General features: G+C 67.5%; 52 protein-coding genes and 1 pseudogene (2 of these 53 running past the window's edge). 26 read left to right on the plus strand and 27 right to left on the minus strand.

What is annotated here, in order from left to right:
• Positions 1-23, plus strand: the final stretch of a protein-coding gene (locus CJ179_RS46055; RefSeq protein ID WP_072944081.1) for a VOC family protein. Its footprint begins 391 nt before the window's first position; the window shows 23 of its 414 coding nt (coding positions 392-414); its start codon lies off the left edge, out of view; its stop codon occupies positions 21-23.
• Here CJ179_RS46055 and CJ179_RS46060 read toward each other — a convergent pair.
• The 5 genes from CJ179_RS46060 to CJ179_RS46080 are packed head-to-tail and all read right to left on the minus strand — an operon-like array spanning position 20 to position 4329.
• Positions 20-1177: a M20 family metallopeptidase gene (locus CJ179_RS46060; protein WP_095865877.1), complete on the minus strand. Its 1158-nt coding sequence runs from the start codon at positions 1175-1177 to the stop codon at positions 20-22. The genes CJ179_RS46055 and CJ179_RS46060 overlap by 4 nt on opposite strands.
• On the minus strand, positions 1174-1845 hold the full coding sequence (locus tag CJ179_RS46065; RefSeq protein WP_095865878.1) for a DUF1028 domain-containing protein: 672 nt from the start codon (positions 1843-1845) through the stop codon (positions 1174-1176). The genes CJ179_RS46060 and CJ179_RS46065 overlap by 4 nt, the downstream gene beginning before the upstream one ends.
• The gene (locus CJ179_RS46070; protein WP_072944076.1) at positions 1842-2255 is read right to left on the minus strand and encodes a RidA family protein; all 414 of its coding nucleotides are present in this window, start codon (positions 2253-2255) and stop codon (positions 1842-1844) included. Before CJ179_RS46070 ends, CJ179_RS46065 begins: the two co-directional genes overlap by 4 nt.
• Entirely contained in the window at positions 2252-3712 is a 1461-nt protein-coding gene (locus tag CJ179_RS46075) for a 4-hydroxyphenylacetate 3-hydroxylase family protein (protein WP_095865879.1), read from the minus strand. Before CJ179_RS46075 ends, CJ179_RS46070 begins: the two co-directional genes overlap by 4 nt.
• Positions 3709-4329 carry a flavin reductase family protein gene (locus CJ179_RS46080; RefSeq protein WP_072944074.1) on the minus strand — a complete coding sequence of 207 codons (621 nt, stop codon included), beginning with the start codon at positions 4327-4329 and terminating at the stop codon, positions 3709-3711. Before CJ179_RS46080 ends, CJ179_RS46075 begins: the two co-directional genes overlap by 4 nt.
• 192 nt (positions 4330-4521) lie before the next feature.
• On the opposite strand from CJ179_RS46080, the gene CJ179_RS46085 reads away from it, so the two are divergent.
• Positions 4522-5430: a dienelactone hydrolase family protein gene (locus CJ179_RS46085; RefSeq protein WP_095865934.1), complete on the plus strand. Its 909-nt coding sequence runs from the start codon at positions 4522-4524 to the stop codon at positions 5428-5430.
• On the opposite strand, the gene CJ179_RS46090 is transcribed toward CJ179_RS46085, so the two are convergent.
• Complete coding sequence (locus CJ179_RS46090) at positions 5388-6065, minus strand: hypothetical protein (protein WP_072944070.1); 678 nt, start codon at positions 6063-6065, stop codon at positions 5388-5390. The genes CJ179_RS46085 and CJ179_RS46090 overlap by 43 nt on opposite strands.
• 119 nt (positions 6066-6184) lie before the next feature.
• Here CJ179_RS46090 and CJ179_RS46095 point away from each other — a divergent pair, with 119 nt between their 5' ends.
• Complete coding sequence (locus CJ179_RS46095; RefSeq protein WP_095865880.1) at positions 6185-7390, plus strand: enhanced intracellular survival protein Eis; 1206 nt, start codon at positions 6185-6187, stop codon at positions 7388-7390.
• Here the strand turns inward: CJ179_RS46095 and CJ179_RS46100 are convergent.
• From CJ179_RS46100 to CJ179_RS46110, 3 genes are all read right to left on the minus strand, one after another.
• Positions 7387-8313 carry a LysR family transcriptional regulator gene (locus tag CJ179_RS46100; protein ID WP_072944066.1) on the minus strand — a complete coding sequence of 309 codons (927 nt, stop codon included), beginning with the start codon at positions 8311-8313 and terminating at the stop codon, positions 7387-7389. The genes CJ179_RS46095 and CJ179_RS46100 overlap by 4 nt on opposite strands.
• A gap of 86 nt (positions 8314-8399) precedes the next feature.
• Positions 8400-9941 (minus strand): APC family permease, encoded by a 1542-nt coding sequence (locus CJ179_RS46105; RefSeq protein ID WP_072944065.1) that lies wholly within the window; start codon positions 9939-9941, stop codon positions 8400-8402.
• 200 nt (positions 9942-10141) lie between these two features.
• Positions 10142-10759: a TetR/AcrR family transcriptional regulator gene (locus CJ179_RS46110; protein WP_072944279.1), complete on the minus strand. Its 618-nt coding sequence runs from the start codon at positions 10757-10759 to the stop codon at positions 10142-10144.
• A 209-nt stretch (positions 10760-10968) separates the two neighbouring features.
• Between CJ179_RS46110 and CJ179_RS46115 the strand changes: the two genes are divergently transcribed.
• From CJ179_RS46115 to CJ179_RS46160, 10 genes are all read left to right on the plus strand, one after another.
• Positions 10969-13086, plus strand: coding sequence for an FAD-dependent oxidoreductase (locus CJ179_RS46115; RefSeq protein WP_095865935.1), 2118 nt, complete (start codon positions 10969-10971; stop codon positions 13084-13086).
• Positions 13087-13097: 11 nt separating this feature from the next.
• On the plus strand, positions 13098-13463 hold the full coding sequence (locus CJ179_RS46120; protein WP_072944063.1) for a cupin domain-containing protein: 366 nt from the start codon (positions 13098-13100) through the stop codon (positions 13461-13463).
• A 27-nt stretch (positions 13464-13490) separates the two neighbouring features.
• Positions 13491-14984 carry an aldehyde dehydrogenase gene (locus CJ179_RS46125; RefSeq protein ID WP_174705519.1) on the plus strand — a complete coding sequence of 498 codons (1494 nt, stop codon included), beginning with the start codon at positions 13491-13493 and terminating at the stop codon, positions 14982-14984.
• A gap of 179 nt (positions 14985-15163) precedes the next feature.
• On the plus strand, positions 15164-15652 hold the full coding sequence (locus CJ179_RS46130) for a GNAT family N-acetyltransferase (protein ID WP_095865936.1): 489 nt from the start codon (positions 15164-15166) through the stop codon (positions 15650-15652).
• A 31-nt stretch (positions 15653-15683) separates the two neighbouring features.
• Positions 15684-16670: an isopenicillin N synthase family oxygenase gene (locus CJ179_RS46135; RefSeq protein ID WP_095865881.1), complete on the plus strand. Its 987-nt coding sequence runs from the start codon at positions 15684-15686 to the stop codon at positions 16668-16670.
• Between the two features lie 191 nt (positions 16671-16861).
• Positions 16862-18244 carry a dicarboxylate/amino acid:cation symporter gene (locus CJ179_RS46140; protein WP_095865882.1) on the plus strand — a complete coding sequence of 461 codons (1383 nt, stop codon included), beginning with the start codon at positions 16862-16864 and terminating at the stop codon, positions 18242-18244.
• Between the two features lie 42 nt (positions 18245-18286).
• A complete protein-coding gene (locus CJ179_RS46145) occupies positions 18287-18682 on the plus strand; it encodes a nitroreductase/quinone reductase family protein (protein WP_095865883.1) in 396 nt (131 codons plus the stop codon).
• Positions 18683-19090: 408 nt separating this feature from the next.
• Positions 19091-24598: a glutamate synthase-related protein gene (locus tag CJ179_RS46150; RefSeq protein ID WP_095865884.1), complete on the plus strand. Its 5508-nt coding sequence runs from the start codon at positions 19091-19093 to the stop codon at positions 24596-24598.
• Positions 24595-26364: a sulfite reductase subunit alpha gene (locus CJ179_RS46155; protein ID WP_095865885.1), complete on the plus strand. Its 1770-nt coding sequence runs from the start codon at positions 24595-24597 to the stop codon at positions 26362-26364. The genes CJ179_RS46150 and CJ179_RS46155 overlap by 4 nt, the downstream gene beginning before the upstream one ends.
• A 34-nt stretch (positions 26365-26398) precedes the next feature.
• Positions 26399-26848, plus strand: coding sequence for a flavodoxin domain-containing protein (locus CJ179_RS46160; protein ID WP_072944048.1), 450 nt, complete (start codon positions 26399-26401; stop codon positions 26846-26848).
• A 5-nt stretch (positions 26849-26853) separates the two neighbouring features.
• On the opposite strand, the gene CJ179_RS46165 is transcribed toward CJ179_RS46160, so the two are convergent.
• From CJ179_RS46165 to CJ179_RS46205, 10 genes are all read right to left on the minus strand, one after another.
• Entirely contained in the window at positions 26854-27717 is an 864-nt protein-coding gene (locus CJ179_RS46165) for a PaaX family transcriptional regulator C-terminal domain-containing protein (protein ID WP_095865886.1), read from the minus strand.
• On the minus strand, positions 27701-28936 hold the full coding sequence (locus CJ179_RS46170; RefSeq protein WP_095865887.1) for a kynureninase: 1236 nt from the start codon (positions 28934-28936) through the stop codon (positions 27701-27703). The genes CJ179_RS46165 and CJ179_RS46170 overlap by 17 nt, the downstream gene beginning before the upstream one ends.
• Positions 28933-29787 (minus strand): tryptophan 2,3-dioxygenase, encoded by an 855-nt coding sequence (locus CJ179_RS46175; protein WP_095865888.1) that lies wholly within the window; start codon positions 29785-29787, stop codon positions 28933-28935. The genes CJ179_RS46170 and CJ179_RS46175 overlap by 4 nt, the downstream gene beginning before the upstream one ends.
• A gap of 106 nt (positions 29788-29893) precedes the next feature.
• Complete coding sequence (locus tag CJ179_RS46180) at positions 29894-30733, minus strand: NmrA/HSCARG family protein (RefSeq protein ID WP_095865889.1); 840 nt, start codon at positions 30731-30733, stop codon at positions 29894-29896.
• A gap of 55 nt (positions 30734-30788) precedes the next feature.
• Complete coding sequence (locus tag CJ179_RS52385) at positions 30789-31274, minus strand: hypothetical protein (protein ID WP_218834928.1); 486 nt, start codon at positions 31272-31274, stop codon at positions 30789-30791.
• Positions 31275-31345: 71 nt separating this feature from the next.
• A complete protein-coding gene (locus tag CJ179_RS52390; RefSeq protein ID WP_218834929.1) occupies positions 31346-32008 on the minus strand; it encodes an MFS transporter in 663 nt (220 codons plus the stop codon).
• A gap of 38 nt (positions 32009-32046) precedes the next feature.
• Positions 32047-33000, minus strand: a complete 954-nt coding sequence (locus CJ179_RS46190) for an NADP-dependent oxidoreductase (protein WP_072944037.1) — start codon at positions 32998-33000, stop codon at positions 32047-32049.
• 53 nt (positions 33001-33053) lie between these two features.
• On the minus strand, positions 33054-33464 hold the full coding sequence (locus CJ179_RS46195; RefSeq protein WP_095865890.1) for a cupin domain-containing protein: 411 nt from the start codon (positions 33462-33464) through the stop codon (positions 33054-33056).
• A 65-nt stretch (positions 33465-33529) separates the two neighbouring features.
• Positions 33530-34954, minus strand: a complete 1425-nt coding sequence (locus CJ179_RS46200) for a PLP-dependent aminotransferase family protein (protein WP_257016224.1) — start codon at positions 34952-34954, stop codon at positions 33530-33532.
• A gap of 91 nt (positions 34955-35045) precedes the next feature.
• Positions 35046-35957 (minus strand): AraC family transcriptional regulator, encoded by a 912-nt coding sequence (locus CJ179_RS46205; protein WP_257016225.1) that lies wholly within the window; start codon positions 35955-35957, stop codon positions 35046-35048.
• Positions 35958-36235: 278 nt separating this feature from the next.
• Between CJ179_RS46205 and CJ179_RS46210 the strand changes: the two genes are divergently transcribed.
• From CJ179_RS46210 to CJ179_RS46255, 10 genes are all read left to right on the plus strand, one after another.
• Positions 36236-38557 carry a LuxR C-terminal-related transcriptional regulator gene (locus tag CJ179_RS46210; RefSeq protein ID WP_095865892.1) on the plus strand — a complete coding sequence of 774 codons (2322 nt, stop codon included), beginning with the start codon at positions 36236-36238 and terminating at the stop codon, positions 38555-38557.
• Positions 38558-38851: 294 nt separating this feature from the next.
• On the plus strand, positions 38852-39868 hold the full coding sequence (locus CJ179_RS46215) for a PDR/VanB family oxidoreductase (protein ID WP_095865893.1): 1017 nt from the start codon (positions 38852-38854) through the stop codon (positions 39866-39868).
• A 24-nt stretch (positions 39869-39892) separates the two neighbouring features.
• Entirely contained in the window at positions 39893-41155 is a 1263-nt protein-coding gene (locus CJ179_RS46220) for a cytochrome P450 (RefSeq protein WP_072944031.1), read from the plus strand.
• A gap of 63 nt (positions 41156-41218) precedes the next feature.
• Positions 41219-42040, plus strand: coding sequence for a MoaF C-terminal domain-containing protein (locus tag CJ179_RS46225; protein WP_072944029.1), 822 nt, complete (start codon positions 41219-41221; stop codon positions 42038-42040).
• A gap of 12 nt (positions 42041-42052) precedes the next feature.
• Positions 42053-42463 carry a cupin domain-containing protein gene (locus CJ179_RS46230; protein ID WP_095865894.1) on the plus strand — a complete coding sequence of 137 codons (411 nt, stop codon included), beginning with the start codon at positions 42053-42055 and terminating at the stop codon, positions 42461-42463.
• 47 nt (positions 42464-42510) lie between these two features.
• Positions 42511-43419 carry an alpha/beta hydrolase gene (locus tag CJ179_RS46235; RefSeq protein ID WP_095865895.1) on the plus strand — a complete coding sequence of 303 codons (909 nt, stop codon included), beginning with the start codon at positions 42511-42513 and terminating at the stop codon, positions 43417-43419.
• 47 nt (positions 43420-43466) lie between these two features.
• A complete protein-coding gene (locus CJ179_RS46240) occupies positions 43467-43904 on the plus strand; it encodes a carboxymuconolactone decarboxylase family protein (protein WP_072944023.1) in 438 nt (145 codons plus the stop codon).
• Positions 43905-43936: 32 nt separating this feature from the next.
• Complete coding sequence (locus tag CJ179_RS46245) at positions 43937-44476, plus strand: DUF5134 domain-containing protein (RefSeq protein WP_095865896.1); 540 nt, start codon at positions 43937-43939, stop codon at positions 44474-44476.
• A gap of 67 nt (positions 44477-44543) precedes the next feature.
• Positions 44544-45743: an NADP-dependent malic enzyme gene (locus tag CJ179_RS46250; protein ID WP_095865897.1), complete on the plus strand. Its 1200-nt coding sequence runs from the start codon at positions 44544-44546 to the stop codon at positions 45741-45743.
• Complete coding sequence (locus CJ179_RS46255) at positions 45734-46027, plus strand: WhiB family transcriptional regulator (protein WP_072944020.1); 294 nt, start codon at positions 45734-45736, stop codon at positions 46025-46027. Before CJ179_RS46250 ends, CJ179_RS46255 begins: the two co-directional genes overlap by 10 nt.
• Before the next feature lie 77 nt (positions 46028-46104).
• Here CJ179_RS46255 and CJ179_RS46260 read toward each other — a convergent pair whose 3' ends face one another.
• Positions 46105-47067 (minus strand): LLM class F420-dependent oxidoreductase, encoded by a 963-nt coding sequence (locus CJ179_RS46260; RefSeq protein ID WP_072944018.1) that lies wholly within the window; start codon positions 47065-47067, stop codon positions 46105-46107.
• A 104-nt stretch (positions 47068-47171) separates the two neighbouring features.
• Between CJ179_RS46260 and CJ179_RS46265 the strand changes: the two genes are divergently transcribed.
• The gene (locus CJ179_RS46265) at positions 47172-48011 is read left to right on the plus strand and encodes a helix-turn-helix transcriptional regulator (RefSeq protein WP_257016213.1); all 840 of its coding nucleotides are present in this window, start codon (positions 47172-47174) and stop codon (positions 48009-48011) included.
• Between the two features lie 135 nt (positions 48012-48146).
• Here CJ179_RS46265 and CJ179_RS53875 read toward each other — a convergent pair.
• Positions 48147-49285, minus strand: a pseudogene (locus tag CJ179_RS53875) (RNA-guided endonuclease InsQ/TnpB family protein).
• Positions 49286-49407: 122 nt separating this feature from the next.
• Between CJ179_RS53875 and CJ179_RS46280 the strand changes: the two are divergent.
• Entirely contained in the window at positions 49408-49902 is a 495-nt protein-coding gene (locus tag CJ179_RS46280; RefSeq protein WP_095865899.1) for a dihydrofolate reductase family protein, read from the plus strand.
• 8 nt (positions 49903-49910) lie between these two features.
• Here the strand turns inward: CJ179_RS46280 and CJ179_RS46285 are convergent, their stop codons facing one another.
• The 3 genes from CJ179_RS46285 to CJ179_RS46295 form a co-directional block, all read right to left on the minus strand.
• On the minus strand, positions 49911-50441 hold the full coding sequence (locus CJ179_RS46285) for a hypothetical protein (RefSeq protein WP_095865900.1): 531 nt from the start codon (positions 50439-50441) through the stop codon (positions 49911-49913).
• Between the two features lie 18 nt (positions 50442-50459).
• Positions 50460-51548 carry a DUF2207 domain-containing protein gene (locus CJ179_RS46290; protein ID WP_095865901.1) on the minus strand — a complete coding sequence of 363 codons (1089 nt, stop codon included), beginning with the start codon at positions 51546-51548 and terminating at the stop codon, positions 50460-50462.
• Between the two features lie 191 nt (positions 51549-51739).
• Complete coding sequence (locus CJ179_RS46295) at positions 51740-52612, minus strand: LLM class F420-dependent oxidoreductase (RefSeq protein ID WP_095865902.1); 873 nt, start codon at positions 52610-52612, stop codon at positions 51740-51742.
• Positions 52613-52714: 102 nt separating this feature from the next.
• Between CJ179_RS46295 and CJ179_RS46300 the strand changes: the two genes are divergently transcribed.
• Positions 52715-53818: a S9 family peptidase gene (locus tag CJ179_RS46300; RefSeq protein ID WP_095865903.1), complete on the plus strand. Its 1104-nt coding sequence runs from the start codon at positions 52715-52717 to the stop codon at positions 53816-53818.
• Here the strand turns inward: CJ179_RS46300 and CJ179_RS46305 are convergent.
• The 3 genes in view from CJ179_RS46305 to CJ179_RS46315 are tightly spaced (at most 56 nt apart) and all read right to left on the minus strand, a layout consistent with a single transcriptional unit that may run on beyond the window.
• Positions 53799-55421: a GMC family oxidoreductase gene (locus tag CJ179_RS46305; RefSeq protein ID WP_095865904.1), complete on the minus strand. Its 1623-nt coding sequence runs from the start codon at positions 55419-55421 to the stop codon at positions 53799-53801. The two genes, CJ179_RS46300 and CJ179_RS46305, sit on opposite strands and share 20 nt — an antisense overlap.
• Entirely contained in the window at positions 55418-56986 is a 1569-nt protein-coding gene (locus CJ179_RS46310; RefSeq protein WP_072944002.1) for an APC family permease, read from the minus strand. Before CJ179_RS46310 ends, CJ179_RS46305 begins: the two co-directional genes overlap by 4 nt.
• 56 nt (positions 56987-57042) lie before the next feature.
• A protein-coding gene (locus CJ179_RS46315; RefSeq protein WP_095865905.1) for an aldehyde dehydrogenase family protein crosses the window boundary here: on the minus strand, positions 57043-57671 show its 3' end. Its footprint extends 892 nt past the window's final position; only the last 629 of its 1521 coding nucleotides appear in the window; its start codon lies off the right edge, out of view — the gene reads right to left on this strand; it ends in the stop codon at positions 57043-57045.

The following is a 57671-nucleotide window of genomic DNA, read 5'->3' on the forward strand; positions in this document are numbered from 1 at the left end:
CGGCACCCGTGAGTACTTCTTAACGTCGGGCGGTTAATAAGTACTCACGGGTGGCGGAGCCGCAGGCGGCGTCGTGGAGGGTCAGGGCCAGCGCGAGGGCGCCGTCGACGGCGGCCCGGTCGGCGGCGGGTGCGGCGCTGGCCGCAGCGAACTCGGCCTGATGGTTGACGGCGGGTGCCGAGTCGATGCCGATGTAGGGGTGGATCGCGGGAATCACCTGCGAGACGTTGCCCATGTCGGTGGAGGCCCGGTTCATCAGCGAGTCCGGGCCGGTGCGGAACACCCTGCCCAGTCCCTGCGCGTGCCGGACGTACGACGTGAGCAGCGCTTCGTCGGTGCGGAACTCCGAGTACGGTTCGCTTTCCGGGGCGATCGTCAGTCCGCAGCCGGTGGCGACGGCGCCGGCCTCGAAGCAGCGGGCGACCCGGGGTTCGATGCGGGCCAGCTCGTCCAGGGTCTCGGCGCGTACGTACCAGCGGCCTTCGGTGCGCTGGGGAATGGCGTTGGGCGCTTCTCCCCCGCGGGTCATCATCCCGTGGACGCGGGTGTTCGGCGGAAGCTGCTGCCGGAGCAGCCCGATGGCGACCTGCGCGACGGTGAACGCGTCGGCCGCGTTGACGCCGCGCTCCGGGTACGCCGCCGCGTGTGCGGCCTTGCCGTCGTATCGGATGTGGCTGTGGGACACCGCGTACGGCTCGGCGCGGGCGACGTCGACGGGTCCGGGGTGGGCCATGACGGCGGCGTGGACGCCCTCGAACGCCCCGCGTTTCAGCATCTCGATCTTGCCGCCCCCGCCTTCCTCGGCGGGGGTGCCGAGCACCGACAGGGTGATGCCGAGGTCGTCGACGAGCGGCGCGAGGGCCAGCGCCGTCCCCACCGAGATGGCGGAGATGACGTTGTGCCCGCACGCGTGGCCGAGGCCGGGGAGCGCGTCGTATTCTGCGCAGACCGCGAGGTGCAGCGGCCCGGTGCCGACGTGCGCGCGGAACGCGGTGGGCAGCCCGACGTACTGCTGCTCCACCGCGAAGCCGGCGTCCGAGAGCACCCCGGCGACCCGGACGCACGAGCGTGCCTCCTCCCATGCGACCTCCGGGTGGGCGTGCAGGTCGTGTGACAGCGCCAAAATCCGGTCTTCGGCGCGCCTGGCCCCGTCGCGAATCGCGTTGTCGGCGTTCACAGGTCACCCGGCACGCCGTAGGACGGGGCGGCCGTGGGGTCGACGCCCCGCACCCGGTAGTCCCGCTTCTGCGGCTCCCACACCGTCCACAGCCGGCGCAGTTCGCCGACCGGGTCGTCGTGCCAGTCGACACGCAGATCGGTGACGGCCCACGGCACGTCCTCGACCACCTGCATTCCCGCGGAGTGCACGGGTCCGGCCTCGCCGCCCGCGGTGACCGCGGCGGTGAGACCGTCGAGCAACCGGCCCTCGAACGTCGGGGCCGTGCTCGACACGTAGCCGAACAGCAGCGACCGGATGACGCCTTCGTCGCGGAGCATGTTGCCTGCGACGGCGGCCCCGCCACCCTGCGCGCTGCTGTGGATGCCCAGCGTCCGCGCGCCCGAGTGCACCGCGGTGCCGCCGTCCGCATCCACGACGACGATCTGCCGGTATTCCGGGAACTTCTCTTGCGCGAGTATGGATTTCATCGCGACTTCCGCGTTATCGCCAGACGCGAGCGCGTCCAGGCCGATCGGTCCCAGCTGCGGATTGGTGACGTTCTGGGAGGCGACGACGCCGACGCCGGACCGCACGTGCAGGCAGCGCGACGCCACGGCGGGGCTGGAGGAGCACACGACCATCCCGAACGCGCCCCCGGGATCACGGGCGACGAGTGAGAACGTCATGAGCTGATCACTGCCGTCGCGTCGATCTCGACGAGCCATTCGGGCCGGGCCAGGGCGTCGACGACGATGCCGGTGGACACCGGATGCACACCCTTAAGCCAGCGCCCGACCACCCGGTAGACGGTCTCCCGGTACCGGACGTCGACCAGGTAGATGGTGACCTTGACGACGTCCTCGAGGCAGCTGCCCGATTCCTTCAGCAGCATCGCGATGTTCGCCATCGCCTTCTCGGCCTGGGCCTCGACGTCGCCGATTCCGACGGACTCCCTCGTGTCGAGGTCCTGGCCGATCTGCCCGCGCAGGTACACGACGCCGCCGGCGACGACGGCCTGGGCGAGATCGTTGTCGAGGTTCTGTTCCGGGTATGTCTCGCGGGTGTTGAACGGGCGGATGCGGGTGTGGGTGGTCATGCGGCATCTCCGTCGACGTTGTCGGACAGTCCCGCCGCGGCCTTGACGAGGCCGAGCGGCCCGTCGAAGTCGAAGTTGCGGTACACGGCGGCGAGCTGCGCGAAGGGCGGCGACTGGGCGAAGAGCTGGAACGTCAGCCGGTGTCCGGCGTAGTCGCTGTTGAGCAGGTCGCGGGCGAACGCGAGGAGCTTGCGACGGTCGTCGGCCACCCAGTTGTCGTTGATGGAGTAGAACTTCTCCAGCCACGGCGCGACGTCCGGGTCGGCGAACGTGGCGGCGTCCGGGGTGATGCAGATCTGGCCGCCGCACAGTTCGCGGGCGATGTGCATCATCGCGGGCAGCTGGCTGAGCGCCATCACCCGGCCGGTGTAGAGCAGGGACTGGTTGGGCATGAGCAGGCCGCCGGGGCTGGGCTCGGCCAGCGAGATCGCGGCGGTGAGGTGGGCGTTGATCGTCTCCCGGTAGCAGGCGAGCTGGGCGAGCTTCTCCTGCACGGCCTGCTGCTTCTCGAGCCCGCTCTGCTTGACGTTCCACAGCGCCGATCCGATCATGAGGTCGGCGAGGTGCAGGGTGCGCTGCACGAACGGGAAGGCGCTGTAGCGGTGCAGGGTGGAGCGGATGAATGTCGCGGCCCGGGTGTGCCGGTAGAACAGCACATCTTCCCAGGGAATCTCGACGTCGTCGAACACGACGAGGGACTCGACCTCGTCGACCCGGTTGGCGAGCGGGTAGTCGGCGGCGGTTGCGCGGCCGGCGAACCCGTTGCGGGAGATGTACTTCAGCCCCGGCGCACCCATGTCGAGCACGAATCCGACGGCGTAGTCGGACAGTTCGCTGTTGCCCCAGTTCGCGATGGTCGGCTTGGTGAATGCCTGGTTGGAATACGCGGCGGCGGTCTCGTACTTGGCGCCGCGCACGACGATGCCGTTGTCGGTCTCCTTCACGACGTGCAGCAGCATGTCGGGGTCCTGATCCTGCGGGGCCTTGGACCGGTCGCCCTTGGGGTCGGTGTTCGCCGACACGTGGAACGGATCCTCTCGAATCGACCGCTCGAGATGGCGGCGGATGTTCTCCGAGAAGCGCGGGTCCACCTCGTTGAGGACGTCCTGCCCGTCGAACAGCGACCACATCTCGCCGATGGTCTCGTCGCCGACGCGGGTGACCACTCCCCGGGTGTCGTCGAGCACCAGGTCGACGGCGGCGCGCTTGTCGAGCCAGTCCTGCTGGGTGCGGGGCAGCTTGTTGGCGACGGCGTTGCGTTCACCGGAGTCGGGGTCGACGTAGGTCATCGCGTCCTGCGTGGCCTCCGCGTGCGCGAGGTCGTAGATGCGGGCCCGGACGTCGACGATCGGCTTGAACATGGGATGGTCGGCGACGTCCTTGACGCGTTCCCCGTCGACCCAGACCTCACGGCCGTCTCTGATGGACTCCCTGTATTCGTCACCGGTGCGGATCATTTCGTGCTCCTGGTCCTGGGCGCGGGGTGTGCGTCCGGGTAGTCGGGAAAGGTGGAAGGTTCGAATGCTGCGGGCTTGCTGTAGGTGCGGGACGCATAGACGAGCGGTTCCCCGGAGTGCGACTCCACGGCGGCGACACGCCCGATGTAGACGCGGTGGGTGCCGGCGTCGATGACCTCGTGGACGGCGCAGTCGAACGACGCGATCGCGTCGTGCACGCGGGGTGAACCGGATGCGGCCACGGTCCAGTGCCCGCAGGTGAAGTCCCACCGCTGCTTACCGGGCCACGGACGGCCCGCGAACGTGTCGGCGACGTGATCGTGCTGGGTGGCAAGCACATTGACGCAGAAGACGCCGTTCTCGGAGATCGCGTCGTTGACGGGGCTCCGTCCGTGGAGGCAGACCAGCACCAGCGCCGGGTCTGCCGACACGGAGCACATCGCGCTCACGGTCTGCGCGGCGCGCCCGCCGGGACCGTCGGTCGCGACGACGGTGACCCCGGTCGCGACGGCGCCCATGGCCGTGACGAAGTTCGCGGTCGAGTTGTCCGGCACCGGTGGGGCCACCGATGTTCGGGCCGTCGTTTCGACGGCTGAGTGAGGGTCGGCGATCGGCATGACGGGCTCCTTTCTGTGTGCGGTGAGCGAGGAGTTCGTGCCGTGGAACCAATCTTGAAGTCCACGGCGAAATCTGTACAACACAGATAAGTGGAGCACTGCATAATGAAAATCGATGCAGCGCGAACGGGTGACCCGCGGCGCCCGGACCAGCGATAATTCCTACATCAGCCGATGCGGACGGGGACGATCATGACGCCACTGCAGCGCTACATAGCCGAAGAGATCGCGATCGACCACGCCGACGGGCTGTTGACGCGCCGGGAGGCGCTGCGCAGGCTCGGACTCATCGGCCTCGGCGTGGCGGCGGCGACCTCCCTGCTCGCCGCGTGCTCGAGCGGCAGCGACGAGCAGTCGTCGACGTCGGCGCCGGTGACACCCGGTGGAGCGACACCCCCGCCACCCGGAACGGCCGACGCCGTGGGCACCGAGGCCGTGACGTTCGCAGGCCCGGACGGACGGGTCCTGCAGGGCGCCTGGGCCGAAGCGGCCACGCCTCGCGGAACGGTGCTCGTGATCCACGAGAACAAGGGCCTCACCGACCACATCCGTTCGGTGGCGGGCCGATTCGCCGGTGCCGGCTACTCGGCGCTCGCCATCGACCTGCTGTCGGAGGAGGGCGGGACCGCGACGTTCACCGACCAGGCCCAGGCCACCGCCGCGCTGGCCACTGTGCCGCCGGAACGCTTCGTCGCCGACATGAAGTCCGGGGTCGACGAACTCGGCCGCCGGGTACCGGACAAGAAGGCGGCGGCGGTCGGGTTCTGTTTCGGCGGTGGGATGGTGTGGCAACTCCTCGCATCCGGCGAACCGCGACTGGCCGCGGCCGTCCCCTTCTACGGTCCCCTACCCGAGGGCGCGGACTTCTCCGGGTCGAAGGCCGCGGTCCTCGCCATCTACGCGGAGCTGGACGCGAGGGTGAACGCATCCCGCGACGCCGCCGCCGCGGCACTCGCGAAGGCGGGGCTGCCGCACGAGATCGTCACCGTTCCGGGCGCCGATCACGCGTTCTTCAACGACACCGGGCCCCGGTACAACGCGACCGCGGCGGCGGAGGCCTACGAGCGCGTCCTCGCCTGGTTCGGCGAATACCTGGGGTGAGGCGGGCGCATCAGCAGCGCCGCCACGAGGAAGCAGACGGCGCCCACGAACGTGCCCAGGTCCGCGACCGTCGCGTTCTTCAACACGTCCGTGCCCGGGACGATGTACGCGCCGACCGCGGACACCCCGAACGCCACCGACCCGATCATGTTCAGCCAGGTGCTGCGCCAGTTGCGGGCGTGCGGATCCCACAGCTTGTCGGTTTCGGTGGTGGCCACCACCGCCAGACCGCTGGCGACCAGGAACGCCGTCGACCCGAAGAGGTCGGGCCGCCACCCCCACACCCGGTCCTGTTCGACGGTGAGCCCCTGGATCAGAGCGACCGCGGTACTCACGTTGAACAGGAGCGTGCCGACGAACTGGATCAGTGCGGCCCACCAGTCGTAGCGTTCCACGCGGTGCGATTCCGCCCCGGGTACCGGTCGGCCGCTGAGCGACAACTGGATGAATCCGGCGGCGGTGAAGAACAACGATCCGACGAAGTAGGTGATGTTGTCGAGTTCCGGGCCGACCGCGTCGCCGTACACCCGCGTGGCCGCGAGTCCGAACAGGACGGAGCCGATGACGAATCCCCAGGACTCCCGGCGCAGGCGCAGCACCCGGCGCGGCGAAGACGAGGTGCGGTCCTTCGACATCGTGACGTCCCCCTCACCCGTCGGCCCGGGTCCTCAGACTCTCCGAAGACCCGGGCCCGGTCAAGGCCGGGCGCGGAAATTCGGCTGCGAGTCCACGCGGGGTGTGCCAGTGTCGAACCATGACGAGCATCGGCGGAATCACGATCAGAACTGCGACCGAGCAGGACTGGCCGAAGATCGTCGTGCTCAACGAGATCTGCTTCGTGACACCGCAGACGGAGGAATTCACCGCCCACTGGAGGCAGCTCGTCAGCGGCGAACCACCGGTGATCGCGCTGGACGGGGACGAGGTCGTCGGCGCGACGATGGACATTCCCATGACCGTCACCGTTCCCGGCGGCGGCAGCGTCGCGGCGGCGGGCGTCACCGCGGTCACGGTCGCGCCCACCCATCGTCGGCGCGGCGTTCTCCGCGCGCTGTACACCGAACACCACGCACGGATCCGGGCGTCGGGCGTGCCGCTGTCGATTCTCACCGCCAGCGAGGGCAGCATCTACGGGCGGTTCGGGTACGGACCCGCGACCGTCGAGTCGACGGTGAGCATCGACCGCCGGTTCGCCGTCCCGCACCCGAAGGCGCCGGACCCCGGCGGTGTGCGGATGGTCCATCCCGCGGAGGCCCGGCCTGCATTCACGGACGTCTACCACCGCTGGCAGCAGGTGACGCCCGGTGCGCAGGTGCGGCCGGAGATCGTGTGGAACCGGATCTTCGCCGACCGCGAGAGCGAGCGCGGTGGCGGCACAGCCTTGTTCGGGCTGGTCCACGACGACGGCTACGTGCTGTACCGCCGCGCCTCCGGCGACAACGGATCATTCGCCCGGGTGGAGGAGATCCGCACGGTCACCGGCGACGCCCACGCTGCGCTGTGGCGGGCGATGCTCGGCCTCGACCTCGTGCGCCGCATCGAAGCAAACCTCACCCCCGAGGATCCGCTGCCCTATCTGCTCACCGACGGCCGGCTCGTGCGCACCGCCTCGCGTCACGACGAGTTGTGGGTGCGGATCATGGACGTCCCCGCCGCGCTGGAGGCCCGCACGTTCCGCGGCGACCTCGACGTCGTGGTCCAGGTCGACGACGGGTTCCTGGACGCCGGTGGCAAATTCGCCCTCACCGTCCGGGACGGCAAGGCCGTGTGTACACGGACCGACGCCGCACCGCAGGTGGTCCTCGACCTCGACGTGCTCGGCAGCCTGTACCTCGGGGCGCACCGGGCGCGGACCTTGGCGGCCGCGAACCGGCTGTGGGCCGCCGATGCCGACGTCCTCGACCGGTTCGAGCACGCGTTCGGCTCCGACCGCGACGCCCAGATGGGCTGGGGGTTCTAGCCCGCGGTCCGTGCCTGTTTCGCGAACACGGCCCGCGCCCGCTCGGCGACGGCCCGGGCCCTCGCCGTACTCCGGACCCCTTTGAGCCGGGCGAGGACGACGGGGAGTCCGGGAACGTCGTCGGCGATCGGCAGTGTCGCGACCCTCCCGCCGTCGTACGTCCGGCCCTCGGCGGGCCGCTGGTTCAGGATCGAGAAGCCGTGGCCGCGGGCGACGAGCCCACGCACCGTTTCGTAGCTCGCCGACCGGTAGCGGACCATCGGGGTGACCCCCGACCCCGACAGCATGGCGAGGAAGTAGTCGCGGCTGCTCGGCAGGTCCAGCAGCACCATCGGTTCGCCCTCGAGGTCGGCGAGCGCGATCGCGTCGTGGCCGGCCAGCCGGTGGTCCGGCGGCAGCACGACGTGCGGCCTGGCGACGCCCAGCGTCTCCGTCTCCATGTCTTCGCCCAGCGCGAGGTCGTAGGTGAGGGCCAGTTCCGCGGTGCCGTTCCGCAACGCCGCCCGCACCGCCTCCGCCTGGGTCTCGACGACCTCCACCTCCAGGTCGGGGTGCTGATCGCGCAGGTCCGAGATGAGCGTCGGGAGGATGAACGGGGTGAGGGTGACGAAACAGGCCAGGCGCACCGTTCCCCGGACGTTGTCCTCGTGGCCGCGCGCCGCGTCGAGGACCTCCCCGAGATGGGCGAGGACGCTGCGGGTGTCGCGGAGCATCTCCTCCCCCGCCGCCGTGAGAACGAGTCCGCGGGACCGTTGCCGGATGAACAGCTGGGTGCCGATCTGGTGCTCGAGTTGGGAGATCGCCGACGAGACCGCCGACTGCGCGACCATCAGTTCGTCGGCGGCCTTCGTCATGCTGGAGAAGTTCGCGGCCTCGACGAAATACCTGAGCTGGGTGAACGTCACGTCAGGTCGTCGTTGCATGCGCTCTCCTCGGGATCTGAGGCCACCAGGATCGCAGGTCTCCGACCGGGGAGCCACCCACGGCACCCGCTGTGGCCGCGACGCCGTCAGCGGACGTCGGCCTTCACGAGGCCGGGGTCCGGCTCCGACCCGGGGCCGTCCTCTCGCGCGGTGCGCGGGCCGGTCGCGGACCGCACCGACGCGCCCCGCACGTAGCCGACCGCGCCGAGGAGCGCGAGCACGGCCAGCGTCCCGAGGGTGAACAGTTCGAACGTCCCCTGGCTCACGCCCCAGATCTCCGCGAAGTCGTAGTCCAGGCCGAACACCGATTCCAGCGTGCCGGGGAACACCGCCACCCAGGAACCGAGCAGCACCCAGGCGAAGCAGAGGGAGCCGAGGACGCGGAAGCCGACGTTCCCGGTAGGCACCCGGAAGGGCCGCGCGACGTCCGGGAACCGCGTGCGCAGCCGGACCGCGGACGGGATGACGATCAGGTAGCTGAGCAGGAACGTCGAGATCGAGATCGTCAGCACCACCGCGAAGATGGAACCGCCGGACCCGGTGATCTGCATCGCCGCGATCATGAAGACGGTGGCGACGACTCCGGACAGGAAGTTGACGCGCACCGGCGTTCCGAGGCGGGGATGGAATCGGCCGAAGAACCCGCCGAAGAAGGCGCCGTCGGCCGCGGCCATCGCCTGCATGCGGTCGCTGATGATCATCCACGCCGCACCCTGGGTCATCAGGATCACGGCGAAGATCACCCCGGTCACGGTCAGCATGGCGGGTGCGGCGGGTCCGTACACGCTGTACACGGTCGCGACCGCCTCGAGGAGGCCGCCGACACCGGTGATGTCGTCCGCGGGCACCACCAGGAGGATCGCGAAGATCGGCAGCAGGTAGGACGCGGCGGCGATGCCGCAGGCGCGGGCGATCGAGATCGGGACGTCGCGGGCGGGGTTCTTCATCTCACCGGCGGCACTGTTCCCGGATTCGAAACCGAGGTAGGAGAACAGCAGCAGCGGCGTCACCCCGAGGAGCCCGGTGAGGGTGGGGCTGAAGTCGCCCGCCGAGATGCCGGCGAAACCGTTCTTCGCGGCATAGATCCCGGTGGTGACGAGGAAGAACAACAGGAAGACGATCTTCAGGAACGCGCCGACCGTCGGAATCCATTTGCCTCGTGCCAGGCTCACCACGGCCGCGAGCACCGTCAGCCAGATGAAGACGAGCTTGAACAGGTAGTCCGTCACCGACCCCTCCTCGAACGCGGTGACGTAGTGGTTCCAGGTCTCGGCGGCGATGAACGCCATCGACCCTCCGACCCACACCGGCTGCGTCACCCACGTCAGCAGCGACGCGAGGGCCGCGAGCGGCCGGCCGAACGCCCGCCGGACCCACACGTAGACGCCGCCCTCACCCGTGAACGTGCTGCCGATCTCGGCGAAGATCAGACCGTACGGCAGCAGGAAGAACACCGCGAGAACCAGTGCCCAGGTGAAGGTCTCCGCGCCGAACGTGGAGACCTGACCGAGAACCTCGACCGACACCACCGCCGCGACGATGAGGAAGACGATGTCGAAACGGCCGAGGGACTTCTTCAGGTGTCGTGTCTGTTCGTCCGCCAGGGCGGTCGGGGTGTTGTCGCTCATCGGTGCACCTCGTTGCTGGAGTCGATAGGAAAGTGCTTGCGCGCTAGCGCGTTTCGGCCGGCGCGGCGTCGGCCTTCGGCGGCAACATCGCAGTGATGCCGGTCACTACTCTCGTCCGCGCCCGGCAAATCTGTACAACACAAAGATCCGGGGTAGTGCATCAGTTCTGCAGATGCCAAGACTCGGGTGAATCCCTGCGGCTAGTCCGCGGTGAACTCGGCGATCGAGCACGACAGCACGGTGTCGAGGTAGCGGAGGACGCTGTTCCGCGCGGTCCACGGCTCGATGCGCCGGTTCCGCGCGATGATGTGCAGGCCGTAGGCGTCCTCGAGGCTCACCGCGGTGCGGGCGATCTCCTCGGTGGGCATCGACGGCGTGAACACGCCCTGGGACCGGCCGATCTCGAGCACCGTGCTGTACAGCGACACCTCCAGGTCGAACAGCGTCGACAGCAGCGCGGAGTGCGTCGCGTTGCGGCTCGCGTGGAGATGCAGTTCGTAGAGGACCGTGCACAGCGGATCGTCGGCGGCATCGGGGATGCCCAGCCGCACCGTGGTGCGCAGCCGCTCGACCGGATCGGCGAGATCCTGCACGGCGTCGTGCCTGCGCCGGTAGAACCGGTCGACCGCGTGCTCGTGCACCTCGACGAGCAGATCCTCGAGTGACGGGTAGTAGTAGCTGACCAGACCCGCCGACAGGCCCGCCTCCTCCGCGACGTCCTTGATGCGCAGCCCGGTCATGCCCCGCTTGGTGATCGCGGTGGTGGCCGCCGAGACCATCTCACTGCGCCGGACTCCCTGCCTCTTCGGACGTGCCATGACCACCATTATTGATGAACTTCATCAATAAACAAGTCGCGATCGGGGCGGTATTTCTCCCACCGAGCCTGGACTTTCACTACTCGATCGGCAATTATTTGAGACAGATCGCAAAGAATCGCCGTCTCGGCGACAGTGGAACGGCCGGCCAGCCGAGTGCGCAGGCCACCACAGCGAGCCCACTCTCCGTCTCCAGTCAGGAACCCACCGTGCGTGATCCGCGATACGACATCCTGTTCGAACCGGTCAAGATCGGACCGGTCACCGCCCGCAACCGGTTCTTCCAGGTCCCCCACTGCAACGGCATGGGCTACCGCGACCCCTCCGGCGAGGCCTACATGCGGCGAGTCAAGGCCGAGGGCGGCTGGGCGGTCGTCTGCACCGAGCAGGTCGAGATCCACCCCACCTCGGACATCGGCCCGTTCATCGAACTGCGCCTCTGGGACGATCAGGACCTGCCCGCCCTCACCAGGATCTCCGAGAAGATCCACGAAGGCGGTTCTCTCGCCGGCATCGAACTCGCCCACAACGGCCTGAACAGCCCCAACCTGATCAGCCGCGAAACCCCGCTCGGCCCGCAGAATCTGCCCGTCGTCTCCTGGAACTACGACCCCGTCCAGGCCAGGGAGATGACCAAGTCGGACATCGCCGACCTCCGGCACTGGCACAAGGAGGCGGTGCGCCGGTCGTTGAAGGCCGAATACGACATCGTCTACGTGTACGCCGGGCACGCGATCGGCGGCCTGCACCACTTCCTGTCCCGTCGCTACAACAACCGGACGGACGAGTACGGCGGCAGCCTCACCAACCGCGTGCGCCTGCTCCGCGAGATCCTCGAGGATTCCCGCGAGGTCGCCGACGGCAAGGCCGCGGTCGCGTGCCGCATCTCCGTCGACGAACTCCTCGGCGACGAGGGCATCACGCGCAGCGAGATCGAGGACGTGATCGGCCTGCTCGGCGAGACCCCGGACCTGTGGGACTTCGTGCTCGGCAGCTGGGAGGACGACTCCGTCACCTCGCGGTTCGGACCCGAGGCGGAGCAGGAACCGTACGTTCGGGGACTGAAGCAACTCACCACCAAACCCGTCGTCGGTGTCGGCCGTTTCACCTCGCCCGACACGATGCTGCACCAGGTCAAGAGCGGCATCCTCGACTTCATCGGGGCGGCCCGACCGTCGATCGCCGACCCGTACCTTCCCCGCAAGATCGAGGAGGGCAACCTCGAGGACATCCGCGAATGCATCGGCTGCAACATCTGCGTGTCCGGTGACTTCACGATGTCTCCGATCCGCTGCACCCAGAACCCGACGATGGGCGAGGAGTTCCGTCGCGGCTGGCACCCGGAGCGGATCAAGGTCCGGTCGAGCGAGTCGAACGTGCTCGTGGTCGGTGCGGGTCCCGCCGGCCTCGAGGCCGCGCGTGCCCTCGGGCAACGCGGTTACACCGTGAGCCTCGCCGAGGCCGGCAGGCAACTCGGTGGCCGGGTGACCCGGGAGTCGAAGCTGCCCGGACTGTCCGCCTGGATCCGGGTGGTGGACTACCGGCAGCAGCAACTCCGCAAGTTGTCCAACGTCGACGTGTTCATGGAGAGCGAGATGACCGCCGACGACGTCATCGACAACGACTTCCACCACGTGGTCGTCGCCACCGGTTCGAGTTGGCGCCGCGACGGCGTCGGCCGGTGGCACACCCACGCCGTTCCCGTCGACGACCACGCCGACGTCCTCACACCGGACGACGTGATGGCGGGGCTGCGACCGGCGGGCAACAAGGTGGTGCTCTTCGACGACGACCACTACTACCTCGGGGCGGTCGTCGCCGAACTCCTGGCGAAGGAGGGATTCGACGTCACCCTGATCACTCCGGCCGCGCACGTGTCGCAGTGGACGACGAACACCATGGAAGTGGTCCGGATACGCAAGCGAATCATCAAGGCCGGGGTCCACGTTCAGGTGAACCGCGCCGTCACCGCGATCACCCCCGAAGGTGTCCGCACGGTGTGCGCGTTCACCGGCGACGAACAGTTCTTCGACGCGGACGGCGTCGTCCTGGTCACCGCCCGGCTTCCGCACGACGGACTGTTCCACGACCTGCAGTCGCGCGAATCCGAGTGGGCCGCCGCCGACCTGCGCAGCGTCCGCGGCATCGGCGACGCCTGGGCGCCGTCCACCATCGCAGCGGCCGTCTGGTCCGGGCACCGGTACGCCGAGGAACTCGACGAACCGCCCGCGCCGGGCCCCGTCGCCTTCCGCCGGGAAGTCACCGGCCTGTCGATCGAACCCGTCAGCACACTGACGATCCCCCCGTTCGCCAACGCACAGAATTGAGGAACACCGCCATGACCGCAGTACACCCGATCCCCACCGACGCCGAGAACGTCGCGGCGATGACCCCCAGCGCCTACGTCACCGCGGAGACGCTCCGGGCGGGCGATCCGCAAGAACACGAAATGGTCCACCTGAGCAGCGGCGACGAGAAGTTCACCGTCGGCTCGTGGCGCGCCGAGCCCTACCGCGAGTTCATCGAGTCCTACCCGGGCGACGAATACACCCGGGTCCTGGAGGGCTCCGTGACCTTGACGGCGGACGACGGGGTCGCCCACACCTTCGGCCCCGGCGACGCGTTCACCCTGACCAAGGGGTGGCGCGGGGAGTACCGCGTCGACGAACCGCTGCTCAAGCAGTTCGCCATCTACGTTCCCTGACCATCACTTTCGAGCACGAGGATGACGATGCCTGATCCGACCACACTCGACGACTGGACAGCACTCGCCGCGGCAATCACGCCGCGCCGCGAACTGTTCGTCGACGGCGCGTTCCGTCCCGCGAAATCGGACGAGACGTTCGATTCGATCAACCCGGCGACCGGTGAACTGCTCGCCCGGGTGTCCGCCGCGGACGCCCCCGACGTCGACGCGGCGGTCCGGTCCGCGAGGGAGGCGTTCGACTCGGGCATCTGGTCGCGCAGCCCGGCGTCCCACCGCAAACGGGTCCTGCTCAGGCTCGCCGAGCTGATCCTCGAGCACCGCCACGAGCTCGCCCTGCTCGACTCCCTCGACATGGGCAAGCTCGTGGTGGAGGCGCTGACCGTCGACGTCCCCTCGGCCGCCGCACTTTTCACGTTCTACGCCGAGGCTCTCGACAAGATCGGCGGGGAGATCGCGCCCACCGATCCGGGAAGTCTCGCGCTCGTCTCCCGCGAACCGCTCGGTGTCGTCGCCGCCGTGGTGCCGTGGAACTTTCCGCTCGATCTGGCGGTGTGGAAGCTGGCGCCGGCCCTCGCAGCGGGCAACAGCGTCGTCCTCAAACCCGCCGAGCAGGCCCCGCTGTCGGTGCTGCGACTGGCCGAACTCGCGACCGAGGCGGGGCTGCCCGACGGCGTCCTGAGCGTCGTCCCGGGGCTCGGCGCCACCGCCGGGGCGGCGCTGGGCCTGCATCCCGACGTCGACGTCGTCGCCTTCACCGGCTCGACCGCCACCGGGAAACGGTTCCTCCGGTACGCGGCGGACTCGAACCTCAAGCAGGTGTGGCTCGAATGCGGAGGCAAGAGCCCCAACCTGGTGTTCGCGGACGCCGACCTCGACGAGGCGGTGGAGAACGCCGTGTTCGGCGCGTTCTACAACCAGGGGGCGGTGTGCTCGGCCAACTCCCGGTTGCTGGTCGAGGAGTCGGTGGCCGAACAGGTGACCGAGGCCCTCGTCCGCCGGGCGTCGTCGATCCGCGCCGGCAATCCGCTCGATCCCGCTTCCACACTGGGCGCGATCGTCGACGAGAACCACGCTCGCACCGTCGCGGGGTTCATCGACCGCGCCCGGTCCGACGGCCGGGTGTTGCTGGGCGGCAACAGGACCACCGTCGACGGCCGCGGATCCTTCGTCGAACCGACGATCTTCGCGGACGTCGCACCCACCGCCGAGGTGGTGACCCAGGAAGTGTTCGGACCCGTCCTCACCGTCCAGACGTTCACCGACGAGGCCGACGCGGTCCGCATGGGCAACGACAGCATCTACGGTCTGGCCGCCTCGGTGTGGACCGAGAATCTGAACCGGGCGCACCGCGTCTCCGCGGCACTGCGGGCGGGAACCGTCTCCGTCAACACCGTCGACGCCATCAGCGCGCAGACCCCGTTCGGCGGGTTCAAACAGTCCGGGTTCGGCCGCGACCTCTCCCTGCACGCGATGGACAAGTACACCGGACTGAAGACGACGTGGATCCGGCTGCGGTGACGCGCGGGCGAATGTACCCGTCGGCGCACCCGAGGCGCCCGGAGGTACATTCGCCCCGAAACGTGGCACCCCACACCGGCCCGTCGAGCCGCTAAGCTGGCGCCATGTTCGCCCTCGTCCCTCCGGAACCAGATCCGCGATTGCGTTGTGCCACAGCACTTCATGGCAACACCTCCACGATGGAGGCGATCACGGTACGCCGGCTCGCCGCGGCCGACTGGGAGGCGGTGCTCCGGATCTATTCCGAGGGGATCGCGACGCGACGGGCCACGTTCGAGACGGTGACCCCGACCAGGTCGGAGCTGGACACACGCTGGCTCGACGGGCACCGGTGGGTGGCCGAGGTGTCGGGGACGGTGGCCGGGTGGGCCGCCCTCTCCCCCATATCCTCGCGGCGGTGCTTCCGCGGGGTCGCCGAGAATTCCGTGTACACCGCCAGGGAGTTCCGCGGGGAAGGCGTCGGCACCGCACTGATGCGGCGGCTCCTCGACGAGGCCGACTTCGCGGGACTGTGGACGCTCCAGGCCTCGGTGCTGGCCGTGAACAGCGGGTCCATCGCCCTGCACCACGCGGTCGGCTACCGGACGGTCGGGGTGCGGGAGCGACTCGCGCAGATCGACGGCACCTGGCACGACAGCGTCCTGCTCGAGCGCCGCCGGGACACCTGACACCGCGACCGCCCGGCGATACCGTGGAGGAATGCTCCCCGTCATCGACCTCGCCGAACTGGACACCCCGGCCGGGCGGGAACGGCTGCGGGAGATCACCCATCACGTCGGGTTCTTCTACCTCGACGGGCACGGCGTGGACCGGGCACTCCTCGACCGGGTGTTCACCGTCGCGCGGGAGTTCTTCGCCCTGACCGACGACGCCAAGCAGTCGATCGCGATGCTGAACAGTCCCCATTTCCGCGGCTACAACCGGGTGGGCGGCGAACTGACCAACGGTGAGACCGACTGGCGGGAACAGATCGACATCGGGCCCGAACGGCAGCCGATCCCCGGTGCCGCCGGCTACCTGCGGCTGCAGGGTCCCAATCAGTGGCCCGCGGATCTCCCCGACCTGGAGAAGACGATCGAGGCCCTCGACGCCGCGCTCGCCGACGTCGGGATGCGGCTGCTGCGGCACTGGGCCGCGTCACTCGACGCCGATCCGGCAATCTTCGACGACGCCTTCGCGCACGCCCCCGCCACACTGATCAAGGTCGTCCGCTATCCGGAACGCCCGAGCGCCGACCACACCGGCGAGCAGGGTGTCGGCGCCCACAAGGACTCGGGTGTGCTGACCATGCTGCTCCTCGAACCGGGGTCGTCGGGACTGCAGGTGGAGACCGAGGACGGCGACTGGATCGACGCGCCCGCGCGGGCGGGTTCGTTCGTCGTGAACATCGGCGAACTGCTCGAGGTCGCGACCGGTGGCTACCTCCGGGCCACCCGGCACCGGGTGCTCACGCCCGCCGGTGCGCCCGAGCGATTGTCGGTCCCGTACTTCCTCAATCCCGCTCTCGACGCCACGGTCCCGACCATCACCCTGCCACCGAATCTCGCCGCGCGAGCCCGCGGAATCGAGGACGACCCGTCGAACCCGCTCTACAACACGTACGGCGAGAACGCGTGGAAGAGCCGCACCCGCGCCCACCCCGACGTCTACGCACGCTGGTATCCGGGCGAGGCGGAACCGGAGTAAAACGCCCGCCGCCACCGGGAGTATTGTTCCCGCAGTGTTGTTCCTGACCTCTCGGCGCTACGTCGACCTCCGCCTGCAGGCGAGCGCGATCTGTCCGCGCTCGCGCTGACGCACCTCTCCACTCAGGACTCTCTCCCGCCGTATCCGCCCCACCGGGCGACGTTCCACGGCCCCACGCGAAAGGCACACCCATGCCCAGTTCCGCGCTGTCCACGCGCGCCGAGACCACCTCTCGACGCCGTCTCCCCCAGTGGGCCACCTCGTTCGGCCCCCAGATTGTCACCGGTCTCGTTGTCGGCGTCATCCTCGGACTCGTCGCCCGCGCCATGCCCGTCGCCGCCGACGGCAACGAGAACTGGCTCGTCGGAACCGTCCACACCATCGGCTCCAGTTACGTGAAATTGCTTACCGTCGCGGTGATCCCGCTGGTGTTCACGGCCATCGTCAGCTCGATCGCCAACCTGCGTGAGGTGGCCAACGCCGCCCGCCTGGCCGTCCAGACACTGCTGTGGTTCGCGATCACCGCGTTCATCGCCGTGATCATCGGGATCGTCGTCGGGTCGATCACCCAGCCCGGAGCCCGCACCGGCGTCAGCGCCGCCACCGAAAAGGCGCCCGGCACCACCGGTTCGTGGTGGGCGTTCGTCACCGGACTGGTCCCCAGCAACTTTCTCGGACTGAACGCGAAGACCACCGTCGCCGAGGGCGCGGCCAGCACGTCGCTGAGCTTCAACGTGCTGCAACTGCTCGTCGTCGCGGCCGCGATCGGCATCGCCGCCCTGAAGGTCGGAGCGAAAGCCGAACCGTTCCTGCAGTTCAACGCATCGCTCCTCGCCATCGTGCAGAAGGTGCTGTGGTGGATCATCCGTCTCGCACCGATCGGGACCGCGGCACTGATCGCGAACGCCGTCGCCACGTACGGCTGGGACGCCATCGGCTCGCTCGGCTGGTTCACCGCCGCCGTGTACGCCGGCCTGGCCATCGTGTTCTTCGTCGTCTACCCAGTCCTGATCCGCGCGCACGGACTGTCGGTGCGCGCCTTCTACTCCGGCGTGTGGCCCGCAACACAACTCGGCTTCGTGTCGCGGTCGTCGATCGGCACCCTGCCCCTCACCGAGCGGGTCACCGAACGCAATCTCGGCGTCCCCCGCGAGTACGCGTCGTTCGCCGTGCCGCTCGGGTCGACCACCAAGATGGACGGCTGCGCCGCGATCTATCCCGCGATCGCAGCGATCTTCGTCGCCGAGTTCTACGGTGTGCCTTTGTCGTTCACCGACTACCTCCTGATCATCGTCGTGTCGGTCATCGGTTCCGCCGCCACCGCGGGCACCACCGGAGCCACGGTCATGCTGACGCTCACGCTGTCGACGCTGGGGCTCCCCCTCGCCGGTGTCGGCCTGCTGCTCGCGGTCGAGCCGATCGTCGACATGGGCCGCACCGCGGTGAACGTCACCGGCCAGGCGCTCGTCCCCACCATCGTCGCCAAGCGGGAGGGCATCCTCGACGAAGCCCGCTACAACGCCGAGCGCACCGGCGACCCGTTCCAGGACGACGACACGGTCGTCGCGGCGTAGCGAACGCTCGACGAGAGCCTTCCCCCGTGGAAGGCTCTCGTCATGGCCGACCTCAGCGCGATCAAACGACGGATCGTCATGCAATTCCAGCGGCACGTCGCCAACCCGCTCACCGCGCGGCTGTCGAGCCAGACCCTCCTCGAGACCACCGGCCGGGTGAGCGGGCAGCCCCGCGTCACGCCCATCGGCGGCCGGCGCACGGGCGCCGAGTTCTGGCTGGTGTCCGAGTTCGGGGAGAAGTCGAACTACGTCCGCAACATCCGTGCGAACAATGCCGTTCGTCTGCGGTTCCACGGCCGGTGGCATACCGGCACGGCGACACTGCTGCCCGACGACGACACGAGGGCGCGGCTGGCCCAGCTGCCCCGGATGAACAGCACCGCCGTCCGCGCGGTCGGTACCGACCTTCTGACGGTCCGGATCGATCTCACCGACTGAGATCCGACCCCGCACACGCCCACCGAATTGCCATCCGCGGACGCAATGGCGCCCGCGGATGGCCACTCGCTGTGCATCTACGGACCAGTCAGTCCGAACGGCCGTTCGGGTATGCACGTTTTGCGGCCTGGCCAGGTGTGATGTTCGCAACTACGCGTTCGGCCTCCACGCCGGGCGCGGATTTGCTACCGCTCGTTCGCGGTCGAATCGAGCAGCTTGCAGATCGGACTTAGCCTCCGCTAATCTGCGGTTTCGCGTGGACATGCCAAAGTCCGCATTTCAGACAACGACGTCTGCCTCACCGGCGCATCGGTACGGGGCCGGTTCTCTGCCGTGATCCTCTCGCCGACGCCACCCGTGCGCCCAGCACGGACCCCTATTCGGCGAGTATCGCGAGGAGACAGTCGGTTGAACACGAGTGCCACCGAGTCCGGCCTGTACGACAGGACGCTCGACAAGAGCAGCTGCGGCGTGGGCTTCATTACCCGCAAGGACGGCATTCAGACCCACGACGTCCTCGCCAGGGGCCATGAAGCCCTGTGTGCCGTTCCTCACCGCGGTGGCATGTCGGCCGAGGGTGTCGGCGACGGCGCCGGCGTGTGCGTCGACCTGTCGGTGCCGTACTTCCGGGCCCTGACCGGTGACGGCGACCTCGAGGCGGGCCGCTTCGGGGTCGGCAACTTCTTCCTCCCCACCGACGTCGCGTTCCACGGCGACGCGGAGGCCGTCATCGAGCGGGCTCTCGCTGAGCAGGGGTTCCGGGTGCTGCTCGAGCGCGACGTGCCCGTCGACGCCACCGTGCTCCGGCCCGCCGCGATCCGGCACCAGCTGCCGATCCGGCAGTGGGTGTTCACCGCGCCCGACGCGTGCGCCGACGAGACCGAGTTCGACCGCCGCATCCACGACGCCCTCCTCGCGATCGAGGCCGTCGCGTACACCCAGCCTGATCTGGCCGGGCTGTACCCGCTGTCGCTCAGCGCCCGCACCCAGGTGCTCAAGGGCCGCCTCAACTCGAACGAGGTGATGCCCTACTTCCAGGACCTCGTCGACCCGGCGCACGCCATCCACACGCTGTACTTCCACACCCGGTTCTCCACCAACACCGATCCGCATCCGACGATGGCGCAGCCGTTCCGTCTGATGGCGCACAACGGTGAGCTCAACACGGACAAGAAGAACCGCCTGTCCGAGACGGCCCTGGCCCGCGCCCGCAACCGGGAAATCGTCCGTCCGCACGGTCAGTCCGACAGTTGTCGCCTCGACCAGACGCTGCAGAGCCGCGTCGTGGAGGACGGTCTCGACCTGGTGACCGCGGTCGTGTCGATGATGCCGCCGGCGTGGGAGAACGATTCCACGCTGTCACCCGAGGTGCGGGCGATGCTCGAGTACTTCTCGCTGTACGAGGAGAAGAACGACGGCCCGGCCGCGCTGATCTTCGGCGACGGCACCGTCGTCGGCGCCCGGCTCGACCGGCTCGGTCTGCGTCCGCTGCGTTCGGTGGAGACGGACGAGTACCTGTGCGTCACGTCGGAGGCCGGGCAGATCGACTTCGACCCCGCCACCGTGCTGCACCGTGGACGCATCGAGGCCGGCGGCATGCTGTACTTCGACCACCGCGTGGGCCGCGCATACTCCACCGACGAGGCACTCGAACTGCTCGCCGCCCGCAACGACTACCCGACGCTCGTCGCGGAAGCGCGCCGGACCATCGAGGCGCTGCCCGAGGTCGAGGCCGAGCCGGGTCCGTTGCGCTACAACGGCGACCTCGAGCGCACCCAGCGCTACGTCGCGTACTCGCACAACCAGGAAAGCTTCAAGTTCATGATGGACCCGATGCTCGCGTCGGGTCAGGAGAAGATCTCCGCGATGGGCTACGGCAACGCCATCAACGCGCTCTCCGATCAGGAGGGTGGTGTCGCCAAGTACTTCTCGCAGCGTTTCGCGCAGGTGACCAACCCGTCGCTGGACAGCATCCGTGAGGCCGACGGCATGACGCTGCGCGTCGCGCTGGGCGCCAAGCCGAACAGTGGCGCGCAGTCGGCCCCGCAGATCGTGGTGCCCTCGCCGATCCTCACCCACCTGGACATGCTGCGGATCCGCAAGCAGTCCGAGACGCCGGTGCAGCGATTCCCGATGCTGTACACCCCGGTGCACGGTGACCCGGCCGCCAACGCGGCGGCGCTCGAGGCCGCGGTCGACGGGCTCTGCGACGAGGTGGAGGCGTTCGCCCGCGAGCAGGGCGGCATCGCGATCCTCACCGACCGTCACGTGGCCACCGACCGCGCCGCGCTGCCGATGATCGTGGCGATCTCCGCGGTCAACCAGCGGCTGATCGAGGAGGGCCTGCGCCTGCGCGTGTCCGTCGTCGCCGAGAGCGGTCAGATCTCGTCCTCGCACCACGTCGCCGCCGCCCTCGGTTTCGGCGCCGCCGCGATCTACCCCCTCGCCGTCCGTCTGCGCGCCGAGGAGAAGTTCGCCGACGACGCCGACCAGGCGTTCAAGCGGTTCGCGAAGGCCGCCGAGAAGTCGCTGATGAAGACGATGGGCCGGGTCGGCCTGTGCACCGCCGAGAGTTACATCGGCGGCGAGTTCTTCGAACCGAACTACCTCGACACGGACGATCGGGTGCTGCGCCGCTACTTCGCGAACGTGAAGACGCCGGTCGGCGGTGTCGGGTTCGCCGTCATCGCGCAGGCCGTCGCGGACTGGCACCAGCGCGCGCTGTCGGTCACCGGGGAGAAGGACGTCCCGCTGCTCGGCCTGTTCAAGGAGCGCGCGGAGGGCGCAGGCCACTCGTACGGCACGGCGGCCGTGCGCGGCTTCGTCGACCTCACCGAGGAACCCATCGCATTCGACACGGCGGGCACGCAGGACCACACGGAATCGCTGCGACTGCTGCCGCTGAACCGGCTCGAGGACGCATTCGGTCTCGACGACGACGCCTACCGCAACGCCGGATTCCAGAAGCTGACGCACGAGGCGATCGACCGCTTCGAGATCACCCCCGGCTACCGTGCGTTCGCGCGGACGATGGCCGACGAGCGGACCCGTCGTCCCGCAGCGCTGCGCGACGTCCTGGATCTGCCCGCCGACGTCACGTTCCTCACCACGGCGGCCGAGTTCCGCAAGCAGATGGGCCGCTTCTCCCGCAAGGGCAACAACAGCTTCGCGGTGCGCGGACTCGCCTCCGAGGCCATCGGCGAGGACGAGTTCCGGCTCCGGCTCACCGGACCGCACGCGGGCGAGGCCGAAGTGCTGGTCGCGCTCGGCGAATCGCTGGTGATGCGGTTCGGCGACGACCTCCGCGAGCACCGCGTCGACGGCGACGCCCTCGTGGTGCGCACGTCCGGTGAGGCGCTGCGATGTCTGTCGCTGCTGCGCACCGCTCCGGCGAGCCTGCCGATCGACCGGGTGCAGAAGGCCAGCGAGATCACCCCGTTCCTCACGTCCGGCGCCATGAGCCACGGCGCGCTGAACTCCAACGCGCACGAGGCCGTCGCGCACGGCACCAACATGGTCGGCGGCATGTCGAACAGCGGTGAGGGCGGCGAGCACATCTCCCGTTACGGCACCATCCGCGGTTCCCGGATCAAGCAGTTCGCGTCGGGCCGCTTCGGTGTGTGGGCCGGCTACCTCGCCGACCCGATGCTCGAGGAACTCGAGATCAAGATCGCGCAGGGCGCCAAGCCCGGCGAGGGCGGGCAGCTGCCCGCACCCAAGGTCACGGTCGAGATCGCCGCCGCGCGCGGCGGCACCCCCGGCGTCGAACTCGTCTCTCCCCCACCGCATCACGACACGTACTCGATCGAGGACCTCGCGCAGCTGATCCACGACTGCAAGGCGGCGCGGGTCCGCGTCATCGTCAAGCTCGTGTCCTCGGAGGGCATCGGCACCATCGCGGTGGGTGTCGCGAAGGCGGGAGCCGACGTCATCAACGTGGCCGGCAACACCGGCGGCACCGGTGCCGCCGCGGTGACGAGCCTCAAGTACGCCGGACGTTCGGCGGAGATCGGGGTCGCCGAGGTCCATCAGGCGTTGTGCGCCAACGGTTTGCGGCAGAAGGTGCTGCTCCGCTGTTCCGGCGCGCACCAGACCGCGAGCGACGTCGTGAAGTCGGCGTTGCTCGGCGCCGACAGCTTCGAGTTCGGCACCACCGCCCTGATGATGCTCAAGTGCGTCATGGCCAAGAACTGCAACATCAAGTGCCCGGCCGGCCTGACCACCAACCCCGAGCTGTTCGACGGTGACCCGCGGGCGATGGCGCAGTACCTGCTCAACATCGCGCACGAGACCCGTGAGGTGCTGGCCGAGCTGGGCATGTCCTCGCTGCGCGAGGCCCGGGGACGCTCGGATCTGCTGCAGCTCCTGGACCACCCGTCCAGCGTCGGTCAGCTCGACCTGCGCGCGATGCTCGCCGTGGTCGACGAGGTCACCATCGGCGATCCGGTGTACCTGGAGAAGGACTACACGCTCGACGACGGCTGGCTCGTGCAGCTGCGTGCCGCGCTGATCGAGCAGGGCGAGGCCACCGTCGAACTCGGCGACGGCGTGCACCTGAGCAACCGCAACAAGAGCGTCGGCGCCCAGCTGGCGGTCGACATCGAGCGGATGCTCAATCACGAGCTCACCGAGGTCGCGCTGCCCGCCGTGCTCCGCGACGAACGCGGTCGCGGCTACCTGCGCGACGGCAGCGTCCGGATCGCCACGTCCGGGTCCGCGGGCCTGTCGTACGGCGCGTTCTGCAACGACGGCATGGCCCTGGTCCACACCGGCACCGCCAACGACGGCGTCGGTAAGGGCGCCAACGGCGGCAGCATCGTCGTGAGCTCCCCCGGTGGCGGTTCGGACCGCCACGGCGGCAACGTGCTGATCGGCAACTTCGCGCTGTTCGGCGCCACCGGTGGCCGCACGTTCGTCGAGGGCCAGGCGGGTGACCGCTTCGCCGTGCGCAATTCGGGTGCCACCGCGGTCGTCGAGGGTGTCGGCGACTTCGCCTGCGAGTACATGACCAACGGTGCCGTCCTCAACCTCGGCGGCTTCGGCAAGGGCCTCGGCAACGGCATGAGCGGCGGCTTCGTCTACCAGTACGACCCCGAGAACGAGTTGCCCGGCAAGGCCAGCGCCGACTCGATCCTGCTCGGCTCGATCACCGGCGACGACGAGCACGCCGCGCTGCACCGTCAGGCCGTGCACGTGCTGCTCGGGTGGCACCTCGAGGCCACCGGCTCCGCCAAGGCGGCGTGGCTGCTGGCGAACTGGGAGACCGAGCAGCACCACTTCGTGTACGGCATGCCGCGCGCGCTGCTGCAGTACCAGGACAGCGACGAGATCCTGAAGGCCAAGCCCCGCAAGGACCTGGCCGACGAACTCGCCGCCGCACTGGTCGGGCACCAGGTGCGCAAGTTCAAGCTGGACTACCGGGACGGTCACGCCGTGCTGGACGGCGCCGTGCCCGGCTACGGCGAGGCCGACACCGAGGCGATGTTCGCACTGCTGAACAACTACACCGTGCTGAACGCGGCGCAGGAGATGGCGCTGTCCAAGCTGCCCGGTGTCACGGATCCGTCCGACCCGGCCGTCGACAAGGCCGTCCGCAACCTGCTGCTCACCGAGGACTTCTTCCTCATGCAGCGGTTGCAGCGGTACGCACGGGAAGCGTTGAAGGACTACAGCGACGAGGATCTGGCCGTGATGGTGGCGGCCAAGCGGCTCGCCGACTACAAGGATGCGCTGCGCCGCCGCAACGTCCGGTCCATCGACGCCCCCGGCACGTACGGCTGGATCCTGCACCAGGATGCGAAGAACGTCGACAAGATCGGCCGGCTGCCCGGTTTCGAGGAGCTGTTCGCGCAGCACGCCCTCCCCGATCTGATCCCCACGAGAGACATCTCCACGAAAGACGTGGTGCCCTCATGAAATTGCCCTACATCCCCCAGGACGCCCCGTTCAGCGAGGACCAGCGCGTCTGGCTCACCGGCTTTCTCGCCGGAATGAGTTCGCGTCTGGTCGTCGGCGGCTCCGACGCGCCCGCCGCGGCGGCCGGTGGGCAGCTGCCCGCCATGCACGTGCTGTACGGCAGCCAGACCGGGAACGCCGAGGGGGTCGCGGAAGACGCTGCGGCCGCGGCACGTTCGCACGGCTTCGCGCCGGTCGTGAGCGCCCTCGACGACGTCGACACGGACGCACTCGCCGCGATGCAGCGCGTCCTCGTCGTCACCTCCACCTACGGTGAGGGCGAGATGCCCGACAACGCCGAACTGTTCTGGCAGGCGCTGGCCGCCGAGACCGCACCGAGGCTCGAGACCACCGACTTCGCGGTCCTGGCACTCGGCGATACCGGGTACGACGGGTACTGCCAGGCGGGCAAGATGATCGACACGAGGCTCGAGCAGCTCGGGGCCCACCGTGTGACGCCGCGGGTCGACTGCGACGTCGACTACGAGGACGCCGCTGCCGCGTGGGTCGCCGACACGCTGCCGCTGTTCGCGGCCGTCGAGGGCATTCGCGGCGAGTCCGCCGTCGCCGACGTCGCCGAGCCGGTGACGAAGCCGGCCCGCACACGGTCGCAGTGGAACCGCAAGAACCCCTACAGTTCCACGCTGTCCGTGAACCGGCGGCTGTCGAGCGACACGTCCGCGAAGGAGATCCGCCACTACGAGTTCGCGCTCGCCGACAGCGGTCTCGAATACGAGGCCGGTGACGCGCTCGGTGTGATGCCGATCAACGATCCCGCCCTCGTCGACGCCCTCGTCGCACGGCTGGGCATCCCGGCCGATGCCGCCGTCACCGGCAAGGAGCGGCCGTTCAGCGACCTACTGCTGCACGGGTACGAGATCTCCACGCCGAGCCACGAATTCATCGACGAGATCGAGAAGCGGGCGGGCGACGAGGAGCTGAGTCACGTGCTGCGGCACGGCGACAAGGAAGCCCTCGACGCGTGGTTGTGGGGCAAGGACGTGCTCGACCTGCTGCTCCTCGAACCGTCGGTGACGCTGACGGCGGACGAGTTCGTCGGACTGCTGAAGCCGTTGCAGCACCGGGCGTACTCCATCTCCTCCAGCCCGCTGGCCAACCCGGGCAGCGTGCACCTGACCGTCGCCAGCGTCCGCCACAGCTCGGCCGGACGCGACCGCGGCGGCGTGTGCTCCACCTTCCTCGCCGATCGGATCGCCGAGGGCGGCAACGGCGGGATCTTCGTGTCGAAGAACAAGTCGTTCCGGGTCCCCGCGGACGACGACGCACCGATGATCATGGTCGGCCCGGGCACCGGCATCGCGCCGTTCCGCGCGTTCCTGCAGGAGCGGCAGGCGCGGGGCGCGTCGGGACGCAACTGGCTGTTCTTCGGCGACCAGCACCGCGCGTCGGACTACATCTACGAGGAGGAGATCGGCGCGATGAGCGACAGCGGTCTGCTCACCCGCCTCGACCTCGCCTTCTCCCGCGACCAGGCGGAGAAGATCTACGTGCAGAACCGGATGATCGAGAACGGCGCCGAGTTGTTCGCCTGGCTCGAGGACGGCGGCCACTTCTACGTGTGCGGCGACGCCACCCGCATGGCGAAGGACGTCGACCGGGCACTGCACGACGTGATCGCCACCCATGGCACCCTTTCCACCGAGCAGGCCGCCGACTACGTGACCAAGCTCAAGAAGGAAAAGCGCTACCTGCGCGACGTGTACTGACCACGTCGGCAGCAACTCACGAGGAGCAAGAACAATGGCAGTGGTGATTCTGTACGGCAGCGAGGGCGGAACCTCCGAACTGGTGGCCGACAACATCGCCGACGTGCTCGGCGACTACGGCGACACGTCCCTGTACGACATGATGGAATTCGATGCGGGCGATCTCGACCCCGAGAACTTCCACGTCATCGTGTGCTCCACGTACGGTGAGGGCGAGCTGCCCACCGGCGCGGAACCCTTCTTCGAAGGGCTCGAGGAGGACGAACCCGACCTCACCGGCATGCAGTTCGCGCTGTTCGGTCTCGGCGACAAGGTGTACGAGGAGACGTACAACCGCGGCGGCGAGATCATGGCCGAGAAGCTGATCTCCCTCGGCGCGGTCCAGGTCGGCGAACACGGCAGGCACGACGGCTCCAGCTCCGTCCGCCCGAAGGATCAGGCCGAGGAGTGGGCCAAGAACATCGGCGAGGAATTCCTGGGCTGACACCCTCAGACCGGGAGTCGCGACTGCACGCTCCGCACCCAGTCGCGGCTCCCGGCGAGGTAGCGGTCCCGCGCCGACACGAACAGGTGAACGCTGTCGGCGCCGGGCCAGTCCGCGGGCAGCATTGCGCCCGGCAGGCCCGGGTCGATGTACGGGATGATGCGCCATTCGTCGAGCAGCGGCACGAAGCGGACGAACGCGTCGCGCGGCGACACCTCCTCCGGCGCTGAGAGCGCGACCCGGTGGTGGTCCAGGAAATCGCGGTGCCGCGCGGCGATGCCACCCAGATCCCACCACCGGGCCGCCGCGTCCCCCATCGAATCGGGGACGAACACCGACGTGGACACGAACGTGGTCACGTACTCGGACAGGCCCAGCGCGTCGACGATGTCCCCGACCTCGGTTGCGAGGTGTTCGGGGGCAATCCACAGCCCCGGCGACACGGTTCCGCACCCGATCCAGCCGAGCCGTCTGCGCAACTGGTGCCGCGCCGCCCGTTGCGATTCGGGGATGGTGAACGAGATCAGCCGCCACGGATCGGTGTCCGCCATCTGACGGAAACCGAAGATCCGCGGATCGCCGCGGGTGAACATCGACTCGGCCTGCTCGGTCACCTCGTACCCGCTGCGGCCGTCGCGGGCGCGCGGTCGGAGCACCCCCTTCTTCTTCAGCCGGGCCACCGCGATCCGCGTCGACTCGGGCGGGATACCGACCGCCTGCATCACTTCCACGAAATCGGCGATCGCCACCCACCCGCCGACGTCGCGCACGTACGCACCGAGCACGGTTCGGATCAGCGACGTGGCGCTGCCGGGTCGCGAATCGAAGTCGTCGAGGATCGCGCTCGCCGGTTCAGTCGGCGAGTTCATCACGGATCGCGAGTATCCCGGCGCACACCTCGCCGAAGCTCGTGCTCAGTGGGCTCAGGCCGAGACGCAACCCCTGCGGGGCACGGAAATCGGGGATGACGCCCTTCGTCCACAGTCGCTGAACGACGGCCTCGAACCGCGGGTGGTCGATGATGACGTGACCACCCCGCTCGGCGGAATCCTCCGGCGATCCGATCTCCACGCCCAGCGGAATCAGCACCTCGCGCACGAGGTCGAGTGCGTACTCGGTCAGGGCGATCGACTTGGCCCGCACGGCGTCCATCCCGACGTCGTCGAGAAGCGCGAGGGTGTCCTGGAGTGCGATCATGCCGAGGACCGACGGCGTTCCGCTGATCACGCGCCGGATGCCCGGCGCCGGCTCGTAGCCCTGCGCCATCGCGAACGGGTCGTCGCGCCCCATCCAGCCCCAGATCGGCTGCACGAAGTCCTGCTGATGGTCGGCCCGGACGTACGCGAACGCCGGTGAGCCGGGTCCGCCGTTCAAGTACTTGTACGTGCACCCGACCGCCAGGTCGACCCCCCACGCGTCGAGTTCGAGGGGAACCGAGCCGACGGAGTGACACAGGTCGAGCAGCAGGAGCCCGCCCGCCTCGTGCACCACCCGGGCGGCCCCGGCCGCATCCACCAGGTAACCCGAGCGGTACGCGACGTGGCTGAGAACGACGAGCGCGGTGCGTTCGGACACCACCGACTGCAGGTCGTCGACGGTGACACCGCCCCGGGTATCCGATTCGATCCACCGGAGCGTGAGCCCGAGTTCCCCGGCGACGGATTCGAGCACGTACCGGTCCGTCGGAAAGTTGTCGCGATCCACGACGATCTCGGTGCGACCCGGCCGCAACGCGAGCCCACCCCGCGCGAGTTTGTACAGCAGGACCGTCGTCGAGTCGCCGATGGTGGTCTGACCGGCGGCCGCGCCCAGCGACACCCGCGCGAGGGTGTCACCGATCGTGATCGGCAGTTCGTACCACTCCTCGTCCCACCCGCGGATCAGCCGGCCGCCCCACGATTGCGTGACGAACGCGGTGATGCGCTCGGCGCTCGCCTTGGTGGGCCTGCCGAGCGAGTTCCCGTCGAGGTAGGCGGGCACCGACGGGTCGTCGGCTCCGATGAACAGGTCGCGGTACGCGCGCAGCGGGTCCGCGGCGTCGAGTTCCCCGGCCCGGGCCGCCAGCACATCCGTCGACGCGGTCATCATCGCCCGATCTCGGTGCGCACGGCCAGCAGTTCCGGGAAGAACGTCAGTTCGAGGGCCTTCTGCAGGAACCCGACACCGCTGGATCCTCCCGTTCCGGACTTCATCCCGATGGTCCGCAGCACCGTGCGCATGTGGCGGAAGCGCCACAGCTGAAAGTTCTCCTCGAGGTCGACGAACTCCTCGAACGCCTCGTAGACGGCCCAGTGCTCCTTGGAGTTCTCGTACACGAACTTGATCAGCGGCATCAGGTCGTCGTTCAGGCTGTAGGCGGCGGTCACGTCGCGGTGCAGCGCGGACGCCGGCACGTCGTACCCGAGCCGCGACAGGCACTGCCAGAACGCGTCGTACAGACTCGGCTCACGGAGCAGCCGGTCGAGCAGTTCGTGGGCGGCGGGATCGGCCTCGAACACCTTCAGCATTCCGGCGTTCTTGTTGCCGAGCACGAACTCGACGGCGCGGTACTGATAGGACTGGAACCCGGACGAATTGCCGAGGAACTGCCGGAACTCGGAGTACTCGGTGGGCGTCAGCGTGGCCAGCACCGACCACTGCTCGGTCAGCGTCTTCTGGATGTGCTTGACGCGCGCCACGCACTTGAGCGCCCTGCCGATGTCGTCCGCATCGAACGCGTCCCGGGCCGCGAGGGTTTCGTGCAGGACGAGCTTCAGCCAGAGTTCGGTGGTCTGGTGCTGGATGATGAACAGCAGTTCGTCGTGATGCTCGGGCCTGCTCACCGGTTTCTGCGCGCTCAGCAGGGTGTCGAGGTCCAGGTACGAGCCGTAACTCATCCGCTCGCTGAAATCGGTGACGATCTCTTTCTCGATGGCTCTGGTGTTGGCCTGCACGCCCATGGCCGTCCTCACTGCTGGTGTTCGAGTACCGGGCTCCGACCTCCATATTACATAATCGTGGCGACCGCCACAGTCGTCGAATACGCGCCGATGCTCGCCGCGGACCTCAGGCCAACTCGGCCGCCCAATCGGCGAAGCTCTGCCAGCCCACCTCGGGGTAGAGCCGGCGCAGTTCGCCGATGTTCGCGTCGTACCCCGTGTCGGTGAGGAAGCGGAACATCGCGCGCATGTCCGGCGATGCGATGGCGTCCGCGTCGGACGAATGCGCATGTACCTGTGTGCCCAGCACCTCACCGAGCACCTCGGCCATTCGACGTGGCGTCGGATCATCCGAAGCCAGGTCGACTCTCGTCCCGGCAAATCGGTCCGGATCGTCGAACACGAGGGCGACGAACCGACCGAGGTCTCGGCGCGACAACTGCTGCAGCGGGGTATCGACGGGCAGAGGCAGGTCGAGCCGGCCGTGGCGGATGCCGTCGAGGCCGCCGAGCAGGTTGTCGTAGAAGTAGGTCGGCCCGACGATCGTGTACGAGACCGATGATTCTCGCAGCAACGCCTCGGTCACGGCCTTCGTCTCGAAATGTGGCACCCCGGTGCTCTTGTCCGCGTCGGCCACCGAAGAGAACACCACGTGGGGAACACCGGAATCACCGAACGCGTCGACGAGCGCGGCGCCCTGAGCGATCTCCGCCTCCGGGCCGTCTTCGAAAGGCGTTGTCATGGCGAACACGCCCGCACACCCGTCGACCGCAGACGCGATCGCCGCCCGGTCGGTGATGTCGGCCACGGCGATGTCGACGCCTCGCAGGCGCAACGCCTCTGAGCGAGAGGAGCTTCGACGGACGAGCGCTCGGACCTCACGCCCTCGCTCGAGCAGCGCGTCGACGACAGCGCCTCCTTGACCACCCGTCGCTCCGACGACTGCGTACGGCTCACTCATGGGCACAACCTCTCCTTCTCGACCGCGCCAGCGTACTCGCAGGCCCTGCCCGCCCCTCGGACTACTCGACCATGTGGGACACCGCGACCGTGGAGTTCGCGGCAGCGGTGCGCTGGGGTTGAGCGACGAGGATCAGCACCAGGGACAGGACCAGTCCTGCGACGCTGACCGCGATGAGCGTGCCGTACCCTCCGGCGCTTTCGACGAGGCGTCCACCCATCAACGGGCCGAGTGCGAATCCGCCGCCGATCGCGAGGTTGGCCAGGTTCACCAGCTGCCCGGACCGATCCAACCCGGAGAGGGTGGCCATGAGGTAAGGCAGGATGAAGGTCCAGGTGAACTTGAAGAGCAACGCGGCCAGAGTGAATCGGAGAACCCCGGGTATTCCCGCCAGCAGAGCGACCGACAGGGTCATCGCGAGGTAGCCCACGAGGAGATTGATTCGGGTGCTCGGGCGTGCACCCAGAACGGTGGCCCCGACCGATCCTGCGATGCCGAGCACGGTGGCGATCGACAGGATCACGCTCGAGGTTTCGTTGTCGATCATCGACGCGCCCGCGATGCCACCGAGGAACGTCCAGATGCCGCTGAGGCTGACGTAGAAGGCAAGCAGCGCAATCAGGCCCAGGGTCGCACGGAGAGCGTAGTTGGGTGTGGGGACCGAGTCTTCGGCGCCGGCGCGGCCCGCGAAAATGTGCGTTGCGGCAGGAAGCGGACGAGTGGGAGGACGACCATCATGAGAACGGCGAGAACCCAATATGCGATGCCGATCCCGAAGGTGTCGAAGAACTTCGGGAGTACGGCCAGTCCGATCGCACCGAAGCAGAGTTGCCCCATCAGCCACAGGCCGTAGACACGGTTGCGGTCCCTGGTCTGGGCTGCGAGTGACATGCACAGGACCATCAGCGATCCGCCCGCAAGGGAGGTCAGGAATCGAACCGCAACAAGAGTCCCATAGTCGCCGATGTAGGCCGAGCCGATATTGCCGATGATGAAGATCGTCCCGAAGATCGTGGACATCGTGCGGAGGTTGTACTTCTTCATCCACCACAGCGCGGGAATCGACGCGATACTCATCGCACCGAGCTCCGCAGCGAACAGATCACCCGTCTGCGACGGACTCAGTGCGAGGTGCAGTTGCAGTTGGCTTGCCGCGGCGGGCGCCATGAGAAGGAGCATGGCGACAACGGCCGAAAACAGGACGATGACGGCTACGCGTCCTGTGGAGTTGGGGTCGGTGCTGTCGAATGGGACGCGTCGACCGTCGAGGTACTGGGGCATCGAATGTTCCTTCGTGAAAGGGGGAAGGCGGATAGCCGTCAATGTCCTTCTGCCCGTGATCCGGTGCACCCCAGATCATCTGCCGCTATCCGGATGACCGGCTTGCCCGCACCGTGCTGGGAATCGAAGGCAGCGACAGCTTCGGAGAGAGGCCGCACGCTTGTTGCAGGTGGCCGCAGACGACCGTCACGGACCCGGCGCTCGAGGCGGACCAGGCACTCACGATCGGATTCGACGACGAAGAATATCGCCCGTCCCTGCTCGGGCATCACCCGAGGGGGCTCCGCGATGGTGACGAGGACACCACCGGGACGCACCAGTTTCGCTGAACGGTCGAGTGTTTCGCCGCCGATGACATCGAGTACCACGTCGACCTCGTCGAGATCTTCGAGCCGGTGCCGATCAAGATCCACGAAAGCGTGGGCGCCGAGACCGAGAACCGTGTCACCGTGCCGAGCACGACCGGTGCCGATGACCCGGGCGCCCGCCTCGAGCGCCAGTTGCACTGCCATCGAACCGACCGCGCCGGCCGCACCATGGATCAGTACGGTCTGACCCGCGGCGAGTCGCCCGTGATCGAACAGCGCCTGCCACGCGGTGAGCCCGGAGATCGGCAGGGCGGCGGCCACGGTGTGATCGACTCCGCTAGACAGCGGCGCCAGGTTTCGGGCCTCGACCGCGACGTACTCCGCGAGCGTACCGTTACGGGTCCAGTCGGCGACCCCGAACACGCGCTGACCGATTGTCAGACCGGTCGTGCCATAACCCAATTCAGCGACGACTCCGGAGACTTCGTGTCCGGGAATGGATGGTGCCCGGTCGCGCCCCGCACGGTCGGACCAGGTGCCGGGCCAGTCGAGCTCACCGGGTGTGAAGCTCGCGGCGTGAACGCGGACGATGACGTCGTTCTCTGCCGCATGAGGGTACGGAACTTCCGCCACCGACAGTCCACTGACACCGGATTTGTGGTCGGACGCGATGACCGCTTGCATGAAAACCTCACTTCGTTTCGTTTCGATTGCGCGACGTGTCGTCGCGGCGGTGCTCAGCCCTGGTGCTGACGTGCGCTGGGGTGGCGCAGATAGTCGCGGGCAATGATCTCTTCCGGTTCGAGCATGGTGATCATGTCCACGTCGGGAGCGCAGATGCACACGGCGACGAACCGGCTCCAGGCCTGTGGATCGGGATTGGAGACCTGGTAGTGCACGACGTCACCGCCGGGTTCCCAGAATGCCTCGCCCGCAACGATTACCCTGGGTTCTTCGCCTTCCAATTCGAAGAAGATGCTGCCCTCCAGTACGTAGCCGAACACCGGTCCGGAGTGGCGATGCGGCGAGAGTCCAGGATCGGCCGGTGGGAGTTCGACCAGTTGTGTCATCGCGTGCGAACCCTCGGGAATCGCGGGCGGGGTGGCGCAGAGCAGATCGGTGACCTTGACGTTTCCGGCATTCAGCATGCTCTGAGGCTAGTACGGTAGCGAGCCGCCGCATGGGCCACTTGCACACCGAATTCGGGGTCCACTCACGGGAGTTGCCGAACCAATGCCTCCACGGCGGCAGGCCATGCGCTCTGCGCCGGCGCGGCGAAGCCGACGACCAGACCGTCGCGGTCGACGTCGACTTCGGGATGGCGGTAGAGCGCGAGGCCCTCGACAGCGAGATTCCGCCACGCCGGTTCTTGCGCGGCGGCGCTCTCGTTGCCGCCGGCCAGGTGCAGCAGCACGTGCAGGCCCGCAGGCAGACCGGTCACGCGATTGGCAGGCGACGACCGGCCGACCGCTCCGACGAGTTGCTCCCGCCGGCGGCGGTACTGCGCGCGCATCGCGCGAATGTGCTTGTCGTAGGACCCGGTTCGGATGAACTCGGCCATCGCCAGCTGGTCCACGAAGCCGCAAGTGGCCTCGGTCTCGCCCTTCTGGCGTGCCACCGTCTCGACGAGCCGGTCGGGAAGGACCAGCCAGCCGAGCCGAAGGCCCGGGGCAAGGGACTTGCTCGCGGTGCCCATGTACACCACCCGTTCCGGGTCGACACCCTGAAGCGCGCCGACGGGGCTGCGGTCATAGCGGAATTCCCCGTCGTAGTCGTCCTCGATGATCACACCGCCGGTTCTGCGTGCCCAGTCGACGACGGCCGCGCGCCGGTCGGAGCGCAGCGGTACGCCGGTCGGGAACTGGTGTGACGGGGTGAGCAGCACGCCGCCCACCTCCTGCATGCCGTCGAGCGCGGCGACGTCGGCGCCACCGGCGTCGACGGCCAGCGGTGGACAGTGCAACCCTGCCGTGCGCAGTGCTTCGCGGTGCGTCGGCAACCCGTAGGACTCGACCGCCAGGGAGGCAACCCCGGCACCGGCCAGCGCGCGGGCCAACAGCGTCAGCCCCTCGGCGGCACCGCAGCAGACGATGATGTTGTCGGGCCCGCAGACGACGCCGCGGGCCCGCGCGAGGTACTCGGCAAGCGCCAGGCGCAGTTCGGGGCGGCCGTACGGGTCCGCGTAACCGAACGCCTCGGACGGGACCGTGTGGAGCGCCTGCTTGACGGCGCGGCTCCACTGCCCGCGCGGGAACGACGACAGGTCGGGCTGGCCCGGTCGCAGATCGTGGTCCGGGCGGCGCGCCGGCAGCCTCCGCACGCGAAACCCTTCGGCCCGCACGGCCCCCGCGGCACGGCGGGACACCGTCGTGCCGGAGCCGTGTTGTGACGTCAGCCAACCTTCCTCTACGAGTTCCGAGTACGCCCGCGCTACCGTGTTCCGCGCGATGCCCAGGTCCGCGGCGAACGCGCGACTCGACGGCAGCCGAGTGCCCGGGGGAAGCCGGCCCGACCGGATGGCGTCACGCAGAGCGTCCATCACGCTGTCGCGGACCCGGCCGGCGGGCCGCTCGAGGTGCAGATCCAACCCGGCCCTCGGGGCCGGTGGTGAATCGGTGTCCGTGGTGTCGGCGGACACCCCTTCGTCGGCGCTCAGCACATCCTCCAGTTGACGGGAAGACCTGACCAGGAGCTTACGCCGGTGCGGGCATCGCGCCGCGGATGAAGGGTCAATGCAACAACGACGAGGGTGGCACGCCGTAGCGCTGCCGAAACGCGGCGGCGAACCGGCCGAAATGAGTGAACCCCCATTTCAGCGCAACGTCGGTCACCGAACGGGCCGAGCCCGAGGCGAGTTCGGCTCGGACGCCGGCAAGGCGGATCTCGGTCAGGCATTCGCGGGGAGTCTTGCCGAGGTAGATGCGAAAGCCCTCCTGCAGGCGCCGTACGCTGACCCCGGCTACGTCGGCCATGTCCGCTGCGGTCCACAACCGGTCGGGCTCGGCGTTGATGGCATCGATCACGCGAGTGACGATCCGTGGTCGGACAGCGTGGCGATCGTCGGTCTCGTCCGGGACGGCAGCGAGCAGGAATCCATCGGTGAGCGATGCCGCCAATCCTTGTGCCACATGCGGATTGGTCAGCAGCGCGTCATCGACGGGCTGATCGACAATGCTGCTCAGCAGTCGAAACCAGCTGGCAGCAGCGGGCCTGCTCAAATCGATCTGATCGGGGATCACCGCGTCGGCTCGGCCTGTCACGCGCCACAACTCGCGTTGGACGAGGTCCCGATCGATCTTGACGCCGAGAATCGTGCAGGCACCGGGCCACCGCGTGATATCGGCCGGCGTGTCAGCGGGGTTGACCGTGGCGAAGCCCGGGGCGGACACGACGAGCCGCCCCCTGATCCGGGTCTCGAGTTCGCCGTGAAGCGGGATGTTGATGCCGACGGCGCCGGGATGCTCACTGTGAACGGCAACATCAGCGCCCCAATTGATTCGGACAATGTGCAGCGGGCCGAGGTGCAGGGCCGACACCCCGGGCGACGCGGCAGGGCCGGAAGCGACCAGGGGCATGAGCTCATGCGGAAAATAGGCGTCGGATACGGCATGGGACGCCGCATCCCAATCGGGGTGCCGTATGCCACCCCCGGGGTGCTCGCCGCCTGACTGGGTGCCGGAAAAGCTCTCGCGCAATGTAATCGACCTCGGGTTAACGGATCGCCACGCGACGTGTCCGTGCCTATCTTCTATCACACTCGGTGCAGAACCAGAAGGGAGCGCGGACAGGACAGTGCGACGCGGACCCCGGCTCGGCGGGGTACGGGCGACGCCGTCTTCGAACAAAGTTTCGGCATTCCCACGTCGCTCCGCCCGGGGTTGCGATAGTCTGACTGCGTCTGTCGCAATGTGGAGGTGTCGTGTCGAAGGCGAGAACTCGCAGCGGCAACGTTCCGTCTACCGCGACCAGCTTCGTCGGTCGGCGTCAGCAGCGCAAGGAGATCCGCGACCGCCTGGCGAGCGGACGGCTGGTGAGCTTGATCGGGCCGGGCGGAGTCGGCAAGACCCGATTGGCGTTGCAAGTCGCCGACGAGATGAACCACCTTGTCGAAGACGGTGTGTATTTCGTCGAATTGGCGTCCGTCTCGGACGGAGGCGACGTTCCGGCTGCAGTCATTCACACACTGGGAATCGTCGATCAGTCGAATCGTGACGCCACAGCGAAGCTGATCGAATATCTTCGCGATCGCGAGATACTGCTCATCCTCGACAATTGCGAACACGTACTCCCCGGGTCCGTCGCATTGGTCAGCGAAATTCTGCGATATGCGCCGTCGACGCGAATTCTTGTCACGACCCGCACGTCGCTGATGGTGACCGAAGAATTCCTTTATCCAGTGCCTCCACTCACCATTCCCGATGACGCGGCGCCGGTCAGCGTTGAATCCTTGCCGCAATTCGAGTCGATCCGACTACTCCAAGAACGTGCAGAGGCCGCCTCCCCCGGCTTCGTCCTCGACGAGCACAATGCTGCCGCAGCGGCGCGTTTGTGTATTCAGCTGGAGGGAATTCCGCTCGCAATCGAGCTCGCGGTCGCCCGAATGCGCATTCTTTCGCTCGACCAGATCCTGGAACGACTGCCGGACCGATTCGGATTGCTCACAATGGGAAGTCGATCGGCCGCACCGCGCCAACAGACCCTCCGATCGCTCGTCGATTGGAGTTTTGCACTCTGCACGGAACCGGAACGTCATCTGTGGGCACGCCTCTCCGTTTTCGCAGGCAGTTTCGACCTGACGTCGGCCGAAGGCGTGTGCGGCGACGGAAACGCCGAGGGCGGCCACCCGAAGACAACCACGCTCGATCTCCTGAGTTCCCTGGTGAATCAGTCCGTCCTCGGCGTCGAGGACCAAGAATCGACGATGCGCTTCCGGATGCTGGAAACCATCCGGGCGTACGGCGCAGAGATACTCGCGCTGACGGGAGACTCCGAGAGATTCCGCAGCCGCCACCGTCAGTACTTTCTCGACGTGGTCACAGACCTGGAACGTTCCTGGTGCGGGCCCGGCCAAGCCGCCTCTGCCAAATGGATGCGCGTCGAGCGGGAAAATCTCCGAGCCGCGCTGGACACCGCCGCCCCGGGCGACAACTATCAACTCGAGTTGATCGCCGGACTTCGATACCGCTGGTACGCCGACGGATACATTGCCGAGGGTCGCAGGTGGGCGGACGAAGCGCTCGACGCACCCGACGATGACCGGGCGCCCACGCCGGCCCGGGCAAAAGCGCTCTGGGTCGCCGCCAGGGTGTGCCTTCTCCAAGGCGACCACGAGGCGGCCGCACTGCGCCTCGACGAGTGCGAAGCAGCGGCGACGCAGCTTCACCTTGCTGATGCGGCGGCCCACTGCCTCGGCCTACGGGGACTCGCCGCACAGCTTCGCGGCGACCTTGCCGAGGCAGAGAGCTATCTCGAGGTCGCGCTGCGAGAGTTGGCCGACGTCGGCGAGACCGCCGAATGGCTGATGGCGTCGTTCGAATACGCCGTCGTACTTTCCCTCGACGGTCGCAGCGCGGAGGCATCGGCCGTCAGCACGTCGGCGCTGGCCGTATGCCGGCAGCGCGGTGAACTATGGGCGCGCTCGTACCTGAAGTGGAGCCAAGGCCTCGACCACTGGCTGCAAGGCGACTTCACCGCGGCACATGCGACCGCGCTCGACGCGCTTCGTGATCACCGCGTCTTCGATCCGTCCCTGGGCACCGCCCTGATGACCGAGCTTCTGGCCTGGATAGCGGGATCAACCGGTCAGTTCGAGCACGCGGCACAACTGATCGGGGCCTCTCGAAGCCTGTGGCGACGCACCGGTACGGAATTGGTGGCATTCGGGCCGAAACTCACGGGCTATAACTCCGCCTGCCGCGGTCTGCTCGAGCAGGCCATGGCACCCCGGGCGCTGTCGACAGCTCTACAGGCCGGCTCAAAGCGGTCCCCGACGGGAATCATCGCCTATGCATTGGCGGAACAGGTCGTCGATTCGATTCCCGAGGATGAACCACCCGCGCTCACCAGTCGGCAGCAAGAGATCGCAGCCTTGATAGCGAAAGGGCTGACCAGCCCACAGATCGCGGCGGCTCTGGTGATCTCCGTGCGCACCGTGGAGAGCCACATCGAGAACATCATGACGCGCCTCGGGTTCGTCTCACGCAGCCAGATCGCCTCGTGGTACATCGGACAGTCCCGCTGACCGGACCACGAACTCGCAGGTCAGAACCGCTTCGCCGCGTTTGCTACTGAACGCACCCGGTACGCACATCCGCAACTTGCGTACCCCCTACCGTGATCTGCCCCATGTGCGTGATCGCACGGTGCGGCAGATTACGACGGGCCACACGTTGTGACCTATCCCATGCGAATAGCCCGACAGTGCGGCCGATCACAACGGGTCAATCGACCACGCGCGAGTCCAACGCGTCGCCGACGTGGCTCGGTGCAACACAGTCCACGCCGGGGCATCCGGCCGAAATTCGAAGGAGTCCCCATGGCATCGCAGTTCGAGGCCCGACACTCCGGCCAGCAGCCTCGGCGAGCGGACACCGAGAATCAGGCACGCGAGGACCTCGCGATGGAAATCAAGGCCAAGACGCCGATCACCGACACCGTCACGCAACTGACCCTCGTCCGCGCCGACGGTCGAGACCTCCCCGACTGGACGCCGGGTTCACACATCGACGTCGTACTCGGACCGGACATGGTCCGGCAGTACTCCCTGTGCGGGGAACCCAGCGACCGTCGTTCGTGGCAGGTGAGCGTCCTGTACCAACCCGACGGCCGAGGCGGCTCCACACGCCTCCATCACGAGTTGCGCGAAGGCGAAAGCATCACCGTCCGTGGGCCACGCAACAACTTTCGCCTCGTCGACGCACCCCGGTATCTGTTCATTGCCGGAGGAATCGGAATCACCCCGTTCCTCCCCATGATCACGTCGGTCGATCGAGCAGGAGCCGAATGGTCCTTGATCTATGGAGGCCGCAGTCGACGCAACATGGCGTTCGCAGACGACCTGACACAGGCTCACCACGACCGCGTGACCTTGGTTCCGGCAGACATCCACGGGCGCATCGATCTCGCTCGCATCCTCGCGGGTGTCACTCCCGATACCGCGGTATACGTGTGCGGACCGGAGAGTCTGCTGTGTGCTGTGGAGGCGATGGGCGCCGAGCTCGACAATATCGGCGACATTCACCTGGAGCGGTTCACTCCGAAGACTCCAACGGACGCGCCCGTCCTCGATGAATTCGAAGTCGAATTCGTGCGGAGCGGTATCACCGTCTCGGTCGGATCGGATCAATCAATTCTCGACGTCGCACGGTCCGCCGGGATACCCGCACCATTCTCCTGCTCCGAGGGAACGTGCGGGACCTGCGAAACAAATATCGTGTCGGGCCTGGCCGACCATCGTGATTCAGTTCTCAGCCCTGCAGAGCAGGAAGAAAACAGCACCTTGATGATCTGCATCAGTAGGGCCGCGTGTCCAAAGATAAAACTCGACCTCTGACAGCCCACCGAAGAGAGGAAAACAATGACTGGATGCCCGGTCGCTCATACCGCCGCTGGATTCTCGTTCTTCGACCGCGAATATCAGGAGAATCCGGGAGCCTCGCTGGCGTGGGCTCGCGAGAGCCAACCGGTGTTCTACAACGACGACTCGGACTACTGGGTCGTCACGCGGCACGAAGACGTGAAATCGGTCTTCAGCCAATTCAATCAGTTCTCTGCGGCCATCACCCTGACGCCGGTCACCCCTCCCTCCGAGGAGGCGGGCGCGCAGCTCGGCAAGTACAACTTCGCGCCCTGCCCCGTCCTCGCGGATTCCGACCCGCCCATGCATCGGCAGTACCGCCGGCTGAACGCTCCGGCATTCATGCCAGACCGGATCGACCCTCTTACTCCCTACATTCGGGACACGACGAACGCCTACATCGATCAATTCGTCGATCGGGGTCATGCCGATCTTGTCGCCGATATGCTCTGGGACATACCCTGTTTGGTCGCTCTGCAGTTCTTGGGGATTCCCGAGGAGGACGTCGACACCGTACGCAAGCTGGCCACGTCCATGACCGAATTCGTGTGGGGACGGCCTACTCCCGAGGAGCAGATCCGTGCCGCCGACGGATTGGGCCAGTTCTGGGAGATGGGTGAGCGCGTCATCGGGAAGCTCAAGGAACTCGACGATCCACCGGGGTGGTTGGGCCACGCGATCACGATGCAGCGCGAGCACCCGGACGTCATCTCCGACACGTGGCTGCAGACGAACGTCATGGGCGGCGCGATGGCGGCCCACGAGACCACGACCAATGCCACCGCGAACGCGGTCGTCACTCTGTTGAGGAACCGCGACCAGTGGGATCGCCTGTGTGCGGACCCATCTCTGATCCCCGCGGCGGTCGAGGAGTGCCTGCGACTCAACCCGTCGGTGGCCGCCTGGCGCCGAGTCGCGAAGCAAGACGTGCAGGTCGGCGACGTGACGATTCCCGCGGGAGGAAAGATCCTCATGGTGATCGCGTCGGCGAACCAGGACGGCTCCGTGTTCGACGATCCCGAACGATTCGACATCGACCGAGACGCCAAAGCACACATCGCATTCGGCGCGGGAACGCACATGTGCCTGGGTAACCATCTCGCCCGGCTGGAGATGGTCATCTATCTGGAGGAACTGACGCGACGCCTGCCCCACATGACTCTCGACCAACAGGAGTTCCACTACGTTCCGAACACCTCGTTTCGGGGCCCGGAGTCGCTGCACGTCAGTTGGGACGTCGAGAAGAACCCGATCCTCACCTGAGCGGCGCCTCGCGCGCCGAGCGCTCTCGAGTACTCCCGAACGCTACGAACGGAGAAAGCACGCATGACCACCAACTCCATCGACTTCTCTGATACCAGGACCTGGCCGCCACTGGACGGACTCGCGCCAGGATTCGACGGCAACAAAGCCGTCAGGTCGAGCAGTGTGGCCGGCCGCGACATCGTGTTCACCAACTCCCACGGCAGCCGGGTGTCGCATCGTTTCGGCACGGCCACCGTCGAATGGAGCTACGAGCCCGGGCCCGGCGACCCGCACCCAGTCATCTCCGGAACGGACGACTACGAGGCCTTCGACGTCGCAGAAGGGTTGGTGTACACACAATTCCATCATCGTGACGACGTGCCGAATACAGCAGTCAGCCTCGTCCTCGACTTCGACCACGGACGCAGCCTGGCCATCGTGAGCACGATCGGAGATCCGGCCGAAGGCCGGACCCGGGTGCAGCACAACTTCCTGCAGGGCCGCATCGAGGGACTGGAGACGCGCGGACCCGAGCCGGCACCCACGACCGCACTCCTGGGTCGGCGAGTGCTGTGGACCTACAGCGACGATCACAGCTACGAGCACGTCTACCTCGGACCGCACTCGTACACGTGGCACTGCCTGGCCGGGCCCGCGGCCGGCCTTGCGGACACCGACGAGTGCACGACCTATCAACTACGCCCTGGAATCTACGTCTTTGCCTCGCGGGAAAAGGTGACCCCCTGCGCGTCGGTCACTATTGCCGATCACCGCGACATCACGTCTCTGCGATCGTACGGAGCCCTCTTCGGACTGGACGAGACAGGTGAACTGCCGACGCACTTCACCTTCGGCGCAGTAGGCGAGCTACTCAGTCACACCGTACGAAACACTCACTCCTGAAAGGACACGCCCATGTTGGCAAAAGGAAACGTCAAGGTCACCGACCTGCTCTGCGCCACTCCGCCCGCCATTCCCGAGGGTTCGCACGCGATGACACAACTCGTCGAACTCCGACCGGCCGACCCCGGACTCGCGCCGCATCGCCACTCCGGACCGGTGTTCGGTTACGTACTGGAGGGCAGCATCTTCTTCGAGCTGGAAGGCGAAGAACCCAGGCTGATTGCTGCGGGCGAGGCATTCTGGGAACCCGGCGGTGACGTCGTGCACTACCAGGTCTCCAATCCCGATCCACAGGCCTGGAGCCGGTTCGTCGCCGTGTGCATCTGCGCTCCCGACGTGGACATGATCACCATGCTCGAACCGGAAGAGATCATTGCCCGCGATCATCTGCGCCACCCCAGCGCACGTCAACACCAGGGCTGAGCGCGGCTGCGACCCCACGTCGCGCAATCGAAACGAAATGAGGATTCATGTCAATACTGTCGCGACGGGCGGTGGCCGACATCATTGCCCGCCGGTTCGCCGCCAAGATCAACTCTGCGATCCACCCCGCCGGCGAACCCCGGTTCCCTGAAATCACCATTCGCACAACTGACGTCAGCATCGAGACGCGCCACGGTCCGGTCGCTGCGACCATTTATCCCCCGCAGTCGCCGACAGGCAACCCCGGGGTTTATGTGAATGCTCACGGTGGCGGCTTCGTGGTGGGACACCGCGAACAGGACGACGCCTGGTGCCGCTTCCTTGCCGCCCACGCCAATGTCTATGTGCTCAACACGGATTACGCGTTGGCGCCGCACAAGCGGTTTCCCACGCCCGCCGAGCAGTTCTACGACGTAGTTCAGTGGGCATCAGCGCCGGAACGTGACTGGGACGGCACGCGGTTGTGCGTCGGCGGCCAGAGCGCAGGAGGCAATCTGTCAGCAGCCGTGTCGCGGATGTCGCTGGAAAACGACGGCCCCGCCATCTCGTTGCAGATTCTGCACTACCCGCCGCTCGACATCGTGACGCCTCCCTCCCACAAGCCGTCACCGCTGGGCTCGAAAGCCGTCCTGCAGCCCTGGTTGTGTGAGGTGTTCGACACCGCCTACACGCCCGATCGCGCGCAGCGTAGCCACCGGTTCGTCTCGCCGGCATGGGGAGACAACGCCAACGGCATCGCAGGTATCGCACCGGCATTGGTCATAACCGCAGAGTTCGACCGACTGCGCAATGAAGCCAAGCGATACGCGGACAAGCTCGAGGCGGTCGGCGCGCTCGCCGAATACGTCGAGGTGCGCGGTGTCGACCACGGTTACGACATCATGACCGACGAGACCGAGATAACACGGCGGATGTACGAGGTGATCGTCGCTCACGTCAACCGGGCGATCGACTGAAACATTCTGTCCCACAACCGTTCGACAACCTACCCAAAAGGAACATCATGAGCAGCGTAAATATCGGCAAGCAGCACCCGACCGTCTACAAGGGCCTGGTGAAGCTCGACGCGGAAGTGAAGTCCGCTCTGGACCTGGCGGGCGTGGATCCGCTCCTGGTGGAGTTGGTGAAGATCCGCGTCTCCCAGCTGAACGGCTGCGCCTTCTGCCTTCGCATGCACACCCGCGACTCTCTGGCCAAGGGAGAGAAGGCAGATCGGCTCGCGGTTGTCGCGGCGTGGTGGGAGGCGCAGTACTTCAGCGACCAGGAGCGTGCCGCGTTCGCCCTCGCCGAACAGGTCACCGGTCTCGCCGTTCCGGAACGGCGCACCTGGGACGACGGCTCCCTCACAGAGGACCAGGTGTCCGCGATCACCTGGCTCGCGATCGTGATGAACGCCTGGAACCGGGTTGCCATCACCAGCCACTACCCAGTGGCGCCGTAGAGCGTGCATTCTGCCGGTCGCTGAGTGTGACGATGTTCGATATCCCAGTCGCGTACGCGGCCATGTTCGTCGGAGCGGTCGGGGCCCTCGTCCCGATGTGGCGGGCGCACGGAACGGACTGCCGGGTACGGATCGGGCACGGTGCAATGGCGGTGTCCATGGTCGCGATGATGATCCCCGGGGTGCCGACGGGGATTCACCTGCTCGGGGGTGCCGTCCTCATCGCGCTCGCCGTGTTCGTCACCGGCGAGACCATGCACCGCCGGACCGCGATTCCCTGCGCGGTCGATCTCACGGCGATGGGGGTCCTGCTGCTCCTGGCCCCGACGTCCGCTCCCGCCCCGGCGGCGTCGGCGCCGGGGCCGGGGCCGGGGCAGGCACCCTCCGGCCACCATCACGGTGGCGCAGGAATCTCGACGGGCTGGCTTCCCCTCGTCGTGCTCGTGTGCTGGGCGCTGCTGACCCTGCACCTCTTCCGCTCCACCCCGCGCCGCGAGCGCCGTTCCGGCGTCAAGACCGCGGCGGCGGGTTCCGCACTGATGATCCTGGGCATGGCTCCGATGGCCGTCTGACACCACAGAGGGGTCCCGAGCAGAGTCCTCGCCCACTTCGCAAAGTCGTTCAGAGAAAAGAGTTTCCGTGCCCCTCGTGTCCGAACCCACCGCATCGCAGAAGGTCGAGCTGACCGACGAGGAGATTTTCGCCGGCCACGTCGGGGGAAAGCTGTCCGTGGAGTTGACGACCCCGCTGGACAGCCAGCGCGACCTGTCCATCGCCTACACCCCGGGGGTCGCGCAGGTCTCCCGCGCCATCGCCGCCGACGAGACCCTCGCCGACCGCTACACCTGGACCAGCCGCCTGGTGGTCGTCGTCAGTGACGGTTCCGCGGTCCTCGGTCTCGGGGATATCGGCCCGCGTGCCTCCCTTCCGGTGATGGAGGGCAAGTCGGCCCTGTTCAAGAACTTCGCGGGCCTGAACTCCATCCCGCTGGTCCTCGACACCCAGGACCCCGACGAGATCGTCGAGACCCTGATCCGGCTGCGCCCGAGCTTCGGTGCCGTCAACCTCGAGGACATCTCCGCGCCGCGTTGCTTCGAGATCGAACAGCGCGTCATCGAGGCCCTGGACTGCCCGGTCATGCACGACGACCAGCACGGCACCGCCATCGTCGTCCTCGCCGCGCTGAAGGGCGCGGTCAAGGTCCAGGACCGCGACCTCCACGACCTCCGGGTCGTCATCTCCGGTGCCGGCGCCGCCGGCGTCGCCTGCGCGAACATCCTGCTCGCCGCCGGCATCGCGGACGTGACGGTCCTCGACTCGAAGGGCATCGTCTCCGTGGATCGTCAGGATTTGAACGCGGTGAAGGTGGATCTGGCCGCGCGCACCAACCCGGCCGCCCGCCGCGGCGGCGTCGTCGAAGCCCTCGACGGCGCGGACGTGTTCCTCGGTGTCTCCGCGGGCACCGTGCCGGAGGAGCTGATCGCGACCATGGCGGAGAACTCCATCGTGTTCGCACTGTCGAACCCGGACCCGGAGATCCACCCCGACGTCGCCCGCAAGCATGCGGCGATCGTCGCCACCGGGCGCTCGGATTTCCCGAACCAGATCAACAATGTGCTCGCCTTCCCCGGTGTGTTCAAGGGCGCCCTCGACGCCGGCGCCCGGCGCATCACCGAGGGCATGAAACTCGCCGCCGCCGAGGCGATCCTCTCGGTCGTCGGTGACGAGCTGGCTGTGGACAAGATCGTTCCCAGCCCGCTCGATCCTCGCGTCGCCCCCGCTGTCGCGGAGGCAGTCGCCGCCGCTGCGCGGGCGGACCGCGTCACCGCATGGCACTGACGACGGTCCCGGAATTTCACGATCGACCGACAGTGGATCCGACCCGCTGGCGCGAATCAGCCAGCTGCACTTCGGTGGGCGACTATTTCTTCTTCGCTCCGGAGAGCGAAACAGACCACGCCCGCTATCTCCGAGAGGACATCGCCCGCGGCATCTGCGGAGGCTGCGTCGCCCGCAACCACTGCCGCCGGTACTCGCTCGAGACCGCACAGCCGTACGGAGTGTGGGGAGGCTTGACCGAATGGGAACGCAAAGAGATTCTCGAGCGATGCAGCGCATCGTGACGAGGGAGACCGGACCAGGTGACGCGCGTGAACGCCACATCGGCAGGCGCGTCACCCGCCGGCGCGCGGGCTCAGACTCAGATTCCCGCCGCCGAGACGAGCTCCCGAATCTCGAGAGCTTTGTCCAGCATCTGACGTGTGTTCCGCCACCAGTCCTGCAGGTGCAGGTCGAGGATCAACTCGTCTGCGCCCGCACTTGCCACGGAGGCGATGTCGTCGAGAATCTGCGCGGTTGTGCCCGAAAAGCCGATCCGATCGTCGTCGAGCGGAGTCTCGGAGAACGCGACGTTCCCCACCACGATCATTTCCATCTCGGACGGGTCCCGCCCTGCCGTGGCCGCGGACTGGCGGATCAGGTCCCACGCCGCGCGAAGCTTCTGAGCACCGGCGGCGCCCGGGGTCGGGAAAAGCGGCATCCAACCGTCGGAACGTCGGGCAATCCGTTCCAGCACACGCGCATTGGGACCTCCGGCGGCGCTGACATCGACATCGCCGGCCAAGATGACCGGAATCGGCGAAGCCGGCTTCGGCAGGACGTAGGCGTTGTCGATGAGCGTGTGGGGCCCGCGATAGTTCACTGGATCCGGACCCCAGGCTGCGTCGAAGACGTCGAGGGTCTCGTCGAGCAGTCGGCCGCGCTCGGACTTGGCCATGCCGACCGCCTCGAACTCGTCTACCGCCCAGCCTGTTCCCAACCCCGCAACCACACGCCCGCCGCTGATCTGGTCGAGGGTCGCGAATCTCTTCGCGAGTTGGAGAGGCTGATGAAGGCCGGCAACAATCACACTGGTGCCCAGTCGGACTCGCTCGGTCACCACCGCTGCCGCAGCGAGGACGGTCAGCGGGTCAGCCGCTTGCCGATACGCGGACGGCCACGGCGCGCCCGGAGTGAAAGAATCGCGGGGCGCCACCGGAAACAACAGTCTCTCCCAGGCCCAGACACTGTCGAACCCGGCACGTTCGGCAGCGCCGGCAACTTCCGTGACGTCGTGACGCAAATCAGTACCGACCCGCTGGGGCAGTCGAAGTCCAAGTCTCATGAGTCCAGAATGAACTATCGTCGTCCTGGTACCAGGAGTGAATTTATCCTGGTATTCGCGCCACCCGGATCGTCGTCCTCCCAGGTTCGGCTTCCATGAGGAATGTGAACGCACGTCCTGAAGTCCGTGCCCGTCGCGGCGAGTTCGGCGCTTTCCTGAAGAGTCGCCGCGCCCGCATCACGCCGGAGCAGGTCGGGCTGCCCACCGGAGGGCGCCGCCGGACCCCGGGACTGCGACGCGAGGAGATCGCCCAACTCGCCGGCGTCGGAGTGACGTGGTACACGTGGCTCGAACAAGGTCGCGACATCAAGGCATCCGAGCACGTGCTTACGGCGATCTCGCGGACGCTACGGCTGAATCTGCACGAGCACGCCCACCTGTTGACGCTGGCCGGCGTGACAGAACCGCCGAGCGCGACGGAGTGCAATGCCGTTACGCCGTCGATGAAGACAATGATGGCCAAGCTCGACCCGTATCCGGTGATAGTGCGCAATGCGCGCTGCGACGTCCTTGCATATAACCGGGGCTACTGTTGGCTGATGGGCGACCTGGACGCTATTCCGTCCGGCGAGCGCAATCTTCTCGTCCAAAATCTGCTGAACCCTGAGTGGCGGGCGCGCACCGTCGACTGGGCGGAGCACGTGCCCCGTATTGTGGCGGGCTTCCGCGCCGCGTGGGCGGAGCACCTCGGCGAGCCGGCGTGGGAATCCCTGGTGAAGCGACTGGCTGCCGAGTCGCCCCTGTTCGAGCAGCTGTGGAATCGATGCGACGTGACCCGCGAACCCGTCACGACTCGGCGCTTCGAGCACCCCACTGCGGGGCCGCTGAAGTTCCACGTGACCCACCTGAACGCCGGCGTTCATTCGGAGATCACGATGTCCACCTTCACACCAGCCGACGAGAACACGGCATCGAGGCTGCCGACCGCGCCCGGCCCGCGATGATTTTGCGGTCGTGGCGGTGTCAGTATTCGTATGAGAACACTGGCGTTGACGTCCTCTCGGCCGTGAACGACCGAGATTCCCCCCGGGACTCGCGTCCCGAGGTTCCTGTTTCACCGACAGTCGCCACCCCGCACGTTATGTGCGAGGCGGTCTCACACCCTCTCCGCAGGCTGCCACCGTCAGTCCGACGGCCAAAATATTCCTCGCCGCATTCACATCCCGATCATGGACGACGCCGCACCGGCACGCCCACACCCGCACATTCAGCGGCATCGCCCCGGCGATTGCCCCGCACACCGAGCAGGTCTTCGACGACGGACAGAACCGGTCGATCACCACCACCCGCCGCCCGTACCAGTCGGCCTTGTACTCGAGCATCGACCGGAACTCGGACCACCCCGCATCCGAGATCACCCGAGACAACGACCGATTCTTCACCATGTTCCGCACACTCAGATCCTCGATGGCGATCACTTGATTTTCGCGCACCAGCCGAGTGGAGAGTGTGTGCAGATAATCGCGGCGCCGATCGGCGATCCGACCATGAATCTTCGCGACCTTCAGTCGAGCCTTGGCCCGGTTCCGGGACCCCTTCTGCTTCCTGGCCAGCACATGCCTTCGCCAACCGCTCACGATCCCTGCGCTCATGGCGCGGGTTGGTGATCTTCTCCCCCGTCGAGAGCGTGTAGAGGCTGGTGATCCCGGCATCGAGCCCGACCACCCGATCGACCGGCTCGAGTTCGGTGATCGTGTCCTCGACGAGGATCGAGATGTGGTACTGACCACGAGCATTGCGCGACACCGTCACCTGCGACGGCACAGCCCCCTCCGGCAGCGGCCTCGACCACCGAATATCCAAGGGTTCGGACTGCTTGGCCAACCGGATCTGCCCGCCGCGGTAGGTGAAGCAGTTCGAATAGTAGGTCGCCGAATCCTTCGACCGCCCCTTCCTCTTGAACTGCGGGTAGCCGGCCTGCTTGCGCCAGAAATTCTCGAACGCACCCTGCAACTGCCGCAGCGATTCCTGCAACGGCCCCTTCGACGGCTCCGCCAACCACTCCGTCTCAGCGTCCCGCTTCCATCCGGTGAGCATCTTCGAGGTATCCGCGTAGGTCACCCGACGCTGCTCCTGCGACCACGCCCGCGACCTCTCCGCCAACGCCCGGTTGTAGACATACCGGGTGCACCCGAACGTCCGAGCAAGCTGTTCCGCCTGCACCACAGTCGGATAGAAAACGAAACTTGAACGCCCGCTTCACCACCCTCCCCGCCATGACCCAGACACTAGCCCCACAGTCCGACAAATCCAGATCGGCTCACCCTGACCTCAAGGATCGGGTTTGCGCCGAAAGATTCACGGATCACCCAGAACATCACCCTCGACGGCTCGATCGAAATGCTCGGCGACTGGTTCGACCCATCGGACCAGGATCCGCAGTTGCTGGAGGCGACCAACCGGCAGTCCGAGCGCGCGGACGCCATGTTGCTGGGTCGGCAGACGTTCGAGGACTTCCGCAATTACTGGCCCCGACAGACCGACGACCAGACCGGGATCACCGATGAGCTGAACCAGATTCAGAAGTACGTCGTCTCCTCCACGATGTCCGACCCCGAATGGGGGAACTCGACCGTGCTCACGGGCGATTGGATCGCCCAGGTGCGGGCCCTGAAGGGTCAGGAGGGCCGCGACATCGTCGTCACGGGCAGCATCACGCTGACCCACACCCTGATCGAGTCCGGCCTGGTCGACGAGTACCGGCTGTTCGTGTACCCGGTAGTCCAGGGTCGGGGACGAAGGCTGTTCCCCGACGGCTACGAGACGCCGAGGCTGCAGTTAGTAGAGGCCCGCGGCTTCCAGGACGGCGTCTCTTTGCTGCACTACACCGTCTGAGGCCGCACCTACCGCTCCGCGTCAGCAGGAGCTGTGAGCGTGGTGGTGGTGGTGGTGGTGGTCGTCGGTGTCGGTCTCTTCGTCCGCGTCGGCAGCTCTGGTGGTGGCGGCAGCAAAAAAGTGGTGGTCGGCTCCGACGAGCGTGTCACGGGCAGTACCTCGAACGTCGTCTGCACCACCATCGACGGGATCGGCACGCACCGCAGCCCGGCCACCTGGAAACCGCGACTGCCGCGGTTCGGCACCGTCGCGCGGAAGTCCGCGACGCTGCCGACCTGACGGGTCTCGCCCAGGACACGATCTCCGAACTCCACCGACCACGGCCCGCCACACGTCGGAAGATTTGTCGCGTGGTACTGGATGCGGTCGCCCGGCTGCCCGCTCGGCGGAGTGACGAAGAGGACCGGTCCAGCGGGATCAAGCATGCGCGTCGCTTTCCGGTCGGGTTCGCTCGACGCGCCGCCGCCGGTATGGACTGCGAGCAGGACAGCAACGGACCCGACGAATGCCGTCGCCGCCAACCAGGGTGTCTGTCGCACCGGTCTCACCTCGCACCCTCAATTATGCGGCTTCGCCGCCCACTGCAGGCCGGTCTCGTCGTCGTACAGCGTGGGCGACGGGTACCAGTCGGGGTTCGGGGCGGCACGTCCGGTTACGCGGCGGTACTGCGCCGACCACCGGTCGGCAACACCGAAGGCGAAGGCGTAGGGGACGGCGGCGAGGAAGCACTCACGGACCGCGGCGGACCCGATCGTCTTCGACCGACCCGACAGCACGCGTTCGAACCCAGCGGCGGCCGCCGATACTTGCCGCCCCGTCGGCGTATGCCGAAGGCCCGTTCCCGCCGCGAACACGCCGAGGGAGCCGGCGACGAACGCGACGAACGGAGCCCCGAGAAGCGTGGGACCGAGTGCGCCGAGGAATCCGAGCGCGGCGAGAAGCGTGCACAGGCATGCCATTGCCCGCCCGATCCACGTCCTGATCGAGGGTACGAGCAGATCATCCTGCGCCGCCCACGACCGGCATGCGTCGGACATCGCGCGCATGCCCTCTCTTACCGCGTAGCCGGATGTCGGCGAGCCATCGGCGACGAATACCGCACCCGTCGAACGGATTCCGAGGGAATCGGCCAACACCCGGGAAATGGGGTCGATCTGTCTCCACCGTTGAGGGGTGCCGATCCCCTCGATCTGCCACAGACCGTCGTCGACCAACGTGAGCCGGACTGCCGACTGCTCGGCCAGGTGGAGCAGTGTCGCCGTCGGCGCGCTGTCGCCGATCCACTTCCGCACGACGTATTCGGTCTGCGCAGGCCCGAGACCGGGAACGGGTCCGTACCGCACCGGCGCCTCGGGAAGCTCCTCGCGGGCACTTCGCGACCACCGACGTCCCGCGCCCCACGCGACGACCGACATCCCCACGGCGACCCCGGCGAGCACGAACGAGTCGCCGACGATCGCGGCGAGTCCACGCGCATTCGACGTCGGCCCCCACACCAGGGGCAACAGCAGTCCTGTGCAGGCCGAGGCACCGAGGAGTACGGCACCGGCAACGCGCATCCTCGCCGCATCCGCAGCGCGACCCTGCGCCGCGCTGCGGCCCTCCCCGCCGGAATCGGGCTGGTTTTCATCGCCGTTGTCGTACATTCGCTGACCTCGCTGCCGGGGATATTCGCTGATATCGCAATCCTCGGCACACTCACCCCCGGCAACCAGATGCCACAGGGACTACCAACCTCACCTCGAGGTGCACGAATCCTCACCCCATCGGGGACGACGCTCCCGCGCACGGTGTGTTGCGCCGACACCTCCGTCCGGTCGGTGGCGGCGAACGCGATTCACCAGTCCGCGATCACCGGGACGACGCGGTCGCCCAGGATCTCGAGGGGCGTGATCGACGCGACCTGCGGCACCCATCCGTGAACGTGGGTTATGCCGAGCTTCGACAGGTCCTCGAGCTGACCGAGCAAGGTGTCCACATTCTGTCCGTCCGCACCCGGGTCGAGCGGGAACATCACGGTCTTCTCGATGGCGTCGTAGTCGGTACCGAGCGCACTGCAATGTTCCCTCAGCACGTCCAGCTTGTGGGCGACCTCGGGTCCACCGAACAGATTGCAGGCCTGTGCGTACTGCGCGACCATCCGAAGCGTCTTCTTCTCGCCCCCGCCGCCGATGAGGATGGGCGGGTGTGGGCGCCGTAGCGGCTGCGGAACGTTCATGGTGCGGCCGAGCTGGTAGTGCTTTCCCTCGAACGGTCCGTCGTTGTCGCTCCACATCTGCAGGCAGATCTGCAGTGTCTCCTCGAGCCGTTCGAAGCGTTCGGCCGTCGGCGGGAAGTGGAGACCGAGGCCGACACTCTCGTCCTCGTTCCAGGCGGCGCCGATCCCGAGGTACGCGCGACCCTTCGACAGGACGTCGAGCGTGCTCACGGCCTTGGCAAGGAGGCCCGGCTCGCGATAGACCGTGGCCGTGACCCAGGCCAGCAAGTCCACCTTCTCGGTGACGGCAGCGAGGAATCCGAGGGTGGTGTACGCCTCGAGCATCTCGGTGTCGATCGGTCCTACCGGTTCGATCTGCCAGAGATGGTCCATGACGCTGAGCTTGGAGAAACCCGCGCCCTCGGCGGTGACGGCAATGCGGCGCAGGTCGTCCGAGAGGTTCGACGGTCCGGCGGGAAAGGTGAAGTCGGCGATGTGCAGTCCAAGTTCCATAGCTCTCCACGCTAAACCTGTTGCCGCCTGCTACCCAGGGATCGTCAGTACCACCCACACGTGCCCTCGCCAGATGTCCTCACGGATACGTACGGTGACCCCGTGACCGAATCCGCTCGCCGACTCGACGTCGTCTTCGCACCCGGGACCGTCGCGCACAGGGGAACCGCCGCGGAACTCCTCGGCCGGGCGCTCGATGCGCGCGGCCTCACCGGCGAGGCGACGTTCGCCGCGGATTCCGCGGATCTGCAGCGCGCGGTGCGGACGGCGGCGGGCCGGGGCGAGTTCGTCGTCGTGCCCGGCGCCGGGGCCTCGTTCACCGCACCGGCCTGCGGCGCGATCCGCGTCGATTTCGGGGACTGCGAGCCAGACCGCTCCGACGGGATCCGGGCCCACATCCGCGGGCGCGGACTCGACGGACTCCGATTCGCGGTCGACAGCTGGTACCACCACCGCTTCCGCCCCGGGACGATCGTCCACTACGGCGACGACCCCGATCAGCGCGCCGAACTGCGGGTCCCGGACGGCACCGGACCCTTCCCCGTCGCCGTGCTGATCCACGGCGGATATTGGCGTCCCCGTTGGGAGTTCGACCTGATGGACGGTCTGGCGGTGGACCTGACGGCCAGCGGGTACGTGACGTGGAACGTCGAGTACCGGCGGGCCGCCGAGGACCGGTGGGCCGCGATGACGTCCGACGTCGCCGCCGCATTGCAGGCCGCCGGGACCGTCCCGGAGGTTGATGTGGGACGCGTGGTGGTCCTCGGCCACTCGGCCGGCGGGCAACTCGCCCTGCGCGCCGCCGCCGATGCCGCGGCCGAGGAGGCGGTGGTGTGTCCGGCGGTGGCGGTCAGCCTCGCCGGGGTGCTGAATCTGCGACTCGCCGACGAACGCCGACTCGGCGAGGGTGCGGTGGCGAACGCCGTCGGCGGCCACTGGGCAGAAGACCGGGCGGCGTACGTGCGGTCGTCACCGCTCCATCGGCTGCCGCTCGGCGTCCCGCAACTCGTCGCGTGCGGCCTGGGCGACGAACCGGATCTGCTGGAGATGAGCAGGGAATACCACGCGACCGCAGCGGGGACTCCCGACGACGTCACCCTGATCGAGGGCCCCGGCGATCACTTCGCCGTCATCGATCCCGCGAGCGAGATCTGGCGAAGGATCACCGGGGCGATCGATGCCCGGATCAGACCTCGGACAGCGTAGACACCGCCGACCGCAGCCCTGCCCCGGCACGGCCGCGCAGCAGGTCCGCGCAGCGCTCGGCCATCGTCATGACCGTGATGTTCGGGTTGACGTGCGGCAGTTTCGGCATCGCCGACGCATCGACCACCCGAAGACCCCGCACCCCCTTGACCCGCAGTTCCGGATCGAGCACCGCCATCGGATCGTCGACACCGCCCATCCGGGCCGTGCCCGCCGGGTGATACACCGTGTTGTGGGTCTTGTGAATGTAGTCGAGGATCTCGTCGTCGGTCACCGCATCCGGTCCCGGCGCCAGTTCACGGGCGATCCACCCGCGCAGCGCCTTCTGCTCGGCGATCGTGCGGGCCAGCTTCACCCCGGACAGCATCACCCGGTCGTCGTGACCGTCGCTGTCGGTGAAGTACCGGGGATCGACCTTCGCGCGGTCGCGGAAGTCCCGCGAGCGCAGCCGCACCGTGCCCCGGGAGCGGCCCTGAGTGACGTTCGGTGTCAGGCAGAAACCGTTGTCCGTGGTCGGGTAGCCCCACCGGAGGGTGTTCATGTCGAACGGCACGCTGCCGTAGTGCATCATCAGGTCCGGATGGTTCAGCCCCTCCTCGGTGGTGGCGAACAGACCGATCTCCCACCACTGCGTCGACTCGGTGACCATCGGCCGGGACGCCTCCCAGAAAACCAGACCCTCCACGTGGTCGTCGAGGTTGGCCCCGACCCCGGGCGAATCGACGCGGACGGGAATTCCGAACTCCACGAGATGCTCTGCCGGACCGATACCCGAGAGCATCAGCAGTTTCGGGGTATCGATCGCGCCGGCGGTGACGATCACCTCGCGGCGCGCCGACACCGTGTCGTACCCGGTGAGGTCGGGGCGCTGGTAGCGCACGCCCGTCGCCGTCTGCTGATCGTCGAACAGGATCTCGCTGACCCAGCAGCCGGTCCGGACCTCGAGGTTGGGGCGGGTGCCGAGGATCGGGTGCAGGTAGGCGTGCGACGACGACATCCGGGTGCCGTCCTCGGACGCGTTGATCTGGAACCAGCCGGCCCCGTTCAGCACCGTTCCGCCGCGGTTGAACGCGACGGTCGGCAGACCGACCGCGGCGGCAGCGTCGAGAACCGCGTGGCCGCACGGATCGTTCGGTGGGACGTCACGCAACCGCACCGGACCGCTGCGGCCGTGGCCGTCACCGGGGGCGTCGTTGTTCTCCAGCCGGCCGACGTACGGCAGGATGTCGCGTGCACCCCACCCCGACGCACCCATCGCCTCCCAGTCGTCGAGCACCTCGGCCGGTGGCCAGAACGCGATACACGAATTGTGCGACGAGCACCCGCCGAGGACCTTGGCCCTGGCGTGCCGCATGAAACTGTTGCCCCGCTCCTGCGGCTCGACCGGGTAGTCCCAGTCGTACCCGGAGTCGAGCAGGTGCATCCATTGGGACAACTCGAGGATGGCCCGGTCCCCGACGTCCGACGGTCCCGCCTCCAGCAGGCACACCGTCACCGACGGGTCCTCGCTCAGGCGGGCCGCGAGAACGCACCCCGCACTGCCGCCACCCGCGATCACGTAGTCGAATTCCATTGCAGTGCTCCGCAGTTCACTTTCGGTCATCGAGCAAGCTCCTTGTCGATCGGTTCGGATTGCGGTGCGGCCGGTGCGGCGGCCGCGGAGTGTGACGTCAAGGTACCGATGTGGTGCCGGCCGGTGGTGAGGTACCACAGCAGTCCGAGCCCGAGGATGACGCCGATGTAGACGAAGGCGCCCCACGTGTTGTACCAAGGCTCCCCGTAGACGGCTTCACGCGGCCAGGCGAGATTGACGGCCATGCCGATTCCCCACACCACGGCGACGATGTTGACGGGCAGACCCCATCTGCCCATCGTGAAGTAGCCGCCCTCCTTCAGGTCCCGCGGCGGCCACTGGCCGCGCAGCCTCCGCTTCAGCATCGGGCCGGTCACCATCAGGTAGGCGAGGTAGATCATGATGATCGCGATCGAGGTCAACACGGTGAAGATGTGCGGTTGACCGATGTTGACCACCAGGATCAGCGCGGCCACCACTCCGATCGTCACCGCGGGCACGACGGGTGTCCGCGTCTTCGGGTGAACGCGGGCGAGCCGCTCCCCGAACGGAAGTGCGTTGTCGCGGGCCATGGCGAAGGTCAGCCGGATGGCGGCGGTGTGCACCGCCAGCGAGCACACCGTCACGGCGATCACGATGCAGATCAGGAAGATGGTTCCCAGCGGGCCCCACATCACCTGCTCCACGATGTACTGCAGGCTGCCGTCGGACGCGCCGATCTTCGGATCGTCCAGGTCGGGCGCCGCCATCACGGCGAAGACGAGGATCGCGCCGCCGATCACGAACGAGGCGAGGATCGCACGGAGGATCGCCTTGGGGGCGGTGCGGCGGGGTTCCACCGTCTCCTCGCCCAGCGAGCTCGCGGTATCGAAGCCGTACATCACGTATCCCGACGCGAGAGTGGCCACCAGGAACGCACCGAGATAGCCTCCACTTTCACCGGCGCCGTAGCCGTGGGTGGAGAAGAACACCTGCGGGCCGCGGGTCGCGTTGGCGGCGAGGATGATCGCGATCAGCACCGCGGCAATGAGTTCGATGAACACCCCGGCGCTGTTGATCATCGCCATCAGACGGACACCGAGCGCGTTGACGACGGTGGTGAAGCCGATCATCACGGTCCCGAGAATGACGGCGTTGGTGGCGAAGTCGTGTTCCCCCGTACCGTCGCCGACGATCTGGAAGCCGCTCCACAGCCGAGGCAGATTGAGCTGCAGCGCCAGCACAACGGCCGACAGAGTGACGATCGACGCGGTGAGCATCAGCCAGCCGGCCGACCACCCCACCACTCTGCTGCCGAGCGTTTTCGCCCAGTTGTACACGGAACCGGCGATCGGATACTTGGCGGCCAGCTCCATGAAGCACAGTGCTACCGAGAGCTGGCCGAGGAACACCAGCGGCCACGACCACAAATATGCGGGGCCTGCAGTGCCGAAACCGAAGTAGAACAATTGGAAAGTGCCGGTCAGGATGGAAATGTAGCTGACGCCCGCGGCAAAGCTCGCGAACTTGCCGATACTGCGATCCAGGGACTCCTTGTATCCGAAATCTTCGAGTCCACTGTCCTGATCGCCGGTCGTGTTGTCGGGTCTGGTCATTCGATCACTTCCTGAGAAGTCGATGGGGTCTGCTCGCGGGCCCTGCCGAGTGCACGTCAGGTCGCGGTAAACCACCCCGCGTGAGGTGAGGTCGTGTTGTTCCAGATGTGTTTGACTTCCTGGTATTCGGAGAGCCCGGCGGGCCCGAGTTCGCGTCCGTTGCCGGACTTCTTGAATCCGCCCCACTCCGCCGCCGCCGTGTAGTAGCCGAAGTCGTTGAGCCACACCGTTCCGTGGCGCAGACGGCGCACCACCCGCTCGCCGCGGGCGGCGTCCGACGTCCGGACCCCAGCGGCGAGGCCGTACTCGGTGTCGTTGCCGAGTCGGACCGCGTCCTCCTCGGTGGTGAATCGCTCGACGGTGAGGATGGGCCCGAACGTTTCCTCCTGCACGATCCGCATCGTGCGGTCGCAGTGGTCGAAGATGGTGGGCAGGTAATAGCTGCCGCCGTCCAGCGCGGGATCGGCGGGCCGGGAGCCGCCCGTCCGGAGCGTCGCTCCCTCGGCGATACCCAGTGCCACATAGGCTTCGATCTTGTCGCGCTGCGCCGCCGACACGAGCGGTCCGGTCTCGCTGGCCGGGTCGAGTCCCGGGCCGACGCGGATGGCCTCGGCGCGCGAGACGAGCGCGGCGACGAACTCGTCGGCGATCGACTCCTCGACGATCAGGCGCGTCCCGGCCGAGC

Origin of the sequence: Rhodococcus sp. ACS1 (assembly GCF_002300155.1) — a bacterium.
Taxonomy (GTDB): Bacteria; Actinomycetota; Actinomycetes; order Mycobacteriales; family Mycobacteriaceae; genus Rhodococcus_F; species Rhodococcus_F koreensis.

Excerpts from the sequence above, each read along its gene's own strand:
- CJ179_RS46190 (WP_072944037.1), bottom strand. The coding sequence starts at position 33,000 with ATGCAAGCGGTCATCGCGTCCGACCACAAATCCGGTGTCAGTGGACTG.
- CJ179_RS46215 (WP_095865893.1), top strand. The coding sequence starts at position 38,852 with ATGGCATCGCAGTTCGAGGCCCGACACTCCGGCCAGCAGCCTCGGCGA.
- CJ179_RS46120 (WP_072944063.1), top strand. The coding sequence starts at position 13,098 with ATGACCGCAGTACACCCGATCCCCACCGACGCCGAGAACGTCGCGGCG.
- CJ179_RS46145 (WP_095865883.1), top strand. The coding sequence starts at position 18,287 with ATGGCCGACCTCAGCGCGATCAAACGACGGATCGTCATGCAATTCCAG.
- CJ179_RS46255 (WP_072944020.1), top strand. The coding sequence starts at position 45,734 with ATGGCACTGACGACGGTCCCGGAATTTCACGATCGACCGACAGTGGAT.
- CJ179_RS46110 (WP_072944279.1), bottom strand. The coding sequence starts at position 10,759 with ATGGCACGTCCGAAGAGGCAGGGAGTCCGGCGCAGTGAGATGGTCTCG.
- CJ179_RS46165 (WP_095865886.1), bottom strand. The coding sequence starts at position 27,717 with ATGAACTCGCCGACTGAACCGGCGAGCGCGATCCTCGACGACTTCGAT.
- CJ179_RS46085 (WP_095865934.1), top strand. The coding sequence starts at position 4,522 with ATGACGCCACTGCAGCGCTACATAGCCGAAGAGATCGCGATCGACCAC.
- CJ179_RS46235 (WP_095865895.1), top strand. The coding sequence starts at position 42,511 with ATGTCAATACTGTCGCGACGGGCGGTGGCCGACATCATTGCCCGCCGG.
- CJ179_RS46140 (WP_095865882.1), top strand. The coding sequence starts at position 16,862 with ATGCCCAGTTCCGCGCTGTCCACGCGCGCCGAGACCACCTCTCGACGC.
- CJ179_RS46100 (WP_072944066.1), bottom strand. The coding sequence starts at position 8,313 with ATGCAACGACGACCTGACGTGACGTTCACCCAGCTCAGGTATTTCGTC.
- CJ179_RS52385 (WP_218834928.1), bottom strand. The coding sequence starts at position 31,274 with ATGATCGACAACGAAACCTCGAGCGTGATCCTGTCGATCGCCACCGTG.
- CJ179_RS46295 (WP_095865902.1), bottom strand. The coding sequence starts at position 52,612 with ATGGAACTTGGACTGCACATCGCCGACTTCACCTTTCCCGCCGGACCG.
- CJ179_RS46125 (WP_174705519.1), top strand. The coding sequence starts at position 13,491 with ATGCCTGATCCGACCACACTCGACGACTGGACAGCACTCGCCGCGGCA.
- CJ179_RS46080 (WP_072944074.1), bottom strand. The coding sequence starts at position 4,329 with ATGCCGATCGCCGACCCTCACTCAGCCGTCGAAACGACGGCCCGAACA.
- CJ179_RS46105 (WP_072944065.1), bottom strand. The coding sequence starts at position 9,941 with ATGAGCGACAACACCCCGACCGCCCTGGCGGACGAACAGACACGACAC.
- CJ179_RS46225 (WP_072944029.1), top strand. The coding sequence starts at position 41,219 with ATGACCACCAACTCCATCGACTTCTCTGATACCAGGACCTGGCCGCCA.
- CJ179_RS46230 (WP_095865894.1), top strand. The coding sequence starts at position 42,053 with ATGTTGGCAAAAGGAAACGTCAAGGTCACCGACCTGCTCTGCGCCACT.
- CJ179_RS46095 (WP_095865880.1), top strand. The coding sequence starts at position 6,185 with ATGACGAGCATCGGCGGAATCACGATCAGAACTGCGACCGAGCAGGAC.
- CJ179_RS46245 (WP_095865896.1), top strand. The coding sequence starts at position 43,937 with ATGTTCGATATCCCAGTCGCGTACGCGGCCATGTTCGTCGGAGCGGTC.
- CJ179_RS46090 (WP_072944070.1), bottom strand. The coding sequence starts at position 6,065 with ATGTCGAAGGACCGCACCTCGTCTTCGCCGCGCCGGGTGCTGCGCCTG.
- CJ179_RS46280 (WP_095865899.1), top strand. The coding sequence starts at position 49,408 with ATGCTCGGCGACTGGTTCGACCCATCGGACCAGGATCCGCAGTTGCTG.
- CJ179_RS46220 (WP_072944031.1), top strand. The coding sequence starts at position 39,893 with ATGACTGGATGCCCGGTCGCTCATACCGCCGCTGGATTCTCGTTCTTC.
- CJ179_RS46075 (WP_095865879.1), bottom strand. The coding sequence starts at position 3,712 with ATGATCCGCACCGGTGACGAATACAGGGAGTCCATCAGAGACGGCCGT.
- CJ179_RS46135 (WP_095865881.1), top strand. The coding sequence starts at position 15,684 with ATGCTCCCCGTCATCGACCTCGCCGAACTGGACACCCCGGCCGGGCGG.
- CJ179_RS46175 (WP_095865888.1), bottom strand. The coding sequence starts at position 29,787 with ATGGGCGTGCAGGCCAACACCAGAGCCATCGAGAAAGAGATCGTCACC.
- CJ179_RS46305 (WP_095865904.1), bottom strand. The coding sequence starts at position 55,421 with ATGACCGAAAGTGAACTGCGGAGCACTGCAATGGAATTCGACTACGTG.
- CJ179_RS46160 (WP_072944048.1), top strand. The coding sequence starts at position 26,399 with ATGGCAGTGGTGATTCTGTACGGCAGCGAGGGCGGAACCTCCGAACTG.
- CJ179_RS46065 (WP_095865878.1), bottom strand. The coding sequence starts at position 1,845 with ATGACGTTCTCACTCGTCGCCCGTGATCCCGGGGGCGCGTTCGGGATG.
- CJ179_RS46155 (WP_095865885.1), top strand. The coding sequence starts at position 24,595 with ATGAAATTGCCCTACATCCCCCAGGACGCCCCGTTCAGCGAGGACCAG.
- CJ179_RS46195 (WP_095865890.1), bottom strand. The coding sequence starts at position 33,464 with ATGCTGAATGCCGGAAACGTCAAGGTCACCGATCTGCTCTGCGCCACC.
- CJ179_RS52390 (WP_218834929.1), bottom strand. The coding sequence starts at position 32,008 with ATGCCCCAGTACCTCGACGGTCGACGCGTCCCATTCGACAGCACCGAC.
- CJ179_RS46260 (WP_072944018.1), bottom strand. The coding sequence starts at position 47,067 with ATGAGACTTGGACTTCGACTGCCCCAGCGGGTCGGTACTGATTTGCGT.
- CJ179_RS46070 (WP_072944076.1), bottom strand. The coding sequence starts at position 2,255 with ATGACCACCCACACCCGCATCCGCCCGTTCAACACCCGCGAGACATAC.
- CJ179_RS46290 (WP_095865901.1), bottom strand. The coding sequence starts at position 51,548 with ATGTACGACAACGGCGATGAAAACCAGCCCGATTCCGGCGGGGAGGGC.
- CJ179_RS46310 (WP_072944002.1), bottom strand. The coding sequence starts at position 56,986 with ATGACCAGACCCGACAACACGACCGGCGATCAGGACAGTGGACTCGAA.
- CJ179_RS46240 (WP_072944023.1), top strand. The coding sequence starts at position 43,467 with ATGAGCAGCGTAAATATCGGCAAGCAGCACCCGACCGTCTACAAGGGC.
- CJ179_RS46130 (WP_095865936.1), top strand. The coding sequence starts at position 15,164 with ATGGAGGCGATCACGGTACGCCGGCTCGCCGCGGCCGACTGGGAGGCG.
- CJ179_RS46170 (WP_095865887.1), bottom strand. The coding sequence starts at position 28,936 with ATGATGACCGCGTCGACGGATGTGCTGGCGGCCCGGGCCGGGGAACTC.